The sequence below is a fragment of the uncultured Shewanella sp. genome (assembly GCF_947491715.1).
Classification (GTDB): Bacteria; Pseudomonadota; Gammaproteobacteria; order Enterobacterales; family Shewanellaceae; genus Shewanella.
In genome coordinates, this window is the sequence record NZ_CANLKR010000022.1 from 1 (window position 1) to 57,671 (window position 57,671).

Genomic DNA, 57,671 nt, shown 5'->3' on the forward strand with positions numbered 1-57,671 from the left:
AAGTACATGAAAAAGCCAGTCGGGGGTTCCAACTGGCTTAATAAAAACCGTCAACCTATTTTAGGACTAGACACTTGCCTGTCACTTTACTTAACTTCTAATAACGTATTCGAAGTCGAGTGTGCCACAAGCTAACATTCACCATCACCTTTCACTCAATAAGAGCGATAAGGGTTTAGTTCATGCCGTATTTTTTTAATTTTTTACGTAGCGTACCACGGTTAATGCCTAGCATGTTGGCTGCACGAGTCTGATTACCACGAGTGTGCTGCATGATAATGTCTAAAAGAGGTGCTTCCACTTCGCATAACACCATTTCATAGACTTCTTCGGCTTCCTGCCCGTCCATTTGAGCGAAAAAATTAGTGACAGCACGCTTAACCGCATCACGTAATAATTGTGGCTTAATAGCGCCACTAGCGGTTTCGATTTTACCTACGGTTAGCGGGTGAACTTCTGTGTGAGTTGTCTGATCAAACATTCGTATTCTGCTCTTTAATTATGTGGTACAAATTCATCAAAATAGCGTTCCAACATGGAACATTGTTCTGCGACGGTTTCAAGGCGATTAAATTCGCTCCTGAACGCGCGCTGGGGTTCTTGGTGTAAATACCATCCAACATGTTTTCTGGCGAAACGGATCCCCTTATATTCGCCATACAATGCATATAACTTCTGCAGATGTTCCAGCATCACTTGACGCTTTTCATCCATCTCAATAGTCGCTAAATGCTTACCTGTTGCCAAGTAATGTTGGATTTCTCTAAATATCCAAGGTCTTCCTTGTGCACCTCGGCCTATCATCAGAGCATCAGCGCCCGTGTGCTCTAGCACAAACTGTGCTTGCTCTGGGCTGGTGATATCTCCGTTTGCGATAACAGGGATAGAGACCATTTTTTTTATTGCTCTAATCGTGTCGTACTCGGCATGACCCTTATACATGCATTGTCTTGTACGGCCGTGAACGGCCAACGCAGCAATACCACAATCTTGTGCAATCTGGGCTATTTGAACGCCATTCCTGTGTTCTGGGGCCCATCCCGTTCTAATCTTTAGCGTAACCGGCACATCAACAGCGGCAATAACGGCTTGTAAAATGGTTTTTACTAAGGCCGGATCTTGCAGCAGTGCTGAGCCTGCTAGTTTTTTATTCACTTTTTTTGCTGGGCAACCCATATTAATATCAATAATCTGAGCACCTTGCTCAACATTGACTCTGGCTGCATTAGCCATTAATTCTGGACAAGCGCCTGCAATTTGAATGCTGCGGATCCCATCTTCGCCTGCATGTGCCATTCGAAGGCGGCTTTTTTCCGTATCCCAAACATCAGGATTGGAAGAAACCATCTCCGATACCGCTAAGGCTGCACCATAGCGAAGACAAAGATTTCTAAAAGCCTGATCTGTGACACCTGCCATTGGGGCAACGATCAGCTGATTTTTCAGTTGATACGGACCAACTTGCATTTATCGACACACCTTGCACATCAAAGGGGCGCTATAGTACGTCTTTTTTGCGCCCTTGAAAAGGTCAATAAATGACCTGAGAGCAACTTTTTTTCTTGACTTTTGTTTAGTTAGAAATAAGTCGAAAATAAATTGCCTGTACATGTGCTATTTACGTATGCCTGTCAAGCGGCTCCAGTCGTCTTTATAAGCAGGCTCGTCCATAATGAACCACTTTGAATAAAATTCAGACAACTCAATCGCTTGTTCTCTTAATAGACCCGATAATGCTAATTGTCCACCGGGGGCCACTTTTTCAGCAATTAAGGGCGCAAGCTCTCTTAATGGGCCTGCTAATATGTTAGCCACTAAAATATCGGCGAGTAAATCGTCAGGCTGTTCATCGGGTAAATAAAGGGCGAGTTTATTTTCGACCTGATTTCGCTCGGCATTGGCTTTGGATGCTTCAATGGCTTGATAGTCGATATCGATACCACTGACATATTCGGCGCCAAGTTTTAATGCAGCAACGGCTAAAATACCAGAGCCGCAACCAAAATCGATGACCTTTTTATTTGCAAAGTCTAAACCGTCTAACCACTCTAAACATAAGGCGGTCGTGGGGTGAGTACCAGTACCAAATGCCAGGCCCGGATCAAGGATAACATTCACAGCGCTGGGATCGGGGATATCTCTCCAGCTCGGGCAGATCCAAAGACGCTCGCCAAAGCGAATAGGGTGGAAATTGTCCATCCATTCTCGCTCCCAGTCTTTATCTTCGACTTGCTCAATTTTATAGGATAAGCCTTCGCCTAAATAAGGCAGGGCTTTGAGTCTATCCACCACGGGGGATAAGTCATGGCAGGCTTCAAACAAGGCGACAATAACCGTATGGGCCCACAGTGGGGTCTCACCTAACGTTGGTTCATAAATAGGGGTGTCTTTACCGTCTTCAAAGGTAATGGAAAGTGAACCTTCTTCCATTAGCTGATCGCTGATGGCATCGGCATGGGTATTGTCGGTATCAAGTCTAAGCTGGATCCAAGGCATATGAGTCTCTGTCTCGATAAATAATCGCGCTATTGTAAACGATAGCGAAAGGACTTCAACAAAGGCTTTAGCATCGTTTTGCTAAGTGGAATAAAAAATGGGGTTAAGCACCATAAAAAAACCGCATAAAATGCGGCTTTTTTATGGATATGTGTGATATTTTAGGTCTTTGCGCGTTTCATTGCGGTAAAGAACTCATCATTAGTTTTGGTCATCGCAAGCTTATCAATTAAAAACTCCATGGCGCTGACTTCGTCCATTGGATTAAGGATTTTGCGTAAAATCCACATTTTTTGAAGCTCTTCAGAGGTGGTGAGTTTCTCTTCACGACGTGTACCAGAGCGGTTAAAGTCAATGGCAGGGAAAACACGTTTTTCAGCGGCTTTACGAGACAAGTGAAGCTCTTGGTTACCCGTACCTTTAAACTCTTCGTAGATAACTTCATCCATTTTAGAGCCAGTATCAACCAAGGCGGTGGCAATAATAGTCAAACTGCCACCATGTTCAATGTTACGTGCCGCACCAAAGAAGCGTTTAGGACGGTGCAGTGCGTTAGCATCCACACCACCAGTTAATACTTTACCTGATGATGGGATGACAGTGTTATAAGCACGGGCTAGTCGGGTGATGGAATCAAGCAAAATGACCACATCTTTTTTATGCTCAACAAGGCGTTTGGCTTTTTCAATAACCATTTCAGCTACTTGTACGTGACGGCTGGCAGGTTCATCAAAGGTAGAAGCAATCACTTCACCTTTAACCAAGCGTTTCATCTCGGTGACTTCCTCTGGACGCTCATCGATAAGCAATACCATCAATACCACATCAGGATTGTTATAACTGATGCTTTGGGCGATATTTTGCAGTAATAATGTTTTACCGGCTTTTGGCGGTGCAACAATCAAACCACGCTGACCTTTACCAATCGGTGAACATAAATCTAGAATACGGGCAGTAATATCTTCAGTTGAACCATTACCACGCTCCATGCGAATGCGCTCTTCGGCATGCAGTGGGGTTAGGTTTTCAAATAAAATTTTAGTGCGAGAGTTTTCAGGCTTGTCGAAGTTAACTTCTGAGACTTTAAGCAGGGCAAAATAACGTTCACCTTCTTTTGGTGGGCGAATTTTACCAAAGATACTGTCACCCGTACGCATATTGAAACGGCGTATTTGGCTTGGAGAGACATAAATGTCGTCAGGCCCCGCTAAGTATGAACCATCTGAACTGCGTAAGAAGCCAAAACCGTCTTGAAGGATCTCTAAAACGCCCCCTCCAAAGATATCTTCGCCGCTTTGTGCATGGGCTTTCAGAATTGAGAAAATAATGTCCTGTTTACGTGCACGGGCCATATTTTCTAACTTCATTTCTTGAGCTAGGGTAACTAAATCTGCAATCGGTTTATTTTTTAATTCTGATAAATTCATCTTAGATGGGTCTTGTTTGCGTGACGACGCTACTATGGATTAATCTGGTAAGGCAATAAATAGAATATCAATCGAATAGCGAGAAGTGGGTTAGTTAAGAAAAGGTCTGGTCATTAAAGTAGCACTAACTTTAATGTACGTCTAGCGGTTTAAGCCCTTTCGGCACAATTTTTACGAAAAATGTGCCAAAGGGACGATTTATAGACTATTTAACTTATTGAACTCAGTTAAATTTGCGCGTCGATAAATTCTTTTAATTGAGTTTTCGATAACGCACCGACTTTAGTCGCAACTAACTCGCCAGCTTTAAATAACAATAAAGTAGGGATGCCACGTACACCATATTTAGCGGGAGTGACCGAGTTTTGATCAACATTTAATTTAGTCACAGCCACTTTGCCTTCATATTCTTGTGCAATATCATCAAGAATAGGCGCAATCATTTTACAAGGACCACACCATTCAGCCCAAAAGTCGACTAATACGGGCAAATCAGACTTAATCACATCAGCTTCAAAGCTGTCATCACTTAGGTGTACAATCTTGTCACTCATTCTTATTTCTCCGGTTTGGTTGCCATTGCTGGTTTGTTAATGGCTTAACCTGTATATTGGGCCATTAAAATGGCTTTTCAAGTTTAAACTTACGCATTAAATTAAGTTACACTACTGGAAATGAGAAAACGCCCTTAGACAAGCCAGTGATAGACAGGCTATAGTGTGCCTGCGCCAATCATGTTTATCTAGATGATACGTAAAAGTACGTTACGCGTTTTAAACCAGCCCTCAAAGTGATGCACTTTGGAAAGTTTGGCGTTCAGTATATCACTGAACAGACTTTCTCTTAGGATTTCTTTGAGTGTGCACCTATTTTAGTGTGATAAGTATTCTATCTCAAACGATTGAGTTTCTTATTGCAACCTTACAGGTAAGCCTGCGCTATGAGCGAAACACATTTATCAACACAAAAATTTGCCGATTTAACACTACAAACTGAGGTTAAACAGGCGCTTATTAAGGCTGGCTTTGAGTATTGCACCCCAATTCAAGCCTTATCATTACCCATTTTATTACAGAAAAAAGATATCGCGGGTCAAGCCCAAACAGGAACCGGTAAAACGTTAGCTTTCTTAGTGGCGACTTTTAATCACTTATTAACCACACCTGTGCCGAGCGATCGTCAAGTGAATCAGCCACGGGCCATCATTATGGCACCGACACGTGAATTGGCGATTCAAATTGCCAAAGATGCCACTATATTAGCCCAGTCGACCGGACTTAAAGTGGGTATAGTCTATGGCGGAGAAGGTTATGATGCTCAGAGAAAAGTGCTGGATAAAGGCGTTGATATTCTGATTGGCACCACAGGACGTATCATAGATTATGTGCGTCAAGGAGTCGTGAATGTCAGCAATATTCAAGCTGTGGTATTAGATGAAGCTGATCGCATGTTTGATCTCGGTTTTATTAAGGATATTCGTTTTTTATTCAGACGCATGCCTGATGCAAAATCTCGTTTAAATATGCTGTTTTCAGCCACATTGTCAATGAAAGTGCAAGAGCTGGCATACGATCATATGAACGAGCCAGAAAAAGTGGAAATCGCTCCTAACGAGAAAACCTCCAAAAATATTAAAGAAGAAATTTTTTATCCTTCAATGGATGAAAAAATGGTGCTGTTATTATCCTTAATTGAAGAAGATTGGCCAGAAAAAGCCATTGTATTTTCAAATACGAAACATGGCTGTGAAAAAGTCTGGTCTTGGCTTGCCGGTGACGGTCATCGTGTCGGCTTGTTAACTGGTGATGTCCCTCAAAAGAAACGTTTGCGTATTTTGGAGCAATTTACTCAAGGCAGTATCGATATTTTAGTGGCAACGGATGTGGCAGCTCGAGGCTTGCATATTTCTGATGTGTCTCATGTGTATAATTATGATTTACCTGATGACTGCGAAGATTATGTGCATCGCATTGGTCGTACGGGACGAGCGGGCCAAAAAGGCGTTTCGGTGAGCTTTGCATGTGAAGAATATGCACTGAATCTACCGGCTATTGAGAGCTATATTACTCATTCTATTCCAGTGAGCTCTTATGATAGCAGTGCATTGCTGGATGATATTCCGGCGCCTGTTCGCATTCATCGAAAACCGAGTAGCCATTCGCGAAATCAGCGAGATCGCACGGGAAATAAGCCTCATGGTGCGCACAATAACAGTAATCGTTCTCGTCATGACAGGACGCGTAGGCATTCATAATGGCAAAGTCTTCCTATGCAGCCATTACCTTGGGATCTAACAGTTTTAATATGTTAGTTGCGCAAACGTTCAAGGGTAAGCCTGCGATTATTGCCAAGTTTAAACGCAAAGTCAGGCTTGCTGAAGGAATGGATGCCCAGGACAAGTTAAGTGATGAAGCCATGGTGCGAGGCATAGATTGTCTGGCGATGTTCGCACAAGAAATTGAAAAAGCAGGGGTTGCTCCAGAGCATGTGGCGGTGATCGCCACTGCCACACTAAGAAGGATCAGTAACGTCGAGGCTTTTCGCACTCAAGCCTTGTCGGTATTACCTTACCCTATTGATATTATCTCTGGTGAAGAAGAAGCCGAGCTGATTTATCAAGGCATGGTGGCGACAACAGCACAAGTAAAGCGAGATGATGAGCGGCGCTTAGTGATTGACATTGGTGGCGCCAGCACCGAGTTTATTATTGGTGAAAGTCATCATGTGTTACACAAAACCAGTTTACCCATTGGTTGTGTCACCTTTAATCAGCAGTTTTTTGCTCAAAAAAGGGTTAATGAGGCTGATTTTGCAGCGGTAAAACAGCATGTTGGATCAGTGCTTAACCCAGCCTGCCAGTCTTTATTAGCACTGGGTTGGCAATCGACCTTAGGGGCCTCAGGTAGCGTGCAAGCGGTAATGGAAGTCCTTGAAAAAAGAGCACAGCCGCAAGTGATCACTTTGAGTGTACTCAAGCAGCTACAGCAAGAAATCATTGAGCTTGAAGATAGCAATGTGATGGCTATATTCGGACTAAAAGAAGAGCGTGCGCCGACATTTATCTCTGGGGTAGCCATTTTGCTGGCCTTGTTTGAACTGTTAAATATTGAACAATTGACATTATCGGGCGGGGCATTAAGGGAAGGGGTATTAGAACGTTTAGCCAGTAAAGTGGCCTCTTAAAGTACGGCTAATGGAGACCTCTTTTGCTCGAGGTCTTATATTGTTGGTCGTTACGTCGGTAGTATTTTCACTAAATCTTTTTCTAAGCTCAGGGTTGGGGATTCAATAATACGGCCCAGCTCTATATTCCCTTGTTTAATGATAAAAGTGGGGATACGCTCAAAATCGTAGTCTCGGCTGAGGTTTTCGGGATCCTGTTTATCACGGTCAACACCCAGATAAACCACCTCAATAGCGGGATGTGCGAGTGCTTCAATGATCTTTATGAAGTGAGCAATTTCTCGGTGACAATCAGGGCACCAAGTGCCAACAATCACCACAATTTCTAAAGATGATGGGTCTTCAAGTAAAGGCAGTAAAGTGCTTTTATCAACTTGATATTCTTTATAAAAGGGATTGAAGTCAGCGAGTGTCTTTAACGTATCGGCAGATAAGTATCCAGTTAATATCATCAGGTCATTTCTCATGAAAAAGGCGATTTCTGTTGCAGCAGAAATCGCGACAAAGGAGGCGTTAGGCTTTATCTTCTTTAAGCCATTGGGCCACTTGCTTAGCAAAATAAGTTAAAATACCATCGGCACCTGCACGTTTAAAGCATAATAAAGACTCCATAACGGTAGGCTTTTCGGCGAGCCAACCATTTTGGATTGCGGCCATGTGCATGGCATATTCGCCACTGACTTGGTAGGCAAAAGTGGGCACTGCCAGCTCAGTTTTCACGCGCCTGACTATGTCTAAATAGGGCATTCCGGGTTTGACCATCACCATGTCAGCGCCTTCTTGAATATCTAATGCGACTTCATGCAGCGCTTCATCACTATTGGCTGGATCCATTTGATAGCTGTGTTTATTCCCGCCTTTTAAATGACTGGCAGAGCCAACGGCATCACGAAAAGGGCCATAATAACTCGAAGAAAATTTTGCGGAATAGGCCATAATTTGTGTGTTGACAAACCCTTCTGCTTCAAGGACTTCACGAATGGCCCCGATGCGGCCATCCATCATATCAGAAGGGGCGACCATATCGGCACCGGCGCGTGCATGAGATAAGGCTTGTTTGACGAGAATATCTGTGGTGATATCGTTAAGAATGTAACCTGTATCGTCAATAATGCCATCTTGTCCATGGGTGGTGAAAGGATCAAGCGCGACATCTGTCATCACCCCTAATTGGGGAAAAGCTGCCTTTAATTCACGAACCGCGCGTTGAACTAAGGCGTTGTCATTATAAGCTTCTTCCGCCATTAAACTTTTTTTATCGCTAGGGGTCACAGGAAACAGCGCAATTAAAGGTATGCCTAACTCAACGAGCTCTTCGGCTTCTTTTAGTAATAAATCAATGGATAAACGTTCAACGCCTGGCATTGAATCCACTTTTTCCGTGCGGTTCTCTCCCTCTAATATAAACATAGGGTAAATAAGATCGTTAACGGTTAAGGTATTTTCAGCCATGAGACGGCGGCTAAATGCATGTTTACGCATACGGCGCATTCTACGCTGGGGGTAGGCACTGGTCATTAGATTCACAATTCACTCCAAATGTAACGAAGATTCAATTAAGCACGGGAGCCGCACAGTACAGTTGTACTTGATTGCGCCCTTCATTTTTAGCGTGATATAAGGCTTTATCGGCTTGATCCAATAAAGCACTTCTATCGACATTTTTTTCAATTACTTGGCTGCTAACACCTATGCTGATGGTTAGCTTTATTAATCGGTTATCCCAAAAAATATTCAATTGACTGACACTTCTGCGAAGCTGCTCTGCAACTGTGATGGCGCCCTCTTTATCCGTGTTGGGTAGAATAATAGCAAATTCTTCACCACCAAAACGTGATACAAGATCCATTGGTCGTTTTAAATTCACTGTGAGGGTATTGGCGATAAGCCTCAGGGCATGATCCCCTGCTAAGTGTCCAAAGCTGTCATTAATGGATTTAAAGTGATCGATATCCAACATCAGAATGGATAAAGGACTTTGCTGTCGACGACTCATTTTGATTTCTGCCAATAAACGTTTGTCGAAGGCATTACGATTTTTCACGCCGGTTAAGCTGTCTATTGTGGTTTGCTCGGTGAGTTTAGCATTGGCTTGATTCAGCTCTCTAAGGGCTATCTCAAGTTCAAGGGTGCGCTCTTGTACCATCAACTCAAGCTTTTCATTATGTTTTTCTTCTGCTTGTAATGCTTGCTCTTTATTTTGTCGAATAAGCTCTGCTTGTTCTAATGCTTTTTGTTGAATATTCAGTTTTTCTTGGCGTTCGTCGTTATAGCGGATCGCCAACACGGCAGCCATAAAAATAATTTCAAAACTCAAGCCTAACATAAAGGGGATCTGAGGTTGAAAAGGTAAATTGAGCAGATCTAAATACATTAATCCTGAAACAATGCTGCCAATTAAAACGGTAGACCAACCGAGCGTATACAGTTTTGCCAGTTTATGACCTTTAAGCCCTTGAATAATGGCCATGAACATGAGTAAAGAGCTGTTGGCCAGTAAGGAGATAATATTAATCACAATGGCTAAATCATAGGAGAGAAAAGGGCTGACTAGCAATAACATAACGGCATAGCAAATACCGTAGCGGCACAGCTTGAGCATGGATGGACTTTGGTGTTTTAGCTGTAGGATTTTTTCAGTAAAAAGCAAACCAAATATCATGGACAAAGGCAATAATACCGGTACCATAAATTGTTGTAAAATAGGCCATTGAGGCCAAATAAATCGAAAAGCAATACCATATAAAGTGGCAACAAATAAGGTAATTGAAAAGACATAGCCAGCATAATAGCTATAACTGAAAGAGCCAGAGGTAATTGCAATAAATAGGCTAAAAAGGCCAATTGAAGCCAAGGCACCTAATTGAAACCCATGTAATAAGGAGAGGTGATCAGAGTATTCGGTAAAATCGTCAACAGACCATAAGGTAAGTGGAATACTGGCATGGCCTTTGGTATCAATTTCTAAGAAAAAATGATGGTTCTCATCAGGTAGCATATTAAAAGAGTAGACGAAGTTATTGTTGATAATAGGCCTTTGTGTAAAGGGGAGCCTGTCCCCCATGGTTAATCGAGTAACTAACTTATCTTGATTAAAATGATATAAATTTACTTTATCTAAATGGGGGTTATCTAAGGATAAAATGCGATGTAAGTTAGCTTTTCCTTTACTATAAAGGTTGAATTTTATCCAGAGTTTTTGGCTATCAATATTCTTAATCATGTGAGCAGGTAAGGCTTGCCAAACATGCTCAGGTTGATTTTTGATGTGGCTGATGCTGCTCGTGGTTTTAATCGTGTAACTTAACCAAGCGGAAAGTGTGATTGGGCCTGTTGTTTGTTGATCAATACTGATCACTGTATTGGCTTGTGCAACCTTAAATGATGTAAAAAAAAATACCGCAAACAACAGGAAAAAGCGATGCTTCATACTTGCGGATCCAAATTAAAAAAGCGTCGGCTGTTTTGATAAACATGATGCGCAAACTCAGTGCTATCTTGTCCTCTTAGTGTCGCAACATACTGAGCAATATGCGGTAAATATTCAGGTTTATTCTTACTGGATTTAGGTTTAGGTCTTAAGGTACGAGGCAATAAATAGGGACTGTCTGTTTCAATAAGAATACGGTCATTGGGAATATCTACTACGAGTTCGGCAAGCTCTTTACCGCGTCTTTCATCACACACCCAGCCAGTGATCCCAAGGTGTAAATCCAATTTAAGATAAGCGTCTAGACTTTGTCTGTTACCTGTAAAGCAATGTAATAGTGCTCCACAGAGATCTGCGCGATAGGCTTTTAATATGGCTAAAAAATCTTCATGGGCATCACGTTCATGCATGAGCACTGGAAGCTTGAGGTTGGCTGCTATTGCCAGTTGGGCCTCAAAAGCCTGACGCTGTTTATTCCGCGGCGAAAAGTCTCGATTGTAATCTAAGCCGCATTCACCTATTGCAACCACATGCTCGTGAGTACTGAGTCGTTTAAGTTGTTCATGACTGCTTGCTTGCCATTGTGACGCCTGATGAGGGTGTACACCCGCTGTGCAATAGAGTTTTTTCGGGTAGTCTTGGCAAAGAGCAATGGCTTGCTCACTTTCAGCTAAATCACTGCCAATGACAATCAGGGGGGAAACATGCTGTTCAATCGCTGCTTGAATAATTTGTTGGCTGTCTTTTTCTAAACTGCTGCCAACTAAGTTGACAGCGACATCTATGTATTTTGGCATTAGTAAAGGCGTTTCACTCGAATGGTTGTGTTTTGATTGTCGCGCCCAAGAATGAATGAGCCGAGTGCACCAGTTTTAATGAATAGGGTTTCATCCACTTTCACTTTAAAATAGCGCGAATCAGTTTGCTTCCATACCTGACCGTTATCAAAAGTAATTTTTAAGGCGCCATAGGGGTTTTTGTCCACCTGTGTCACTTGGGCATAAATTTTCTCTATTTGTTCCTCTTTGGGTTTTTCTTTCAGACCAAAGCTATCTTCAACCGTGATGATTTGAGGTGTAGCGTCTTTTGCAGAAAGGTGAGCAGAGGTAACATTTTTCCCGTCTTTGACGGCACTGGCAAGCTTATCAAAGCAAATGAGACGATCCAGCTTATCGGGCACACTTGAACACTGTAAAAGGGCATGTTCCACATCGGCGAAGACGCTATTGCTGAGTAATAAGCTTGTTAATAGTAGTGTAATACGCATGAGTAAGGGCCTTTTATCTTATTATTATATATTAAGATTACCTGATTTTTTCTTGTTCATTATTTGTAGATGAACAGAAATAAAAATGTAATTTATCCTGTCAGAATATCATCTGATACTGTAATTGCAATTCTCTTATACTAAAGTGATTAAACCATTGAGCTAAGGCCGTTAATTTAGGCGAATATATTTCCCTTATTAAAGTTGGCTCAACAGGAATATACGGTGGTTTTTGATCCCGATCGCATTAGGGAAGCTAGCGATCGGGTGTGGGAAAGAGTAAGGTCGCTTAAGTCTCTTTTTGCTCGTTCTGAACCTCATCATCTTCATCATCTGATTTAGGCGTATAAAAACGGGCACCTAATAGGCCTAACTCAAATAAAAGCAGCATTGGGACGGCGAGCATAGTTTGCGAAATTATGTCGGGTGGGGTTAATAGCATTCCCACAACAAATGCGCCGACAATAATGTAGGGGCGCTTACTTTTTAGCGAGTCAGGCGTGGTGATCCCAGCCCAGCAAAGGAGTATCACTGCAATGGGGATTTCAAAGGCTAAACCAAAGGCAAAAAATAGTTTTAAAATAAAGCTTAAATAACTACTAATATCCGTGGCAATTTGCACGCCTTCAGGCGCAACACTGGTAAAAAAGGCAAAAATAACAGGGAATACAACATAGTAAGCAAAGGCAATACCGAGATAAAATAATAAAGTACTGCTAAGCAGCAAGGGCACAACTAAGCGTTTTTCATGTTTGTAGAGGCCCGGGGCAACAAAAGCCCAAATTTGATAAAGTACGTAAGGGACGGCAATAAAAAAAGACAGCACTAAGGTGAGTTTAAAGGGGGTGAAAAAAGGTGCGGTGACATCAGTTGCAATCATGCTGCTGGATGCAGGCATTGCCTGCATTAATGGAATAGCAATATAGTGATATATATCATTAGACCAGTAAGCGAGGCAGATAAACACCACTAGAATACTGCCAATGGCATGGAGTAAGCGTTGGCGTAATTCAAGTAAGTGTGAAATAAGAGGTTGTTGTTGATGTGACATGCATTATCCGTCAGATTTGTCTAACTGGTTATTTTTTTTAATATCTTTATCTGTATTGTTATCTTTATCTTTATCTTTATCTTTATCTTTATCTTTATCTTTATCTTCAAGTCCTGAGTCAGTTTCTATGGGAGTATGATCGCCATCGACCTGATAGGGGCGATTAACCGAATCAGCCGCTTCTTTAAGTTTGTCAACAGACTCTTGTAGTTCTGGCGCGAGCTCTTTTAAACCTTGTTGCTCTGCTTTTTTCAGATCGGCATGCAATTGCTCAATTTTCAGTTCTTGTTCTAGTTCATCTTTGACAGCATTGGCCATTTTTTTCAGTGTGCGGATCCAATTTGAAATGGTGCGCACTGCCACAGGTAATCTTTCTGGGCCGAGTACCACTAGACCCAAAACGCCAATCAATAGCAACTCCATAAAGCCGATACTATCGAACATAAGTTATGATACCTATTGTTTATCTTTTGATTCAGCTTTTTCAGCTGTGGTATCAGCTTTATTGACTGTGTCGTCTGTGGTGTTTTCTTTGATGGCTTTTTTTTCTTCTTCACTAGACATGGCATTTTTAAAGCCTTTTACAGCGCCGCCGAGATCGCCACCTAAAGAACGTAATTTTTTTGTACCAAATAATAGAACCACAATTAATGCAATGATCAGCAATTGCCAAATACTAATGTTACCCATGAAAGGATGCCTCAAAATATAGATATACAGAACATTATACCTGAATACCGCAAGATTGCAGCTGCCGTCATGAGAGGATTTAACAATCATTTACCATTTTGTGAGCAAGGAGGGGAAATGCATTTGAGATGACACACTCAATAAGAGGTATGGGAGTCAATAAAAAAGAGTTAATTTAATCTATTAGGTACAAAACTCTTAGCTCCATGTTGAAGAATGCACTAACAATGTTTCATTATTTGTTCATTGTTAGTGTATGTTATTTTGTTGTAAAAAAGCTAAAACTTACCGCTTCTAGGTCGACTGAGCCAACCGACAAGCCAAGTGATAACACCGCCTGCAATACAAGTATGAGTGATCCAGGGAGTGATTCCATTTGTAAACAACATCACACCACTTAAGACTAAAACCGCAGCAGTGATTAATAAAAAGTGGCTTTTATGGGTTTTTCTTTGTTGTTGTAAATAGCGTTCAAGTAGCTGGTTTTGTGAATTAACAAAATTACGCCCAACTTTTAAATTATCATAAATCAGTTCGGGCAACTCAGGTAACTTATCGGCCCAATAGGGCAGTTTTTCTTTGGTTTTTTGGTATAACGCCTTGGGACCGACTTGCTCTGCTACCCAATCTTCTAAAAATGGCTTTGCCGTTTGCCAAAGATCCAGTTGCGGGTAAAGTTGGCGACCTAAGCCTTCGATATAGAGTAAGGTTTTTTCAAGTAATACCAGCTGAGGTTGCACCACCATGTCAAAGCGTCTTGCAATCCTAAAGAGCTCAAGTAGGACATGCCCGAAAGAAATTTCATTCAGTGGTTTATGAAACATGGGCTCACACACGACTTTCACGGCTTGTTCAAAGGCGCTGATATCGGTATCCGGTGATACCCAACCTGATTCAATATACAGTTGAGCAATGCGACGATAATCCCGATTAAAGAAAGCGAGAAAGTTTTCGGCGAGATAGCGTTTATCTTCGTTAGTCAGTGTCCCCATAATACCAAAGTCGAGGCCGATATATTTAGGATCGTTAGGGGTTTCACGGCTGACAAAGATGTTGCCTGGGTGCATATCCGCATGAAAAAAGTTGTCTCTAAACACTTGGGTAAAAAACACCTGGACACCCCGTTCAGCGAGCAGTTTAAAGTTGGTTCCTTGTGCTTTTAATCCTGTGATATCGGAAACCGAAACAGCATCGATCCGCTCCATGACAATTAAACGCGTAAAGCAAAGTTCTTCATACATATAAGGTATGTATAAGATACTGGAATTAAGGAAGTTATTTCTGAGTTTTATGGCATTTAAGGCTTCTAATTTAAGGTTGAGTTCACCTTCGATGGTGGTGCGATAATCTTCAATGACCTCAACGGGGCGAAGGCGATTGTTGGGCCCAAGCAGGGTGTCGAGTAAGCTGGCCACTCGCTTCATCAAATGTAAGTCAGCACTGACTTTATCTTCGACATCGGGACGCAATACTTTCAGAACGACCGCTTTGCCATTGGATTTGAGTGTGGCGGTATGGACTTGTGAAATCGATGCAGATGCCAATGGGGTATCATCAAAGTCATCAAATAAGCTGTCAATGGGCGCATTGAGCTCGGCTTCAATAGCAGCGCGGGCTAAAGCCGTTGAAAAAGGAGGGACCCGGTCTTGTAGCATGGACAATTCATTAGCCCATTCATCGGTTAACAAGTCTCGCCGAGTGGATAACATTTGCCCAAATTTAATATAAACAGGCCCAAGCTCTTGCATCGCAAGTTTTAAGCGCTCGCCGCCCGCAGTGGTTTTATGTTGATTGGTGAGCCAAAACAAACAGCGTCTGAGTAAGCGAAAATACCAAGGCGTTAATTTGGCAGGCAACAGCTCGTCGAGTCCAAAATGAAGTGTGGTTTTTATGACTTGATAAGCGCGGCGAAAACTACTGGTACTCATCTTATTTGGGCTACCTTGTGACTGAGGTGTGTGATCCTTTGATTGAGTTGGTCGAGCTCTTTGGTTAAGTTCTCTATATGGTCGCTAAATTGTATGTATTCTAATTTATGGGGGGCAATTCGGTATTCTTCGGTGGCCAATTGACTGATATGGGACTGTGTTTTTTGCAATAAATTCGATAGCGTTTGGTGAGTTTGTTTCACTTTGCGTGTTAAGAGATGAGTCGGTGCATCGCCTATGTAGCGTGATAAGGGTTCGGCAAAATCAAACTTTGAGGTTTGAATGAAGCGGCTAAAGTGTTGCAAAACACTTAAGTCACCTTCAATACTCAATCTATCTTGTTTAATCAGTTCGGTTAAATTAGCGCCTTCTTTCAGTTGATACAAGGTGGTGAGATCCACACTAATGCGTGTGGCAACATCGCCTTCATAATAGGTCAATACCAGAATTTCATCGGCAAAAATAAAGTAGAGTGTCCAAGGTAATTGGGTCAATTTAATACCAATGACTTGGTGGTGTAACTCACGATATTTAGCATAATCTTCAGGAGATTGCGCGATTAATTGTTTGAAGCTTGTTTCTATTGCGCTGCAAAGCAGTAAGCTGAGTTCACGTTTCATAAATTGACCCACAGTGCCAGTGATTAAAACTTATAGCCTTTATGTAATGCCACGATACCGTCAGTCATATTGGTATAGGTCACTTGCTCAAAGCCTGCATCTGTCATCATTTGTTTCAATGTTTCTTGATCGGGATGCATACGAATAGATTCTGCCAAATATTCATAGCTATCAGCGTCTTGAGTTATCACCTTACCCATTTTGGGTAAAATTTTAAAACTATAAAGATCATAGATTTTACGCATGACTTCATGCTGAGGCTTAGAAAACTCAAGGATCAATAGCTTACCGCCCGGTTTTAACACCCTAAGCATAGAAGCAATGGCGGCCTCTTTATTGGTGACATTTCGCAGTCCAAATGCAATGGTGATAATATCAAAATGATTATCGGGAAAGGGCAAGGCTTCGGCATTGGCTTGAACGTAATTGACGTTATTCACAATCCCTTTATCTCTGAGCTTGTCGCGGCCCACCTTTAGCATTGAATCATTAATATCGGCGAGAATGACTTGTCCTGTCGGGCCGACAATACGAGAGAATTTGGCGGTTAAATCACCCGTTCCGCCCGCTAAATCAAGGACGCGCATTCCGCTTCTTGGGGCAGCACTTTCAATGGTAAAGCGTTTCCACATACGGTGAATACCAAAAGACATGACATCATTCATAATGTCATATTTGGCGGCAACAGAGTGAAACACACCAGCAACCATATCTTCTTTCTTATCAATGTCGATGGTTTTATAACCAAAGTGGGTACTGTTAGGGTTATCTTCTGGCATGTTTGTTTTCCTATAAACGGGCAATGTAAGACATGTGCGTATGGGCTAAATGAATGCTAAAGTACTGAGCATCGAGTACCAAAAAATGAATAATATTTGCCGTGCAAAGCCTTTCAAATTTAACTGCGCATTACACCATAATATTAGTCAATATTGAATAGGTAAGTGATGCCAGTGTCTGAATTTGTGCCTTAGCGCTCAACTTAATGTGTGTCATAAAAAATCAGTACATTATTGCATCTCACGTCATCGCCCGCTTTTGTGATGTTTTCTCTGGTTATTATTTTAAAAAGCAGTGAAAAAGTGTTGCTATTTACATCAAAATTAGGTTAGTTAATAATAGTGACAGTGAATTTGGGTGGGCTGTGAGTGAGCTTTGAGGTATAGTACGCGGCTGAATATGTGCAACGTAGTTCGTTTATTTTAAAGGTTAGCTTAGTTTGAATAAAGAATATCGTGTTGATTTAAAAGGCGTCCCTTCATTACTTTCCTTGTATCGCAAGATTTTTTTCGTGCGTAAACCTGGGTGGGATGAGCAACCTCTGCCTTATATATCGGTGGCGACAGAGCAGGTTAAATTAGCAAAAAACAAAGTCGCACGTTACGCTAAAGTGTGTGGTTTTGAGTTTGATGGTAAAACGCTGCCCTTGACTTATTTATATGTGGTGTCTTTTCGTTTGCACGCCAGTATTTTTACCCATGAAGGCATTACCTTTCCTTTATTAGGCATTATTCACTTAAAAAATAGTATTACGCAATATCGTGCATTAGGCATTGATGAGCGTTATGACATTGAATGTGCAGTGATCAACAGTAAAGTGACCGATGCGGGCTTAGAGTTTGACTTTTTGTCTAAAGCTAAAGTGAATGGCGAGCTGGTCTGGGAGTCTTTGTCGACCTATTTGTACCGAATCGAAGGACCCAAACGCAGAGTTAGACCGCCAAAAGCCAATGATATGAATTGGGCTCAGCCTGTTAATTGGAGCTTGCCAGAAGACATCGGTCGTCGTTACGCAAAAGCCTCAGGCGATTATAATCTTATCCATTTGCATCCGTTTTTCTCAAAACGCTTTGGATTTGATCGTGGCTTGGTGCATGGCATGTGGTCTAAAGGGCGCTGTATCGCGCAAATGATGCCAGAAATTGGCGACAGAGCCTGTAAGGTAGAAGTGGAGTTTAAGCTCCCCTTGTTTATGCCCTCAGAAGTCAGTTTCGATGTGGAAAAAACCGATGATAACTTAGTCTTTGAGCTTAGAGATCATAAAGGCCGCCGTCCGCATTTATCCGGTGAAATTCATTTTATTGAATAAGTCCGCGATGCATTAGTTATTCTGATATACCCGTGATACTTGAAGATGCATGTTTTCAGAGCCTGTAAAAGTGCCTAATTCAAGGCGTATTATTGCAAGAATGCTTATTGCCTTTTAAGGTGATACAACGCAGAAGTAGGTGATTTTACAGACTCCCAAAGGGCTGGTTTAAAAGCCTTTTATACTACGTTATTGAACATCGGCTTAGAATGACTAGGCACGCTGTTCAAAGCCTTGCCTAAAATGCTTTTAATTCCAGCTGAATCCTGCATCTTCAAGTATCACGGGTATAAGTCAATAGAAAGGAGCCATTAAGGCTCCTTTTTCGTTTTTTATTCTGCTTGTTGTCCAGTGAGTGGTTGCTCGTTATACAAATGTACATCTCTTTGTGGATAAGGAATACTGATCCCTGCTCTATCAAAGCTCAGCTTTACTTCACGGGTAATATCCCAGTACACATCCCAATAATCCGTTGTATTTGCCCAAGGCCTGACAATAAAGTTGATGGAAGATTCTCCGAGTGTATGCAGTTTAATGGTGGGCTCGGGCTCCGCTAATACTTTGGGGTGCACGTCAATGATTTGTTTGAGTAACGCTTCGGCTTGAGTGATATTATCCTTATAACCAATACCAAAGGTCATATCCACTCTTCTGTGTGACTCCACACTAATATTATGGATAATATCGCCCCAAATTTTATTGTTGGGAATAATCAGTCGCTGATTATCAAAGGTGTTAATCGTGGTCGACACTAAGCTCATATGGCTGACTTTGCCAGAGACACCGGCAGTTCGCACCACATCACCGAGATCGAAAGGCCGATAAATTAAAATCATCATGCCAGAGGCAAAATTCGATAAGGTATCTTGCAGTGCAAAGCCGATAATGATCCCCGCAATACCAAAACCGGCCAGTAACGGCCCCATCTGGATCCCAAGCTGGGATAAAGCAAACAATAAACCAAAGAGAAAAATCAGCTTACCCGATAAACCAATAAAGAATTCCTGCAATAATTGGCTGAAGTTTAAGCTCGAAGTGCTCACGGCTTTTTTAACCAAACGGCTGAGCATTTTTCCTAAAAAGTAGGCAAGTAATAAGATTAAAATGAACACCACCACTTTAAAGGTGATACTGGGACCGTGTTCAACCAATTGGTTTTTGCCGGATATTATCCACTCTTCAAGCAAATTACTGGCCACATCTAAATTCAATATATCTTGGGTGATGTTCCCTGATATTTCAAATAAGGTCTGCTTAAGCTCGGTGGTATCTTGTTTCAGATCGTCCAGCAGCACAATCAAATCGGCCAGGCTGGTTGAATATTGGTTTAAGGCCTTATTTAACATTAACAGCTTGGCGGTATCGGGCGCATCATTGCCAGTGACGCCGTTTTTGTTCAATGTGTCATTATTCAGTGCTATGGCCAATTTGTCTTGCGTATAACGAATAACACTATTGAGCTCATCTGCGCGAAGGGTGAGTTGAGCAATTAAATCTTGCTGCTGTTGTTGTACATCCATGTTTAAGGCGTCTGCCCAGCTAAGCGCTTCCCACTTAAAGCGGTATAACCTGTCCCTTTGTTTATCGATTTGGGCAAGTTCAGCCATAAGGGCATCATCCTGACCGCCGCCTAATGTCTGTTTTATACGCTCTATTTCTTTATTAAAATAAGCATCAATGCGATTAATAAAGCTCACATGTTCTTTGACATAAGGCACTAAGCGGCTTTTATCAACATTATCTGTGTCCATCAGCTGTTGAATTTGTTCGTGCATTAGCATGGAGTATTGCTTAATGCGGTATTGAATAATGGCTTTCATTTCCCCTTTGGCATGGGCTAGCCGACGAATATCCTTATCAATTACGCTTTGAATGTTATCTAGGCTAGCAATCACTTGTTGCTTGTCTATTTTAGGGGGGGCTTTGTCGGCGCTATTTGCAGACACAGGATGCACGACAACAAAAAGGGCCAGAATAAAAGCGTACAGGAACCATCGATTTTTTGAACGAGCCGCTTTGCAATTAACGTAAAGACGGGATTGAATACTGCTTGACGGTAGCGGCTGTCCTTGCATTGTGATTATCCGATATTTTATCGATAAATTAAGCTTAGAAGTAAACAATAGGGGATCAAGCACAGTAAGATAATTATTTATCATCAACTTCTAGCGTAATTCTTGCTATACTCCCTTGTCATTTTGATGTCTTAGATTTTTATGCCTGCATTTGATATTAGAGCTTGGCGTCAAAATGTGATGTAAAACTGCATTCAATCCCATTCAATCCTTAAATAAAGAGATAAAGAGAGAATATACGTCGTGTTGTGTACCCATTGCCATAAACATTTTAAAGTCACTAAGGTTGAAAATCATCGAGGTAAGGGCCTTAATGCGCAAATTCAGTGCCCGCTTTGTGAGGCATGGTTGGGCCGCAATCCCATATTGACCCGCTTAAAAATGGTGGGATTTTATATTGGCGCCTCGGCGCTGGCGACGCAGTATTGGGCGCCTGACTATAAGACCATCGCCATCCCAGTGTTGATCTTATCCATTATCACCTTATTGGTGTCACACCTTATGGATCATTTAAAAGTTATCGAAGCCCCCATTCAGCCCGAAATCAATAACGATGAGCATTTAAGAAAGTATCGTTAGGACTGAGCCTTGAGCTGCAGATAATCTATTTCATTTTTCTTAAGCGCTTCATCCTTGAAGTGCTTTCTTTACTTTTGATGATCAGTATTGCCTATCAGTCAATTGCTTGAGTGATAACGCTTTGCTGATTGTGCATAAGCGCCTTTCTTGTTAACCCATGTTGCATCACTTAACTCCCCAAATAGCCAAATTCTAACTAGCAAAAAGTGTTGTCAATCCATTTAAGGGGACATTATTGTATTTTTTAGGTTTTTATTGGAATTAAATTGTTACTTTTGTTAATAAATATGTTGATTTGTTTTTGTTAAGTGTGTAAATTGCGCCAGTCAAAAATGTGTCTAAATGGATATTAGAGTGGTTGTTATGGCTAAAAAATGGATTGGTATTTTTTTTGCACTGCTGTTGAGTGTCAGTGCTCATGCAGAAACCTTTGAGCAAGCCTATGCTCCCATTGGCGTGGGTGACATCACTATCATGATCCCTATCGACAGGCAGCCTGCTATTCCTATTGCATTGTCAATGACACAAACCGAATCAAACTATTTATTAGCTTGGGATCCCAGTAGTGGTCACCGTTTTAAGTTAGAGCACTGGGTCGATGGGGAGTGGGTTTTACTGTCCGATAATATTTCAACCAATCAATATCAAACCTCATTAGACAATGGCCCTCAATTTAGAGTCAGTGCCTGTGACCAATATGGCTGTTCAGACTGGCAAACCGTCAATAATACTGTCGACGGTGACTTGATGATAAGCGGTTTTAGCAGCTCTAATCATGCTGTCGAGTCAGGCCAGAGAGTCAGCCTTTCTTGGAATGTGTCATCTGCCATTGAGCTTACAATTACTAGCAATCAAGGTCATCGTTTTAAAAGTTACACCGCAAAAGGCCAGCACAATTTTTATATAAGCCAAATAACAGAATTCACCTTAACGGCGATAGGCTTTCAGCATACTTATCAACAAACTCTCACAGTATCGCCTGCTACGATTGTGCCTGACTTTCAAACCCAAGCTCAGCCAGACACTTATACTCAGCCCTTACTGGCGCTGGTGCTAGATCAAAATGAAACCATGTTGCCCATTGAGCGAGCATTGTTATCGCTCTCGCTCCCCAGTGGTGATAACGTCAATATCATCCCCCAGCACGACAATAAACTGTCTCGCGTCAGTGACAGTGGCGAGTTGATATGGACCCAAGCGCTTAATGGCATGGTGGCGAACCAGCCTATATTACAACTTACTGATGCTCATCAAACAGGGCAGTTATATTTTGGCGTGGCGAGTCTCGATGGAACCGGAGAAATTTGCCGTATCCATATCGATGGTACTGATTTGCAATGCCTCACCACAGAGCCCGATAGTCAAAACCCTTTAAACAGCATGGTTGCTGGGCCAGTGATGGTTGATAATCGTCTTTTTAGCTTCGATATGCAGGGTCATTTATATGAAGTGAGTACCGACTTAGATGTTAATTGGAATAACAGTGGGCAGCCCGATATAAGCGGTTACCGCTATCACGCTAAAGTCCCTTTAACAGAAGGAGATGCCATACTCACGCCTCCTGTGGCTGACAAAGTGCAAAACAGTCTGATCTTACGCACTCAACTTGATAATGTGCTGGCCATTGCGATCCCAGCGCCTCAATCCAGCATCAGTAATTTATTACAGCAAGCGACGGCATTTTTTAGCTTGATGAGTAATAGTGTTACAGACAAGGCATCCGCTAGCAATACCAATAATAGCAATACCAATAATAGCAATACCAATAATAGCAATACCAATAATAGTAACAAAACCAATAACAGTAAAAATACATTAGCCATTAAATGGACTAAGGCTTTAGCTCAGGATGAGGCACGCTAATATGAAACGTCAGGCATTAATTCAACACATCTTGAGTGCAGGTTTTTACAAAGTCATGAGGTTAATCAGTGATGTTTTTATGAAAACTTTTTTAGTTTTTTGTATGGTATTTTCGTTGCATACGTTTGCTGCGCCAGGTAGCAATGTGGTAAAAGATCCGTCCCCTTATGCGGTTAATTACAATGAAGTGATTAATGTTCTAGAAGGGGAAGATAAAATTGTGAGCTTTTGGACACGTGAAGTCAATGATTTCACAGAGGATCATGACTCAGTTCCTGATGGAATAACAAAAACAATACTGCTAGAAGTCGAATTATTCGATTCTAATGATAAGTTTATAAAACGGGTTTTTATTCCAACTAGCGCGCCAAATAGAAATAAATTAAAGCTAGATTCTGCACTATTTAATCATACTTCTGGCAAATATAGAATCTCATATAAGCTGCGGATTAGCGTTGTAACTGGTCTGAATGAAGGGCCAAGAAACAATTATACCACGACTCATTACTCTCAAAAAACGGTCCATGTTTATAAAAATAAAAAACCAATAGTCAGCTTATCCCCCTCAACTATCTCTGTAGGGTTAGGCAACACCGCGACGGTTACAGTTACAGTGAATGATAGTGAAGGTAAACTTGACGGCGATTTAAAAGTCACTGTGCCTAGTGGCTGGAATGCGACGCGTCAATCCTGTTCAATGAATAATACAAAGAAACAAAAATGTATCTTTAAAATCACGCATCCAGAGAAAGCTGCGAGTCTTGGTTCTTATAGCATAAAAGCGATTGCGACCGACAAAATGAACTTGAAGGGAGAGAAGCCACTTACCATCAAAGTGACTGAGTCCAATGTGGCGCCGACCTTTACTGAGACGGATATAAGCCAATCCATTATTGCTCTTGATCAAAGTGTCACATTAAGCGCTAAGGCGGCGGACGATAATATACAAGAAGATAAGCGAATAGATAGCATCAAATGGTGTTATTCAGAGAATGGATCCAGATCTAATTGTACTAAAATTGTCGATGAAAATCATGCACGTTGTAATTTAGTCAACGAGGGCAGCACAGCCACTTGTGACTATACGAAAACTTTTACTCAATCGGGTGTATATACCTTATGGGCAGAAGTCTCCGATGGTATCGCTACTGTTAAGTCGAAGGCGCATTCACTGACCGTCGATGCGCCGCCAGAGATCACATTTACCACCTCGGGAAGTTTTCACTTAGGGGGCAAGGTAAGCTTTACGGCCACAGCAGTTGATAGCAACCTCAAATACTTGAAGATCTGTTATGTCAAAGAAGGGCAGAGTAAAGCAAGCTGTACCAATGAAATTACCAATAAAATGAACAATAACATCGATGACTGTAAAGCTATTAGCTCACAAGAAACGGTGTGTGAAGTCAATGACTTTCTATTGGACCAAGAGGACTTTGACGCTGCTGGCTATGAGTTTTATGCCTTAGCATTCGATGGTATTAATACCAAACATCTAAGTTTTACAACAAACATTTTTGGTCGCTATACGCTAGAACAACCAGAGGTGACGGCGACCCCTAATATACCAGGCGTCATGGCAAGGGTGTTGGGGAAATATAATAAACGGGACGCGAATAATATCAACATTAGCAGCATTGCCTTGTATGTCAATGAGGTTGAAAAGAAAACCATCACAGATGTCAATAACAGTACCGAATTTGCATTTGACTACGAGTTACCAGAACTCAGTGCGCCGATTTTTCAATTTAAGCTCATCGATAGCGAGGGAGTGGAAGTCTGGTCGCAACCTTTGCCTTATCCGGTTGATTTAACTCACCCACCTAGAGTGGCGCCCACTGTCAATCACAGTGCAGGCAGTACAAATACCGATGGCCGTATAGCACTTTCGGCCACCCCCGTTGCTCATAGTACCGAATATCTCTGGCATGAGTACCAAACCTGCCCCACTCGAGAACAAGCTGGCAGCAACTTAGGCACGACCTCAAACCCCAGTCACACTGTGATGAAAAGCTATGAGGATAATGGCCAATATTGTTATTGCGCCCAAGCAAAAAATACCAATGGTGAAGGCCCGATTGGTTATGGCAGCCAATGTGCTCAAGTCACCTTAGCGGTGCCCGATTATGTGCCAGGGCTAACCCGCTTTTCGCCCAATTTGTCACTGACTCAAAATAATCCTTATCAATTGGAGTGGATTAATAATAATAAAGGGGCCAGAAGCTTCAAACTAGAGCGCCAAAGTGGTCAAGTCGATACCAGTAAACCCTGGCAAACCTTATATTCTGGCACGAATACTCAGCTGCTTATTTCAAGCATTGCTGCGGCGAATGTCAGTGTGGCAGGCCTTGAGGCGGGCGATGTCAGTTACCGCGTGACGGCTTGTAATAGTGACAATGAGTGTGAAGCAGGGCAAATCATTACCGTGAATCATCAAGTGCCTTATTTGCATAAAGCGGAATTTTCAGAAGCGCGAACAGGCACCAATCATGCCGAAATTATCTTTGAAGGCTTGGGCTTGCAAGGCATAGAGACTGCGAACATTCAACTGCGTAATACCGGCGAAACGGTTAATTTACCTGTTTATCAACAAACGGGGGATGGTAAGCATAGGTACCGAATGCGGGCGACTTCAAGGATCATCAAAGGTCTTGAAAATGGTGGATTACGCCTAGAAGTCAATACGCTCATTGGCAGCGCCACTATTGAGTTTACCACGCAAGGCAGCAGCGATAGAGCCAATATTGATTTAATTCATGCCAGTCCTACCGTTAGCAGTGATGGGGTAGTGTATGTGAGTTCAGGGCAATCGGTACACGCATTAAAAGAGGGACAAAACCTGAATCGCTGGCCTTTTACCTTGCCTGCAGGAACCCCTGAGGGTGCGAGTATTACTGCCGCCCCCACATTAGACAAAGACATCAATGCCAATGATGTGGTTTATATCGGCGCCACTAACCGTCACATGTATAAGTTAGATTATTTGACCAATATACTCTGGCAAACACGACTGCGCGGTGAAATCCATGCCAAGGCCACCTTATTTTCTGAGGCTAATCCGTATCAAAATAATGCACTGCAGCAGCTACTTTATGTAGGCGTAGTGGCAAACAATACTGTGATTGATGCCAATCATAGCGGCAATGATGTCAGTGGCTTGTATGCCCTCGATGCCGATACGGGCGAAGAGCATTTCATGTATCCACTGCTTGAAGGCGTTAAGCAAGCGCCGCAAATTTTCAGTAATGGTGATTTGCATGTCACCACCGAAGACGATCAATTACACATTATCAATCGTCATCAAATCGGGCCGTTTGCACTGCGCTGGCAAGACATTGACAGCTCACTGTTGCAAATAAACCTATCAAATGTACCCGATTGGCAAATACCACAAGATGCTAACGTGCCGCTGCGAAGCTTTGCAGGTCTTTTCTATGGGCTATTAGGCCGTGCGCCCACTCGCGCCGAGCTAACCTTTTTTGCTTATGCTTATGATTCAGGTATTGATACCAACGAAATAACCGCCGCATTTTTAACCTCACATAAAGGCATTGAGCGTTTTGCACTATCGCAAACCGCCGCTGAATTTGTGGACAGTTTATTTACTTTCTTATTCCCGTCAGAGCCCGATAAAACAGAGGCAGGTGGCCAGAGTCGCAGTCAGTGGACGGATTTATTATTAACCGGTGTGCCGCGCAGTGAAGTGGCCTATGCATTAGTGCAAAGTAATGAATATGTGGCTTACAGCGAAAATGTGGTTTCACTCGCCACAAGCGTTTTTTACGATCAATGTAACTGTAACCAAAACAGTGACTCAGATGGCGACGGTGTGAGTGACAGTGTAGAAATTGAATTAGGCTTTAATCCACTCGATCCTGAAGATCTATTACTAGACACGCCATTATTAAGCGCATCTGAGCCTGTATTAGGAGACTTTACCCTCGATTGGCAAGCGATTAATCCATCAAGACCCAGCGAAGAGATCTTTTATCGCATCACGGAAAGTGTCAATGGCCAACCTGCCACCTTCGTCTCGAGTCATCATGCTAATACTCAATTGGGTTTAGTTAAAGCATCGGGGCGCTATGAATATCAAGTGCAGGCTTGTATGCACGCACAGATTTGTAGCCAGTGGTCAAATGAAGTGGCTGTTGAAGTCGGTGACAGCATAGTTGAAGCGCCTATTCAACCTATAGCTGCCCCTGAGTCCGTTGCTGAGTTTTTAGTGCCAAGTTACAGTGAAATCATTGCCTCAGCGCGGTTTGGTTTAACCGCAGGGGCGTTTAGAGTCAACGAGTCTGGCGCCGCCACCTATAGCTTGCCTTTCAATTTGCCCACAGGCATTGCTGGAGTCAAGCCGTCATTAGGGCTAGCCTATAACAGTCAAGGTCGTGAAGGCATAGCGGGAATGGGCTGGGATCTGCAAGGCATGTCGGCGATTAGCCGCTGCGGTAGCACACGCTTGCTTGATGGCCATATCAAGCCAGTTGAATTCGATGAAGCTGATAATTTTTGTCTCGATGGCCAACGTCTATTGCTTAAATCCGGCGAGCAAGGTATGCCTGGATCCACTTATATCACCGAAATAGGCAGTCAATTATTGATCACTTACCAAAGTGATGACTCCTTTAAAGTGGAAGCAAAAGATAACAGCGTGTCGATATACGGCGCCAGTACAAACAGTAAAGTGGCGTTAACCTTAGCGGCAAAAAACAATCAAACGTTCACTCACTCTTGGTTGATTGCCTACTCGCAAGATAATTTACGTCAAAGCAGTAACCAAATTGAATATACCTATGATGAGCAAGGAAAAAATGAAAAGGTGCTCTCACAAATAAACTACAGCGGTAATCGTGTTGAGCTTAATTACACGGACACAAGTGCAATAAGAAGCAGTGTTTATATAAAAAGTGCGCATTTAGTACAAAAAGCGCAGTTATCTGAGGTGAAGGTATATTCTCATCAAAACATCCTTATCCGCAGTTATCAATTGGATTTTAATAACAATGACATTGATCAAAGGCAATTAACCAGCATCACTGAGTGCGGTCTAGGTAATGTTTGTAAACAACCTGTGACCTTTAATTACCGTGATGTGTTTACTCAAGACGAATTTGACACATCTTGGCGGAATGCTGTACGCACATCCGAGGGCGATTATTTACGCTTAGCTTTGGTGTTGGATGCCAACAATGACGGTATCACTGAGCTTGCCACTTTAACCCATGTGACATCCACGCAGGCTAAGCTGTGTTTGGGAAGCATCGACGCTCCAGAAGCTTCGTGTCGTACATTTGACATTTATGATGATGTACAAACCAGTGCGCGTCTGGTGCCCACCGATCCTGACGGCGATGGGCTCATTAATTTCTTAGTCAATACCGACAATGATAAACCCGATGGCATTTGGCGACAGTTTGATACTTTAGCCAACGGCACGCTCGCAGCCCAGTCTTTGCCACCATTGCAAGGGGATTCGAGCATGGGCGTGAATATCAAGCCCATGGATTTTAATGGTGATGGCTATAACGATTTAATTGAAACTAATGATAAAGATAATACAAGTGGAGCAGAAATTTTTGTAAGGGTGTGGGATCACACGCAGCAAGCCTATTTAGCCCCTGTGGGCATTGCCCTTGAAAATCAGTCTGGTTTCTCGCCGCATATTGAGTCGGGCTGGCAAAGCAGTGATGTAAACCAAGATGGCCTCGCCGACATTCTGGTATGGGGCAAGGATAGCAACAATTTGTATTTCTTTACCACCAATACTGACATCATGGTCTCAAACGATCCCATGTGTGAAAGATATACTCAGCGTTATGGAGGGACAGATCTGTCAGGTTGCGAATACGAGCATTACACCGCCAAAGCCTATGACAAAATTACGGTCAAAGGTAAGCATGCTATCCCGATGGATTTTAATGGCGATGGCTTAACCGATATTGTGGTGTACAACAAAGACACCAAGCGTTGGCAATACCACCTCAATACAGGGAATGGTTTTTATAAAGGGGATGATTTCAGCAATAATGCGAACTTATCGTCATCCATTGCGCCTATGATGGTAGATATTGACGGTGATGGCCAAATTGAGCTGGTGTTTCATGATGAATCTGACAATAAATGGTATCGCTATGAATGGAGTCATAATGAATATTCAATGGGAGGGAGCGTAACTGGTGGCTTTAATCGTGTTGAGCTACCGCTCAGTGATTGGACGTTTTCGCCACCTGAAGACACATCAGGCAAAGTGGAATATGGCTTCTTTACCGATGCCGACAACGATGGTTTGCTGGATTTTCTGTATATGCACAGCAAGGATAAGGGGCAGGCGAATCAATCCTTAAAGCTCTACCATGGTGGCAGCCGTGTTAAGCATCCTGGCCTTTTGTCATCGGTAGTGACAGGGACGGGCATCGAAACTCATATTGAATATGCTTCTATGGCAGAGTCTTCACTCTATACTAAGGCCAGTGGTTTACCTGAGGGGATGCCAGCGCAAGATGACGCCTTTAGAGTGATGAACATTGCAGGCGCGAGTGTCTTGGTGAAATCAGTCACTACAGATGCACCCACTCAAACTGAAAATGACACAGTGAAAGTCAACTACAGTTATCATGGCGCCAGAATGCAATTTGGGCGCGGTAATTTAGGCTTTGCCTCCATTGCCACTGAAATGGAAAAAGGCGGTATTAGCTTTACTACTGAGACACAATATGCACAAGTTTTCCCCTTTATGGGCATGCCGTTAAAAACCACAAAAAAAGCGGCGGGTACCGTGATATCCATGGCGGAGAACCGCTATGTGAGCCAAACCCAAGCCTTAGAGCAAGGGTATACTCAATATCAGGTGTACCAGCAAGAAAGCCGTGACTGTCAGGCCAATGTGGATACGATTCTTGGTTTAAGTGTCGATGTCAGTAGCTATAATTGCCAGCAAATGCTCACAATACAAGATGAGTATGCTAATGTGCTCAGCAGTAAAACAGGCCATTATGAGGCGACCGATCCTGACTTGTTCGTCGCAATGGATGAAAACTTAAGTCATGCAGGCAACATAGGTAGTAGTAATACGGCTATCAATGAGACCTTAAAAGCAAACAGTTTGTCACGTCTTGAAAACATTAATACCTATGGTTCCAGTGAGTTTGAGCAGCGTTTCGGCCGATTAAGTGTGGCGAGCGTGACTCATCGCCGAGGCGATAAAAGTGCCACTCGAACAAGTGCCTTTCATTATTATGATAACGGTATGCTTGAGCGAGAAGTGATTGAGCCCGAGGGTAACTGCACCACTAAACTCATCACAGATTACATTTATGATGCTTATGGTAACGCCACTCAAAAAACCGTGCATAATGAGGGTTCATGTGAGAAGGCGCTATCTCGTAACAGCAGCACAACATTCGATGATGTGGGTCGTTATATTGTTCAAACCCATCAAAATGGCATTCTTGAGTCCAAAGTGCTCAGCCGAAATGCATTGGGGCAGGTCACAAAGGCAAGCAATGTCGATGGCGTCGTATCTCAAGCTGTCTTCGACGCCTTTGGCGCCGAGGTCGCCAGCTACAGCCCGTCTGGCGCTCAGCAAACTAAGCTCAATAAAGCCTGTGATGAAGCCCTTGGTTATTGCTATACCATGATGGAAACATCCGTTAATGGCACTGTGCTCAAAAAGCAATATATTGACCAAGCGGGCAGAGGCTATAAAGAGTCAAGCCTGAATGTACTCGGCAGCTGGTATACCAAAGAACAAACCCATGATAAATATGGCAGAGTGATCTCAGTCACTGAACCTGGCTTAGACGCAGTAACCAGTACCTATGATGCACTGGACAGAGTGGTTTCCAGTGTGGATGACAATACGGGCATTACGACTAGCCAAGGGACCTTTGGTCGCGTGCAAACTAACACCTTATCCGGTGATATTCCTGGGGGCGTACAAACCAAAACCACCACTTATAATGCCCTTGGTGAAGAGTATCAAGTGACCGACGAGCAAGGTAATACGCTAACTTATACTTATGATGTATTTGGCGCCCTTGAAACCGTGCACTCCGATGTCGATGACATCATCTTAAGCCGTATCAGCTACGATAACTTAGGCCGTAAGGTGTCGATGCAAGATAAAAACCGCGGTGATTGGGCCTATGAATACAACGCCTTTGGTCAGTTGACAAAGCAAACCGATGCCCGCGGCGTCGTGACCGAGATTTATTACGATAATTTGGGTCGTAAGAGGGAGCAAAAAGTCACCGGTACCAGTGATGTGGTCTCTGAAGACATGTTCTGGACCTATGGCACAGGCAGCAATAAGCACAGATTACTCAGTGAGCGCACGGGCACTTGGCAACGGCATTTTTATTACGATAATTTAGGTCGCAGCATAGCGAGTCTCACTAACCTCGATGGCACGAATGATTGCGCCGCCAATGTGGCCTTTAATACCACAAGTAATGATTTACGCATAACAGGAGAGGCACTTTTTGATCCCATTAGCAGTCGCTGTGTTATTCAGCAAAGCCAGTTTGACGAATATGGCCGTGTGTTCCTGCAATTTGATGATTATCGTCGCAGCGATGATGGCAGCTTTGTTGAGGCCCGCGGCCTGCGACAGCACTATCAACATAACCAAGTATTAAAGCAGCAAGAAGCCCGTGAGGGCAGCGCGGGGCGCATCTATCATGAAATTGTTAATATTAATGAAAATGGTTCATTGACCGAGTACAAAAAAGGCAATCGAACCATGACATTAAGCTATGATGATGCCAAGCGTTTAAATGGCATTAGCAGTGGCAATCATATTCAAACTGACAGTTACAGCTTTGATAGCCTAAATAATCTAAGTTCAAGAGAGCTGGCGGCATCGAGTAAGCAAGACTTTCAGTACGATGAGCTCAATCGCATCACCCATGTCGATGGTATCGAGCAGTATCGCTATAATAGCAACGGTAATTTAACTGAGAAAGCAGGCTGGCAGCTAGGTTATAACAGTCCTACTAGTAATCATCCCTTGCACGCCGTGTATAGCCGCTCAAAAGCGGGCGAGGCTACTGAGACTTATGGTTATGATGCCAACGGCAACCAGATCTGGGGTAAAAAAGGTGGCAGCGCATGGCGTGAATTCACTTACAGTGGTCGCAATAAGGCCACCCACATACGTGTGGGCGATAAGGATACCTATTTTAGCTATGATGCCAATAATAAGCGTTTCAAGCGCGTCGACAGCACAGGCACCATCTTTTATGTGGGTAACTTAGAGCTCACCATTAAAGCCGCTGATCCCAATGTAAGCAGCATGAGCAGCGAGCCGCAAACCTACATCAAGCGTTATTTAGGTGATGCCATGCAAACCTATTACGCGAATGGCAATGCCATGTTGCGCTGGTTGTATAAAGATCATCTAGGCTCAGTGATTGCCATCACCAATGACAGTGGCGAGTTGGTGAAGCGCTTCAGTTACGACGTATTCGGTCAGCAAACGGAAATTATCCCCACAGAGAGTGAGCGTATCGCCCATTATGAGCGCAGCGCATTATCTTCCCTATTGCTGGCAGAAATATCCGCCAATACGCGCGGTTATACTGGCCACGAGCCCGTGGACATAGACGGCGACAAGCGCATCATTCACATGAATGGCCGCATGTATGACGCCGCCCTTGGCCGCATGCTGCAAGCCGATCCTGTGGTGCAGTCGCCCAGTAATCTGCAAAATTACAATGCTTATAGCTATGTGCTCAATAACCCGCTCAATGCCACGGATCCCAGCGGCTACTTTTTTAAGAAGTTACTCAAAGGCGTGATGAAAGTCACAGGTGCGTGGGCGGCACATGAATTTTTAAACAGTATCCCGTATCTTAATACGGTTATTAGCACTGCATTGAATTTTGTACCATTTTGCCAAGTATGGTGTGCTGCTTTGTATAATGGCCATGCAAACTTTGTGGCTACTGGCAGTTTATCATCGGGCATTAAGGTAGGCGTGATCAGCGCCGCTGCGGGGTATGCCTTGCAGGGGGTGGGAGAGTACTTTAGTGAGCTTAGTGCAGTAAATATCAATGCAGTAGCTTGGGAAGGTGCTCAATTGAATAGTTTTGTTGATTTTGGCGGTAACTTGCTAACCTCAGGGCAAGTGGCGGCGCAAATTGGCGCCCATGCCATGGTGGGTGGGATCAGTGCAGAGTTACAAGGTGGTGAGTTTGGTCATGGCTTTATCTCAGCGGGGGTCACTAAAGGGGCGGGCGGGGCATTTTTACCCGGTGGTGCGAATGTGGAAACCCGTAAAATTGTCGGTGGTACCATCATTTCAGCGGCCATTGGCGGTACCGCCTCCGCCCTCAGCGGCGGCAAGTTTGCTAACGGTGCGAGAATGGCGGCGATGCAGTATTTGTTGAATCAGACTGGGAGGAATTTGAAACAATTAGGCAGAGAAACACTATGGGATCGAGTTAGTAAAAATTATAGTAGTGAATTTTTGTCTGACTTTAAAAAATCTAACCCGTATGAATACTCATTATTTAAAAAGTATGCCTTAAGTGTCGATGCAAATTTGTGGAATAATTCATCCTCAGGTTTGGAAATGGAGAGAAACGCACTGAGTAAGTTTTCAACTTTTGCATCGGGAGAAGCAAATAGCTATTTTATTAATGAGGTAAAAAATCAAGCTATAGGAAGTATACATGGAACGTATACTGGGAAGATTAGGGACGCAGCGCTTTCAGCAATTGGTGCTTGGCCAATAGTTGGGAAATTAGTGGGTGATTATCAAATGGCTTCAGGTGCATTTAATTATGGATCTAATATTACGGAAGTGATGAATATTCAAATGAATGGAAGTCAAGTTATTAATGGAGGATTCATCAATGAAGTTTATGGTCAGAAATAATGTATTAATTCTTATTGTATCATTATTAGTAGCTTGTAATAATCAAAATGATGCTCAAAAACAGTTGATTGAATTAGCTTATTGTTTGCATGTTGAAGGTAGTAGTTGTAAAAGCGAACGTATCGATGATTTTTTACGCTTTTTTTCTTCTGAAAGCTTACAAATAGAGACAGAAAAAAGTGCAGATATTAATAATTTATGTTTGCTAATTAAACGATATGATGACCAAGAAAGTGAATCGGTGGATAAGAAGTATCGGACTAATTTGTTAAATAAATTAGGCCAGAAAATGGAAGGAACTAAATATAATTATCTTTTTTATAAAGATTGCAGACAGTTTTTTGACTTACAATTTGTTAATCCTCGAAACGGATAACTAAGACATATATGGACGCTCCCGTTGAGTCAAGCCTGTTTTAGCTTGTTTTGAACGTAAAAACCTAGCCAAGGTCATAATAGGCCTTGGTAATAAAAACTAAACCCTCATTCTTACTTACTCAGTTTTGATCACGGGTCTCGATGCTGGTGACTTATGCTCGCTCAAAGCGGTTGTACAGAATAACATGGACAGGCATTATTAATGAACCAAGTCGCGCTTGTGGTGCAGTCGTCTCACAAATAATATGGACAGGCATTGTTAATTGTTAAATAGAGCAAATCGATAGCGATGTAAGCTGACCTGTGGTGCAGTCATCTCACCATTAACAATCTGCAAAATTACAATGCCTATAGCTATGTACTTGCCTAAATTTTAAAAATCATCCACTCAATGCCACGGATCCCAGCGGCTACTTTTTTAAGAAGTTGTTTAAGGCGATTGCCGATATCCCCATTTTAAATGCGATTGTGCAAGTTGTGATGGCTATTTATTGCCAGCCATGTTTGGTTGCCTATAATGCTATGTCAACCTACGCACTAACAGGCAGCTTAAAGATGGCGGTCGTGGGTGCAGTGGCTGCAATCATCGCCCCTGGTGGTGGTGATCTATTAAGTATTGCGATGAGCGCAGTGATTGGTGGTGTATCGGCAGAAATGATGGGCGGGGATTTTCATCGTGGCTTTATTGCAGCAGGTATTGGTGCTGGAATAGGGGGGGGGCAAGGGATTGAAAATCCTTATGTGAGGGTTGCCGTCGCTGCAGTAGTAGGTGGTACCACCTCTACAATCATGGGCGGCAAGTTTGCCAATGGTGCGATAACGGCTGGATTTGCAGCAGCGGTGAAAGCGGCGAGAAATGGGGATTTTGATGAGCAAGCAAAAGCGAGAAAGCCTCCAATCAATAATAGGGCGTTAACTGGTGATGAAATAGCTCAAGCAAAGAAAAACTTTAATAAAGCGGCCCCAGAAGCCTACAAAGATTATAAAAAAGGTGTGTTTAAAGATAATGGCATTGATGTTATTCAAATGGAAGAAAGTGATATTCAGTTTGTGGATGAGTATAAAATGGACGGGGAAAGTGTATTAGGAGTATCCCAAGAGTATGATGCCCGATCACATTATGAAGTGAAGTTTATTAAAATTACTGCCAGAGGTTGCGTCACTATGAGTGAATGTTATGCGACCCTAGCGCATGAGTTTGCACATATGACGGCCGATAATATTAATATGGATAAAGGCTGGGGGCCCGATATTTACGATAATCAGCAAAGTAGAGAGGTATTTAATAGCCCTCCATCTAATCAAATACAAATGATGGTGAATGCCAGACGAGGCTTTCAAGAATCACATGCAGAGGTAAAAGGATTATGGTACGCAGAATACAAAGGACATTAATACTAGTTCTTCTACTAGCCCTAAATAGTTTGAGTCATGTTCAAGCGGAAGAATACCGCTATCAAGGTATTGGTCATTCGAAATTAATGAAAGTGGTGGTGAATGATGAAGGTTGTATACAACATACTGATACACGAGATGTAACAACATTGGATAAAGAATGCTCTGCCATTGGCAGCGGCCATTTACGTTGGCTCGGCAGAGGCATGTTTGTAGATGTGTCTTTGTCCGATTTAAATAACGAAGCCAGAGTGCAAGACGAAGTGGCCGATATCCGTATCAAGAATATCGGTACCTTAACTATGCTCAATCGACAATTTGATAATGTCTATGAAATTGTTACAAAAAGGCATAAACCTGTACAAATGGAGGGCTGGGTTTATTTTACTAAAGAGCAAGGGATCATTGCCTTTTCTAGCGTGTATTTACCTAGACGAATTAATTGGGAATCTTTTGTGATGGAGGGGGATTGTGGTTTTGGCGGCCTGTGTAACGACCATAAAAAATAGTGTTATTTTACTTTTTGATATAAAGAAAACGAACTAAAACACCCAGAGTCAATTCCTTCTATGTTTATGCATTATCCCCAGTATGCTGGGGATGATGCTCTCTCTTATCTGTCAATATCGATGAGTCAAACAGTTTGCGGCTGCACAAATTGGCGCCCTTGTTATGATGAGAAGTCATGGTGGGTGGAATTTCAGCCGAATGACAAGGCGGCACTCTTTATAGACACTTTTTATAGAAAGGTAAGAGGGGTCACGGTTTTACTTCTTGTATAAAAAGAGTGCGGGGGTCACTAAAGGGGCGGGCGGGGCATTTTTACCCGGTGGTGCGAATGTGGAAACCCGTAAAATTGTCGGTGGTACCATCATTTCAGCGGCCATTGGCGGTACCGCCTCCGCCCTCAGCGGCGGTATTCTTTATAACAGATAATAGGGCTAACGGCACGAAAATGGCGGCGATGCAGTATTTGATGAATCAGACTAATGAGAGTTTGAAGCAGAATTCACAGAGAAAAAAAATCATGGTGAAACTTTTACAAAAAGATAGACAAGGTGCAGTTTATGAGGCTGGAAAGTATTTAGGAATAACGGAAGATCATATGATTGAACATGAGTTCAAGTATGTAAATAAAACATTATATGGGGATACTTCTCAAGCGGGTAAAGTAAGGATTGGTGCCGATGCTTTTAAATCAATAGAAGCATTGATTTCAACAGTGGGACATGAAAATATACATACTATTCAATATCAAGAAGGAAAATTAGGTTATCCAGGAACCAGTTTATACTACCAAAATCAAATTGAAGCTCATCAATGGGAAATCAATAATGTTGACTTAACAGGTTTTACAAGGGGCGTTCAAGAAAATTTGAATTTTATTGAATATTATAATAGCCAATTAAATAAGTAAGATTAGCTTTACCTTATGAAGGGGCTGTTTATGAAAAAATATTACTTTTTTACGCTATTTTTGTTGTTTGTACCATTACAGGCAGTATCAACAATTGAATTAAAATTAGCAGAATTAGAAAATAAAGATAAGTTAGGTGTGTCAATTTATAATTACTCAAAATCTAAAATAAAATTAGATTATATTATGTGTGTTGAACCTCATACTGGAATCAGCTTTTTGATTGAGGACATGAAAGGGAAAGTTTTTAGCCAATCAACAACATTAAATTCAGGATGTAGCCTAAGTAATAAAATTATTGTAGATCGTCATGGAATATTAGGAAAAATTATAGACAAAGATCTTGTTGATATTTTATATTCACCACCACATAAAAAACTATATGTTACAGCATTGTTGTGTGAGAATTACTTTACTATGGAAAAGTGTCTGTTTAGCAATAAAATATTAGTTGATTTTTAGAAAGGATTAACCAAGATAGGATTAACTAATACATATATGGGCGCTCGCCTATAGTAAAGCTTGTTTTGACTTTTAGGAAGCCAAAGAAACTTAGCCAAGGTCGTAATAGGCCTTGGTAAGAAAAGAAATAACATGGACAGGCATTGTTAATGAACCAAGTCGCGCTTGTGGTGCAGTCGTCTCACCATAAATAATCTACAAAATTACAATGCCTATAGCTATGTACTTGCCTAAATTTTAAAAATCATCCACTCAATGCCACGGATCCCAGTGGGTACTTTTTTAAGCAATTAAAGCGGTTAAACCGTAATTTCATAAAAGGTGCTGTTAAGATTTTTGGGGCCAATGTAGTGAATATAGTGGGGAGTGCTTTGACCGCTTACTACGGTGGGCCTGAAGCTGCTGCATGGAATTATGATTTTAATCGTGCTATGGGGGCTTCAAGTAATGCGGCATTAAAATCAGCTGGGATTACTTATGCAGTTAGTGCAGCGACTTACGGTGCATCGGCGATAGTGAATCCTTATATTCAGGTGCTTGCTCAAGCTACAATCGGAGGCATTGCAGCCGAAGCTCAAGGGGGGAAGTTTGCTAACGGCTTCATTTCAGCAGGGATTGGCGCGGCCATTGGTGGCGGTAGAGGTATTCAAAATCCCTACTATAGGGTTGCTGTTGCGGCAGTTGTGGGCGGTACCACCTCTACAATTATGGGCGGCAAGTTTGGTAATGGCGCGATGACGGCTGCGTTTTCTGCGGCGCTGAGAGCGGCTGATAATGGGGAATTTGGGAGTGGGGAAGTTAAAGCAGGTAATACTACAAAAACAAAAGTTGTTCCTGATAAGGCAGGATTGAGAAAAGCGTTGGATAGTGCTGTGGATCGTGGGGAGCTTAGTAGAGCGCGTGGTTTTGATTCGGCAGATGCTGCGGCAAAAGAAGTGCTTACTGTAACTGCTCCATTATCTAGGAAATATGGTTTAGAGGTTGGAGGAAGTATTTTTGAGGGGAAAAATGGTAAATATCACTATACTCTTCCGATTATAGGGGATTCTAATTCTGTTTATGTTGCGCCTAATTGGGTAGGGTATCATACTCATCCTAGTGGTGCCCTTGCTTTTTCTAATAGGTTTACAGCTTACGAAGGCGGAGGTAATGATGCTTTATGGGTAGATAATGCAAATAAAGACTTATATCTAGGAGTTGAATACAATGATGGAACTATAGGGATTGCTGTCTGCGAATACAATAGTTGTCCAAATATAGGGCAATTTGGGACAGAAGGGAGAATAATTAAATGATAAGTAGTATAAAATTAATATTGTTTGGTTTATTTTTGGTTTTTTATTTACCCTATTCATTTGCACAGAATCATTCGTTGATAAGTCAAAGTCATGTTGCAATTAATCAATGTATTAGTAAGTTTCAAAGCGAAACAAAGAATAAAATAAGCGAAGATATTGACCATGTATATGTAGATGTATTTAGTAAAGGTATGGTTATTGGGTTTACTAGAGGTGAAGTTGGTATTTTTGATGAAAGATCAATTAACTATAAACCATATTTGGTTTGTGGTCTTTATGAGAAAACAATTGTTTATTTAGGTGATGGGTTGAGAAAAGAGCCTATTTTTGATAATGAGTTTAATGATAAATACCATGACTATAAACATGATTTCATCAGTTTACTTTTTAAGAAAAATGCAGATGATTTTGAGTTTAGTAACTCTATGAAAATAAAAGTAGATTAACTAAGACATATATGGACGCTCCCGTTGAGTCAAGCCTATTTTGATTTTTAATAAGCCAAAGAAACTTAGCCAAGGTCATAATAGGCCTTGGTAATAAAAACTAAACCCTCATTCTTACTTACTCCGTTTTGGTCATGGATCTCGATGCTGGCGACTTATTTTGCTCAAACTCGCTCAAAGCGGTTGGGCTGACATCGCTTTATGAGAAAAGAGGTGGGCTTAGCAAGATGACTTGTGCCCTATGGTGAAGGTAAGTGTGAGAGGATCACGACTGAAAAGAGTCGTGAAGGTGACAGCTAAAAGTGATGGTAAGGGCCGGGCGACAGTGACCTTCTCTGGTGGCACCCGTTTGGGAAAGTGATTAATTGTTAATTACATTTTTGTGAGTAGATGAAGGTGATTGTGTGAAATATGGGTAAATTATCAACGAAGCGTGCAGGTTATAATTTATACTGAAGGAATAATCATTTACGGGGTTTTTATCATGATAAAATGTAAATTGAGCACGCGCATTACTACTTCCTTTGCTTTTGTTTTTACGTTCATGCTGGTGGCTTTTTTGGGGGGGTGTACCAATACGCCTAACCCTTACGGTGATGCTTATGGCTCGGCCGATACCCGTACCATCCAAAATGTGTATTATGGCACTGTGACTAAAACCACGCCAGTGACAATCGATGCGTCACAGGGCAGTAATATGGTGGGTACCATTGCCGGAGCTGCGGCCGGTGGCATACTGGGCTCAACGATTGGCGGAGGCATAGGTTCTACATTGGCGGCGATAGGTGGTGGCCTTTTAGGTGGCTATGCTGGCGGTGAGGCGGCCAATGCTATGGGTAAAGAAAATGGGGTTAATTTAACTATACGTCTGGATGACGATGAAGTGATTTCAGTTGTGCAGGCCGTTGATCCAGATATGATTTTTCAGGTCGGGCAACAAGTGCAGGTGAATGTCGACAGGGATACGGCTAGGGTCACTCCTCGTTAGTCATTTTGTAGTGAGGAACAGGCCATTTATCCTGATCCTCTTTTTTACCATTGTGGCATTATTTGTCAGGCTTTCCTTGAACTAAATACCCTGTATCAACGCCAAACCAAAAACTGCCGTCGGTGTTGTCAAAATACATATGCCGAATATTGCCGCCGCTGGGGACTGGGGTTTGGCTGATGAATTTCTCTTTTTCCGTATCAAAAGCAAAAATAATATTGGGCACCTCGCCAGTATCGGCTATCCATAGTTGTCCTTTGCTGTCCAGTGCCGTGCCGTAAGGACGGGGACTTTTGCTGGGAAGCTTCCATTCTTTAAACTTTTCATTGTTGGGAGAGTAGCGACCTAGATAGCCACCAATGTAATCTACATACCAAATATTGCCGCTGGGATCTATTTCAAGTCTGCGAGGGCGGGCGTCGGGGCGAGGGAGATTGACTTCAGTCACAAGCATATTTTCAGGTTCGACCCAAGCCAGTTTATTGGTACCAAAAAGCACTATCCAAGGGCGATTTTGAGCATCCATTTTGATGCCATAAGGGCGAGCGTTGGCCGTCGTTGGCGTGGCGACTCGCACTTGTCCATTATCCACATTTAACAGGCCGATACGATTGCTTTGTTGAGCAGTGAACCAGATATTTCCTTGTTGATTAAAAATCAGCGTGTGCGGGTCGTTGACACCTTCGGGCATGGGATATTGTTGAATTTTTCCATTTTCAGGGTTCATGCGTCCAATATGGGCATTACGGTTACCGGCGTACCAAACCTGACCTTTTTTATCCACTATTAGGTTATGAGGGTGAGTGCCTACTGGCACTTCGTACTTTTTAAATTGTTGGTTTGACGGGGTGAATCGACCAATATAATTACCGGTTTGCCCACAGAACCAGATCTGATCTGTGGTGCCGACATGAGGGTCTCTGGGTAGGCCTCCCCAAGGGACTTTCCATTCGTTTAATGAGAGCCGATTAGGTAGGCTGTTTTCTTGTGCTGAAGCATTAGCCGGACCTGTGAAGCAGAGGTAGATAAAGAATGCGATAAGCTGATAAGTAGATAATCGTTTGATATTAACAGGCATTTTCAGACTCCTCAATGATCTTTTATTGTTGGCCTTGTGGGGGCACTGGATGAGAACTCCACTTTAGTGTAGATAAAGCATAGGATAATAAACCTGAGTCTGGTTTAAGGTTTGGCAAAATAAGCGTCTTCCATTAATGTCATTGACTCATGAATAATCTCTTTAAAGGAACAGGCACCAATCCCACCGAGTAAGCTTAATAATAGTGGAATGTCGGCAACGGTTCTCTTTGTGTTTTTTATGAAAGACAGTTATTTTAAATGCTTATTTGAGCAAATGATTATGACGAGACATTTTAACGAAACATTTTAACGAAACATTAGGGGCTGTTGATCTTTGGTGGTTATTTCTGCAGCCGTTTGTGGGGTCTTTATACAAGGCAGAGCTTATGCAGTGTAGTTATTCTACATTAATAAGCGATAACGCCGTAAAAAGGGACCACAAACGCTGTCCTCATTCTTTTATAAAGTAGGATCCAGCTAAACGTGTTTTACCCTTTGTTGAGAGCGCCTTTGTTAAAGAAAGAGGGCTTAGAATGACTAGGCGTCACCTCTCCCACCGCGATTAAAACACGTTTATCTCGGACATAATTTAACCACGAAAGTTCAACAGCCCCTAGACAAGGAAGAAAAACATGACCCAAGCCTATATTGTTGATGCGTTAAGAACCCCCACTGGACGGCGAAAAGGCAGCCTATCTCATGTGCATGCTGCCGATTTAGGCGCCCATGTGTTAAAGACCTTGGTTGAGCGCAATGGCATTCCTGATCAAGAATATGAAGATGTGATTTTTGGTTGTTTAGATAATATTGGATCGCAAACGGCGAATATTGCGCGTACAGCTTGGTTAAGCGCAGGGCTGAGTCAAAGAGTGCCAGGGACGACAATTGACAGGCAATGCGGCTCATCACAGCAGGCGGTGCATTTTGCCGCACAAGCGGTGATGTCGGGCACCATGGATGTGGTGGTGGCGGGGGGCGTGCAAACCATGACGCAAATACCTATTGGTTCGGCGATGACAGTGGCAGAGCCGCTGGGTTTTAGTGATCCTTTTACGGGAGCAACAGGTTGGGCTAAGCGCTATGGTAAGGTGATGCCAACCCAATACCAAGCGGCGCAGATGATTGCCGATAAGTGGGGTTTTAGTCGTGAGGATTTGGAGCGTTATTCACTTGAGTCACACGCCAGAGCGTTAAATGCCATTAAGGAAGGACGGTTCGATAGGGAAGTGGTGCCACTTGAAGGCTTATTGATGGATGAAACCGCGAGGGAGTCATCTCCTGAAAAAATGGCGCAGCTCGGTAGCCTTTTTGGTTGTGACAAATTGACCGCTGCGGTGGCATCACAAGTGAGTGATGCCGCATCGGCCATGTTAATTGTGTCAAAGGCTGCGCTTGAGCGTTATAACTTGACGCCTCGTGCGCGCATTCATCATATGAGTGTGTGCGGTGACGATCCTATTTGGATGCTGACCGCACCAATAGAAGCTACAAAGCTGGCACTGAAAAAAGCTGGAATGACCTTAAATGATATTGACTTAGTGGAGATTAACGAAGCTTTTGCCTCCGTGGCCATGGCTTGGTTGAAAGAAACTGGGTTTGATTATCATAAAACCAATGTTAACGGTGGTGCCATTGCACTTGGGCATCCTCTGGGTGCGACAGGAACCAAATTGATGACGACATTATTGCATGAGCTTGAAAGAACGGGTGGCCGTTTTGGGCTGCAAACCATGTGCGAAGGTGGTGGATTGGCTAACGTGACCATTATAGAAAGGTTATAGTGGCGTTGTTTCCCATTAACGCGTTTTGGTTGACTTTTATGAATGAGCTTTGCAAAAAAATGTAATGATTTTGTCAAGACTTAACTTGACATAGATTAAGGGATCCATACACTGATGCTAGATTTGAGCGTTTAATAACATGTTAATCGATATTCAGCGCTCAGAAGTGAAATAATAATAAATGAAAAACATTATAATCAATATGATTGCCACCTTTTATTGAAGATGCTCCCTTTTTACATGAGTAACGTAGCCAACATGAGTGGAATAATCCAATGATGAGTCAACGCAGTAGACGCGCTTTAGCCTTGTGGCTAAGTGTGGTGTTGATGTGCTTGTCATTTGCTGCTCAAGCGCATCATGTTAGGCATCTTGATGAGGGTGCAAAAAAACATTGCACCTTGTGTTTTCATTTACATCATTATAATAAGTATCTTCCTCAGGTTGATATAACTGTACTGCAAGTTAAACAAAGCTATATTCCAGTAGCATTTTCTTGTGTGAGCTATTTTCATCCTATTTCGCGCTATTTTAATAGCCGCGCTCCACCTCTTACCTATCAAGGTATTGCATAACTCTGAGCATGTGAATGTTGCTTTATTAGCAGTAAATGACTTGGTGGCTTTTGTACTCAATATTTGTCAAGAGTACTCGTTAAGAGAGCTAAGTCAAAGGCACCAATTCAAAGGTACTCGTCAAGATATGGCGCTATTGGGCCAATGACGGTACAGCTTTGCCGCTTTTATCATGCTCATGTCACCGTTATTAACCTAAATGATGTATTTTCATCGGTTTTTAAGCGCTTTTATGCATGCCAAATTTTATTATTGGCGCTTTTTGGTCTTCACTGTATTTATCTTGCAATGAAATCATTTGTTGAGCGCAAGAGACAAAATAGCATTTTAAAATAATGATGTAAGAGGAATTTTCCGTGTTCAATAAACACATGACGTTTACTGGGCTGCTTTGCGGCTTATTTTCTGCAACAGCATGGGCAGAAACACCCACTCTCACTAACCCTGCCATTAGTGTTGTACTTGATGGTTATTATCAAAATACTGACCGTCCATTGTCAGAAGCCACTGAAGGCTTTGGAATGGGACATAATGAGTTGGCTCTCAGTGCCAATATTGATGATATGTTCTATGGCAAACTCACCACGGTAGTGGAAGTGAATGACGGTGAAACAGAGCTTAATCTTGAAGAAGCTTTTATTCAAACCTTAGCCATGCCAGCAGGTTTTGCGATTCGTGGCGGCCGCTTTTTATCTGATATTGGTTATTTGAATAATCAACATGTGCATACTGACTCTTTTGTGGATAGACCTGCAGTTTACCGCGCTTTTCTAGGCAGTCATTATTATGATGATGGCGCACGGTTAACTTACCTTGCTCCCACCGATGTGTATTGGACCTTAGGGACTGAGATTTTTCAAGGCGATAGCATGCGCGCTGCTGATGATGAGCACCATGAGCGGGAATATGACAACCTTGGCGTGTACACGGTTTACACCAAAGTGGGCGGTGATATTGGTATTGAAAGCTCGTGGCAAGCAGGCTTGAGTTACTTGCATAACAAAAATGGTCGTTTAACCGCAGAAGATCATGATCACGACCATGATCATAGTGATGATGAACATAGCCATGATGCTGCCTATACGGGGCAAAATATGTACATTGCCGATTTTGTGTATAAATGGGCACCAAAAGGTAACTACAAATACCAGAATTTAGCGGTAAGCGCTGAATGGATCCGCTTAACGGATTTTGCACCTGAAGAAGGGATTTATACTTACCCTAGTTCAACGCATTATCAACAAGGTTGGTATTTAAGTGGCGTATATCAGTTAACCCCTCAGTGGAGTGTTGGGTTACGTTATGGGCAGGTTGATACTATGGAGCTTGATGAAGACGTTTTTGAAAAACAAAAACTGAAAGAAACCGATGTTAGCTTGTCTTGGCATCACAGTCATTTTTCTACGGTCCGTTTGCAGTATACCTTACAGAAAGGCACTAATTTTGATGATATAGAAAACGATAACGTTGTTACTCTTCAATATGTTATGACACTAGGAGCTCATGGTGCGCATCAATTCTAATTTTATGAGAACAGCCGCTTTAGGCTTGAGTATGACGCTGTCGTCACTGAGTTATGCTCAGTTAAATATTTTTGCTTGCGAGCCAGAATACGCATCGCTGGCCAAGGAGCTAGCGCCAAATGCTAAGGTTTATGCTGCGACCACGGCGATGCAAGATCCCCATCAAGTGCAAGCGAGGCCGAGTTTAATTGCGAAAATGCGCCAAGCGGATTTAGCCGTTTGTGCGGGTGCCGATCTTGAAATTGGTTGGTTGCCCATGCTGCAAATGAAATCGGCCAATGCCAAGATACGCTCAACGGATCAAGGTTTGTTTTTTGCAGCTGATCAAATTGAGACGTTAGATAAACTCGATAGTGTAGATTTAAGCCAAGGGGATGTTCATGCCAAAGGTAATCCTCATATTCATTTCTCTCCAGAAAGGGTATTAAAAGTCGCTCAGGCATTGACGGATAAGCTGATCCAATTAGACGGTGACAATCGCGTACAATACCAAGTGAATTTAGCACGTTTTTCAAAGCGCTGGACCGAGGCTATGGCGAAATGGAAAGCCATGGCGGCGCCTTTGAAAGGACAGAAAGTGATTGCTTACCATTCAAGCTTTCGTTATTTGTTTGACTGGGTGGGGATTGAGCAAGTGGGCGATCTTGAACCTAAGCCAGGATTACCCCCCAGCAGCGCCCATTTAGCTCAGCTATTGAAAAGTGCAGCGAAACAAAAAATCATGGTCATTATCATTGCATCTTATCAAGATGATCGCGGTGCGTTATGGTTAGGAGAGCGGGCAAGTTTACCTGTGGTAACCTTGCCTATGTCTGTGGGCGGCAATGATGCAAGCCAAGATTTGTTCAGTTTGTATACCAGCACATTAACCTTATTGTTAAATGTGGAAAAAACAGAACCACAATAATGGTTTTATTTATTAATCAATAAATGAGCAGAAAAAAGAGCATCAAATTGATGCTCTTTTTTATCACATAAAGGGGATTTATGTTGAGTATGGGTATTGATATAGAGCTAGTATCGATTTTAATTCCGGCTCTACTGGCAGGACTATTAGTCTTGTCGACACATGTGGTGCTTGGTCAACAAGTGCTTAAAAGAGGAATTATTTTCATCGATTTGGCTATTGCGCAAGTGGCTGCATTGGGTACTGTTATTGGGCATTTACATCATGATCTAGCCGAATTGCCTTTCTCTAATGTTTGGATGCCTGCGATTTTTGCCATTGCAGGGGCGGGTATTATTGCTTGGCTATCGAAGCGAATGCAGGATGAACTTGAGGCCTTTATCGGTTGTTTTTATGTGTTAGCCGCAGTGGCCGCCATGTTGATCCTCGCTAATGATCCCCATGGTGCAGAATTGCTTAAACAATTACTTTCGGGGCAAATTCTTTGGGTCAATTTATCTCAGTTGTTGCTACCAGCAATAGTGTATACCTTGGTTTTATTGCTCATTGTATTGAAGCCGAGCCTATTGGAAGGGCGAGCTTTTTATTTGATTTTTGCCATAGTGATCACCTTATCGGTGGAGCTGGTGGGCGTGTATCTCGTTTTCAGTAGTTTAATTTTACCTGCACTGGCGATTAATCGTTACTATGGCCGCTTTGGTTTAGCGTTAGCTTATTTAGTGGGAATTTTTGGCTATTGTGGCGGTCTATTGTTATCAGCAGGCTTAGATTTACCGAGTGGCGCAGTGATTGTGGCTTGCTTAGCTTTGAGTGCCCTTGTCATGAGAATGACATTAAAACTGTGGTATAAAAAAGGTCATTTGATGAGTCATGAGTCAATATCAAATTAACTAAAAAAACTTATAATTTATATTTATTCAGCATACAAGTGTAAACAATATATTGAGTCGCGTATCTTGGCTCGTTATACTGTGGCAGACTTGAGTTGCGGGAGAGTGCGGTGCTTTTAATTTTTAGATGTATTATTTTAGCCATTATGTTGTGTTTGGCTTTTGTTATTGGCAGTTTAGTTTGTTTAGTGAGACCCCGTCATCGTAATAATGTACATATGTTAGCCAAAATGTTTTCCTTTGCAGCGCCTGTATTAGGGATAAAAGTGATTGTGCGTAATCAAACAAAAAACAATAGCAATCCTTGTATCTTTTTGGCAAATCATCAAAACAATTTTGATATTTTCACTCATACAGCAGCTGTGCCAAAAGGCACGGTGAGTTTAGGGAAAAAAAGCATAGCTTGGATGCCATTGATTGGACAAATCTATTGGTTAACAGGTAACATTTTACTGGATCGAAGAAATCGCAGTAAAGCTTTTGATACTATGGCAAAAACGGCTCAGAATATTAAAAATAAATGCCTGTCTCTTTGGGTGTTTCCGGAAGGCACTCGCTCACAAGGCCGAGGTTTATTACCGTTTAAAATGGGGGCATTTTACACGGCGATTGCTGCTCAGGTACCTATGGTGCCTGTATTGGCATCGAACCAGTGTCATATCAAATTAAATCGTTGGAATAACGGTGTGGTGCTCATTGAAGTGATGGATCCGATCACAACCAATGGCGTTGATAAGTCACAGGTTAAAGATTTTTCTGCCAAGATCCATGCTCAAATGACACAAAAATTAGTTCAACTGAATCAAGAAGCCCAAGTCTTGATGGGTAAAACAGTCTCAAATAATATTTAATGATTTGGAGTCCTTCATGTCGATTGCACAGCAATTAGAGTTACAGAAACAAGAAAATAGAGAGATCGTTGATGCTATGCTGGCAGATGGCTCTGATCCAGATGCCGAGTACAGTATCGAACATCATTTTTCTTCGACGAATTTTGATAAATTAGAAAAAGCCGCTGTTGAAGCCTTTAAACTGGGTTTTGAAGTCAATGATGCAGAGGAAATGGAGCTGGAAGATGGTTCTGTTATTTATTGCTTCGATGCCATGAGTACCCATTTGTTAGAAGTGGCGTTGCTCGATGATGCTTGTGAAAAACTGCTTCATGTTGCGGCGAAACAAAAAGTAGACTACGACGGTTGGGGCACTTACTTTATCGGTGATGAAGAGCTTGAAGAGGAAGCGTCTACTGAGCATGACGGCCACTCCCTGCATTAATGCCTATCCGTATTGTATTCGCGTTAAAAATCAATTTTTAACGCGGATCTCGCCTTTTGGCTTCATTTTTTGACTTTATAACAATCCGAATTCAGTTCAGTGTGCTCTCATTTTTGAATTGAAGATTTTTGTACTGTGTACTGAAGATGACACTGCAATTTCTTCCTTGCCTTTTGGCTTCATAAAGTGCCATGTCAGCATTTTCAAGCCACTGTTCATTGGTTTGAATATGATTATCAATTTCACATAGTCCGAGACTGGCGGTAATTTTGATCATAGTATCACTGAAAACAAAGGGGGTTGCTTCGATTGTTTGCCTTAGGCGTTCAGCCAGATTGAGTGCTTGTTGAATAGTGGTTTCAGGTAGAACGATTGCAAATTCTTCTCCGCCATAACGGCCCGCAAAATCTGTTTGTCGCAAAGATTGGCGAATAATGTGTGAAATGGTTTGAATCACTTTATCACCCGCATAATGACCATAGTTATCATTAATATTTTTAAAGTAATCGATATCGAGCATTAATAAGGAAGTGGAGTACCCATAACGAAGATGTCGGTCAAATTCCTTTTGCATACAAATTTGCCAGTGACGTCGATTATACAGTTGAGATAAATCATCAATTTGACTCAAGCGTGCTAAGTTATCGTTGGCGGTTTTTAATTGTTGGCGATTTAGGGCCACATCGGTGACATCGTAAACGAGCATGCTGATATGAGTAATATGTCCTTCTTTTGATGTGAGGGGTAATAAAGTGACATTTTGATACATGAAGTTAGCGCGACAGGTAATGGGCCGATAATTTTTAAATTGAAAAACGAAAGGGCGTTGTTCCCAGCAGATAAAGGAGCGGTTCTTTAAGAGAAAAACCGATTGCATTTTTTGTTGCAGCCAATCTTTAGGTAAGTCTTTAAATTGCTCAAAAATATTTTTATTGTATAGCGTATCGAAAAGGATCCCACTGTGGCTTTCCATAAAGCCATTCCACAGTTGAATGTTAAAATCTTTATCGAGTACCACCAGTCCCACTTCTATGGTTTGTACCATATCGGTCAACCAATGCCACTGCTCATTGATGCTTGATGTCGGATTCATGTTAATGGGGTCCTATTGATAAAGTGCTGCAATTTTTTTTTCAATGTGGGTATAGAATCCTCGGTTAACACCAATAATAAATCACATTGGATGTTATGACCTTCAATACGGTAGTTGATTTCCATGGTCAAGTGTTTAGTCCATTTACCCGAGTTTTCGTGGATCAAATCGTTGGCGCTACAATGTTTGCCTAATATAACAGGATGACTTTGATGGAATGTTTCGTCGAGCTGCTCAGATAAGCCGTTGAGGAAGGCACCAATGAGCACGTTGCCAATATCCATCATGATTTCAATTTCGCCTTGCTGATCTTGAGGAAAGGGTAAGTTCATTAAAATGGCCATATCGTTAAACGAAGAGTCATGAAATAGCAGTAAGGCTTCCCCAGCAATATTGGCGCCGATAAAACCTTGGCATAAAGCAGAAATACTTTCTTGATTATCAGTGGATTTAAGCGCCATGATGAGCTCATTGACTTCCAATGTGTTGACGTTAGGGATAGGCAAAATGACGGCTGTATCTAACAAGTTCGATAATAAAGCCGCCGCTTTTCCCATTGCGACGTTGGCCAGCTCTTTCGTTGCATCGAGTAGAAAGACATGGGGAGGCGGCGGTATCGTGGCAATAGGTGAGAGGTGGTTGCGAAAAAGATTGTGCTCATCTAATAAATACTTGAGCGATTCAGGATTAACGGGTTTTTGAATAAAATCAAGTGCACCTAGTGATTTAGCTCTCATTAAGGTGCTAATTTGAATGTCTGCGGAAACGATGATGATTTGACAGTTTATCTTTTCGGATTGAACCATGTTCAGAACGTCAAAGCCGCTCATGATAGGCATGTTTAAATCTAAAAAAACCAATTCGCCTTTTCCTTGACGTATGGCTTCAACGGCTTCCAAGCCGTTGACTGCATAGGTCACGTCAATATCCCATTGCGGGGGAAAGCTGCGTACTATTTGTTTTCGGGCTAATGCAAAGTCATCACAGATAAGCACTGGGAATGGCATTAATCAAGATCCTTAGATTGACATGAAAAAGACAACTTTTTCAAACTACAGTGTGCTTTGTAATAAAAAGAGCACTTTGTGGTAACGATATTATGGCTAATGATGCTAGCATATTTGGGGTAATGTTGGTCAAAGGATATTTTTTTGTTTTTATAGCGTTAATTTATGAGTGGGTGAAAATGCAAGGGAATTATATAGAACTTAAAAAGCAACAGGGCATCGCTTATGTGTGTTTGAATCGCCCTGATAAATGTAATGCGCTTAACTTTGATGCATTTCTGGAAATTGATAGCACCATTAAACAGTTAAAGAAAGATCGCGAGCTTCAGGCCGTAATTTTATTTGGTGCAGGGAACAATTTTTGCTCAGGCCTTGATGTGAAAAGTGTGATGCAATCTCCCATGCAAGCATTGCGATTATTGTTCAAAGGGTTGCCAGGGAATGCCAATCTCGCCCAGCGAGTCTCCTTAGGATGGCGGCAGTTACCTGTTCCTGTGATTGCAGCAATAGAAGGTTGTTGTTTTGGTGGCGGCATGCAAATTGCCTTGGGAGCGGATTTTCGATTGGTGTCAAACACGGCACAATTTTCAATTATGGAGGCCAAATGGGGGTTATTACCTGATATGGCGGGATTGGTGACATTAAGAGAAGTCATGCCAAAAGATCAAGCATTACTGTTAACCATGACGGCAGAAGTGCTCAGCGCAGAAAAGGCCCTAAAAAAAGGATTAGTCACTCAAATCGTGACCAACCCATTGCAAAGTGCTGAGGATTTAGCGCAGCAGTTGATGCTGACCTCTCCTGATGCTAATGCTGCAATCAAATTGAGTATTAACCGAAGCTGGACTGCCAGTGTCAGACGTTTGCTGAGGCGAGAAACGTTTAGCCAAATAAAGTTATTAATGGGAAAGAATCGAGTGATAGCGGCATTGAGACAAGGTAAAAAACCTGATATGCCCTATGAAAATCGCCAATCTAGATGGTGATCATCTTTATTTGCGTGAAGGTCTGAATGCCATCATGGCATTCAGTTCTATGATGGATTAAATACCTAATATTTGACACATATTTGCTTTTATTTTTTTTATATACACAGAGATATCTTTCGTTAATGCACTTTGATTTAATCCGTAGCGGATCCCCCTATGATTGCCAATATGTCGGACAAAACCTTTAGGGAAAATAGCAGCTTTAAAATCGTGGTCGAAATATAATTGACTCATTTCGCACTCACCAGCAAGGTCACCGATAGGTGCAAGGAGTTGGTAATCCTTTAATCTTCTTAAGCCGGGATTAAAGGTAAAGCCATGCCATGAGTGTGAGTTATGATAATTCCGCTGCATTATTTGGTATGGTGTTACATGGTTATCACAATAAAAAATTTCAGGTTCAATAGGATGTTCATTGGTATCATTTTGCTCTCTGAGCCACACTGTGACGAACTTTTCATCGCTGTTTAGTACTGCAAATGAGGCTTCGATGAATCCTGTTTGATAAAATTCCCAATCATCTTCGCAATGAAAAATATATTCAGAGGTGACTCTGTTATAGGCTCTATCAATACTCTTCATCTGGCCAAGTTGCTGTTGATTATAGAGAACCGTAAATTCGACCAAGGGAAATGTTGATAATACAGCCTCTAATTTATCGCGATTGTGGCTATCTTCAATAATAATATATTCGGCAATAGGGTAGGTATTAAATTTAAAAAAACTGGTTAATGTTTTTTCGAGTAAATCAAATCGATTACAGCTGGTTAAAACAAAAGATACAGTTGAACTTTTCACGGGCAGTGCTCAATAAAATTAGTACCATCAGTATTTTAATTCGTTCCAAAAAATATAACAAGTTAGCTACATATAAGGGAGCCATAGGCTCCCTTGGTGAGCTTATCATTTGTGATGATACTATGCGTATTTAGTGGCGTCGTCTCAATAGGGTTAATGGGAGTAAGAAAAAGCCTAACCAGCCCAGAGAACCTGCTGATGATGATTTGTCATTAAGGGCGGCTTTTTCTTCAACGGCTTCATCCTCTTCAACAGCTTCATTTTCGTCTTTCTCTTCTTCATCCTTCTCTTCTCCATCATTGTCATCTTCTGTTTGGACAATGACAGTCACAGTGGCTGAACCTGAGCGATTTGCTAAGGTATCAAGTGCGATAACCTCGGCTATCATATTGGGCGTATCTTCAGTGATGATGGCATCATCACTTAAACGAACGGTACCCTCTTTGTCAATGATGAGGAAATCACTGTTGCTGCTGAGCACTATGACTTCAGAGAAAGGACTACTAAGCTCATCGAGATCGGTAATGTCTAATTGGCCTAATAGGCTTCCCGCTGCCGTATCGATTGAAATGATAAATTCAGCACTATTAATTGTGGGCGCTAATTTGGGATCTGAACGGGTATCGATGGCTAATGCAACGGCGCCAGCTTCTGACTGCAACACATACCCTAACGCATTTTGAGCGCCTTGAGTATTAAGGTAAGCACTCTGGCCAGGAGCGAGCTTAGTGATGATATTGTCTTCACTGTCTAATAGTTGTGCACTTAATCCAGAATAATTCAGTGTTAAGGTCGCCGTCACTTCGTCGGCTTTTCCTGTGGCGGCATAAATGCCAGCAGCTTCTTCGATGCGGTAACGCACATTAACAGATTGTCCCAGTGCATCCTCAGTTAATGATAAATCTTCTAAGCAAATACCGAGAGTCAGAAAGTCATTTCCTGTCATATGATAGGCTGGTGCAAGCACTAAATCACTATTTGAGCCGTAGGGACCCACAACGGCGTAGAGTGCGTGCCGTGCTCGACTGTCTAAATCTTTAATGTTAATTGTACTGACACTGTAATCCCATACTCCATCTTGGTTGGTATCAAAGTCAACCAGATAACTATTCCCTAAGGGGTGAATAATGGGATCGCGCGTTTGCATTGAGCTATAAATACCAATGCCACTTCGACAGAAATAATCATCAATGAGTTCACCGGTCACATTGATTATATCGTGGCGTTGACTTTCATCAATTGGACTGGTGGCCAATAATGGCACTGCATAAGGGTAGTTAATACTGGTTGCGCCAGTATTGGTCAATACGCGTTTGGTTTCTTCATCGCTTATTTCTGTTTTGATATCAATGGCGGCTTTAGCTTTAGGGAGCATATGATAAACAAGGTGTAAGGCGATTTCATCACCCTCTTTAAATTCAATTGAACCATCATATTCTGACAGGGTTAACGCCTTAGAGGCATTTTCTTCTGTGTCACTGAGTCCAAATGAGGAGCTGAGTTTCCACTCTGGCAATTGGTTGGGGTCGACCTTGACAATAACGTCAAACTCTACGGTCTGGCCTGCCGGAATGCTGATTGACTCTGGGAGTGTGAAGCTCACCGCTTCAGTGTCGACATCATTATTGAAACGAGGATTAACATGCAAGGTATAGTTTTTTTCTTGGGTAGAAAAATTTTTTACTCTGACCGTCTTAGTGATGTTTGTTGGGCTATCAATAGCGACTAAGCCATAAGCCAGTGCAGCTTGCTTGGTGTCTTTACTCCATGCAATAACAGAAGATTGCATGGCTTTGTCTACATTTAAGAGCCCTGCGCCAATATAACTGATAGGGGCCAGTTCTGCTTCAGGCTCAAGCGCTTTTGCACCGAGAGTCATATTTAAGTTGGCAGTATTCATCAAGGTCGCCTTGATCTCTAACGCATTACGATCGGGTAAGGCTTGGCGTAAAAGGCTGACTGCGCCAGCGGTTATGGGCGAAGAAAAAGAGGTACCGCTCACTGGGGTGAGTGCATTGCCTGTACCGGGTTGTGCCGTTAATACGCTCACACCCGGTGCGGTAATTTCTGGTTTTAATGTGCCTGCGACCGATGGACCCCGTGATGTGAAGCTGGCGATAGAGTCTACGGCATTATATTCTGTTGCTTCGATTGAGAAGGTTAAATTGCCTTCAATGATTTGCTCTTTTAAGAAATCACTATCCGATTTTTCGATCATGATTGAGGGGATGGTAATACGATTATCGCTACCAGACATGCTAAAAGGTGCCATACCTCTCACATGTAAACCAATAATCACAGCAGCGGCGCCCGCTTGTTGAGCATGTAACACTTGATCGGTAAAAGAGCATTCTCCTCCGGTGTCGATAAGGACGGTTTTACCGGTAAAGTCAATTGCTTCAGAAAAAGCGTCACAAGCTGTTTGATTGGCGTCAGGATAAATAATAACGGTTTGTGTATTATCGAGTCGAAATGCTTTGTCTGGATTAAAAAGAGCCGCTTTTGCCGTGATATTTTTATCATTCACTTGTAGATCAATGTCGCTGACGGTGGTGATGGGGTGACTCGTTGCAGCGACCGATAGTGCACTGTCTGTTGTGCTTGGTCCGCCGACAATGAATGGAGAGGCGCCGTCATTACCCGCAGCAACAACAAAATTGACGCCAAGCTGGGTGACTTCATCAATCATTGCTTGAATCGCATCATCTTGAGTATCACCAAAGATACCGCCAATTGACATGTTCACAGTGTCGACTCTATCACTGATATTGCCATCTCCATTGGGATCGATTGCTGCTTCCAATGCTAAAATTTGTGCTAAACCTGGGCAAATAGTCTGGCAGACAGAATAGACAAATAGTTCCGTTTCAGGCGCAATGCCTAAAACAGAATGTGTCACATGGGTACCGTGACTGGTTTCTATTTCAATCGGGTTGGGGTCGTTATTAATAAAATCCCACCCTCCTATGATATTCCCTTGGGGCCAACTTGGCGCTTGCGCTTTGCTTGCAATGGCCGCATCAAAGTCTGCTTGTGTGCCTGTTCCCCCTAAAGCTTGATGAGTATAGTCGACACCCGTGTCTAAAATAGCCACTCTTTGTCCGGCACCGGAAGCTAAGCCACTCGTTACGATTTTAGTGGCATTGATATAGTCTGCACTGTCAGTAATATTGAGTTTGTAGTCATAAATGGGCAGAATATCTTGGACATCGGGATGGGTGTATAACGTGGAAAGTGACGGCTTGTCAGCTTCAACGATAAGGGTGTTCATTAATACTGAAGTGGAGGTCAACACTTTGGCATTCATTTGACTCAGGGATGCAAGCACTCTGGCTTGTGAAGCCGTAATCTGACTTTTAACACTCGTCGCATCATAGTCTAAGGTTTGGCTTTGTTGGGCAATGGGTTTGGTATTGAGCTTTATCATCCAAGCGACAGCGTGCTTTTGTTGAGACTGTCCCTGTAAGCTCACTTTTTGGCCTCGATATTTATCGTTATTTTGATGAGTGATATTGTATTGTGCTTCTGTGGCTGCGAAGCTCATAGGGGAAAGGAGGGCAGCCGAAATGGCAATAGCGAGTCGTGTCTTCATGACGAAACTTCCTTGTTAGACTTTATTGGTAATGTTGAATAGATTGAAAGCAGATACTGTAAACCAATTTGTTACATATTGTAATAAATTGTTAACTGTTGGCGGGTAAGTGATGGTTAATTATACATTGTCCGTATTGGTTAAATGCCAGTTCAGCTCACTGGCATTTGAGAGAATATTAAAGGGTATGGTGATCTTCTAGTATTCTTGTCGCTAATTTACCGTTCTTAATTTGTTCATAAGGAGTGGCTAAGTACTCTTGTGCAGCTTCTACGCGTTGCTTAAAGGCATCTTGGTTAATGACGTCTAAGTCAACGGCCATTAATTTTGCTTTTTTCTGCCATTTTTTAATTGTTTTTTCTGACTTTTTAGGATCGATTGGTAACAATTGAACATGAGCTTGATTCCAACCCATATCCACATCAAATTCAACAATGTATTCTTTACCTGCTTCCACATTTGCTTCTAAAACAGAATAGCGCTCTGAGAAAGATAAAAAGGTATGTTTTCCAGGTGTCACTCTCACTTGAAAATATGTGCCAGAAGTGGTGCTACCGATATAACCTTCTTGAGACCAAATATCGAATGGCACTTGACCAATCAATGTTTCCATACGGTAGAAATTGATGATGGCGGTTTTATCGTCTGCTTTCATTGCTTCCTCTGCTTCTTTCATCACAGGGAAACCTAATAAGGACGGGTTAATCAGTAAATTATCATGTGCATCATTTTTTCTGGGCTCACCAATATCTTTAGCTTTCTTGGTTTGCATTATCATAGATGCGCCGAGTTCATAACTGATCTCTTTCATTTCACCTTTAATATAATCTATCTGATAATAAAGGGTCTCGCCTGGCTTATTATCAACTTTAGCGTACGCGAATCCTGCCAGCCCTTGTACACCGTGGATAGAGTTAATACCTGAATCCAATTTTAATAACGTATGAGAGCCATTAGATAAATCGGCAAGGACATGTTTATTAGCTGCAAGCCATAGTCCTCTGGCACCTCCTTGAAAATTAGCGCCTCGAATAACATAGACAAACGTTTCATCCTGAGCGGGGACTGCTTCAGGTTTAAATTGACTGACTAAATTGGGGTCTATTTTATATGTTGTTGCACAGCCTGATAACAATAAAATAATGCCAGCTAAGCCGAATACACTCAATTTTTTCATTTTAAAATAACTACCTTGTTTATTAATAATAACGATTAAATGCGGCATGTTAGCATATTGTTTTTCAATTGTGTTTTTATGTGATGGTTTTTTGCTGGTGTGAAAGGGGGAAGTCAAAGGAACATGCTCAGGATCTCATATTGAGATCCTGAGCATGTTTAACTGTTTTAAAGTTGGAATGAAAGAGCGCTACGCGTGACTCACCACAATTAAACGGATGGAATCGAGTTGTAATTGTCCTGCATCTAAGTAACGGTTGAGTTCACTCATTTGCTCTTTAATATGCTCAATTTCTTCATCGCGAATATTAGGGTTGACGGCTTTTAAGGCCTCAAGCCTTGCTTGCTCACTGGATAATTGCTCTGTCATTTTCGCGCGAGCCGTGTCGATTAATAAAGCCAATTCCTTATCGGCAAAGGACTCTGCTTTACCCAGCAATGGATGCAATGCTGTTTGATAAGCGTTAACAAGCTTACTGCCAATATGACGGTTGACGGCGCTTAATTGCTTATCAAAGCTTTCATAGGAGACTTTATCGGATAAATTATTGCCACTTTGATCCAGTAAAATACGGACGGGAGTCGGCGGGAAATAACGATAAAGTTGACTCGATTTAGGCGCAGAAGCATCGGCCATATAAATGAGTTCTAAAAACAGGGTTCCAGCTGGCAAGGCTTTGTTTTTTAACACAGCAACACTGGTAGTTCCGGTTTCAGATGAGGTGATGAGATCTAAGCCTGTTTGTACAATGGGGTGCTCTTGCGTAATGAGGGCAATATCATCACGAGATAACGCGATATCGCGGTCAAAAGTGACAGTAACGCCATCTTCGGGTAATCCAGGATAGGTTGGGAACATCATGTGTTCGCTTGGGCGAAGTACAATGGCATTTTCGCCACTGTCTTCTTGTTCCACACCAATAATATCCCACAGACGGATCACTGAGCCAATGAGGTGAGTGTCTTGATCGCGACTAGCAAGCTTCTCTACCAGTTGAGCCGATTTTTCTCCACCATGAGAATT

Annotated in this window: 47 protein-coding genes (1 of these 47 running past the window's edge); 23 read left to right on the forward strand and 24 right to left on the reverse strand. The window is 42.2% G+C overall.

Annotation, left to right across the window (positions count from 1 at the left end; translation table 11 throughout):
- Nucleotides 1-175: 175 nt before the first annotated feature.
- From fis to trxA, 5 genes are all read right to left on the reverse strand, one after another.
- A complete protein-coding gene (gene fis, locus Q0779_RS14995) occupies nucleotides 176-481 on the reverse strand; it encodes a DNA-binding transcriptional regulator Fis (protein ID WP_248941712.1) in 306 nt (101 codons plus the stop codon).
- A gap of 14 nt (nucleotides 482-495) precedes the next feature.
- Nucleotides 496-1,467, reverse strand: a complete 972-nt coding sequence (gene dusB / locus Q0779_RS15000; RefSeq protein WP_298773708.1) for a tRNA dihydrouridine synthase DusB — start codon at nucleotides 1,465-1,467, stop codon at nucleotides 496-498.
- A 147-nt stretch (nucleotides 1,468-1,614) separates the two neighbouring features.
- Nucleotides 1,615-2,496 carry a 50S ribosomal protein L11 methyltransferase gene (gene prmA, locus Q0779_RS15005; RefSeq protein WP_298773710.1) on the reverse strand — a complete coding sequence of 294 codons (882 nt, stop codon included), beginning with the start codon at nucleotides 2,494-2,496 and terminating at the stop codon, nucleotides 1,615-1,617.
- 161 nt (nucleotides 2,497-2,657) lie between these two features.
- Nucleotides 2,658-3,923, reverse strand: a complete 1,266-nt coding sequence (gene rho, locus Q0779_RS15010) for a transcription termination factor Rho (RefSeq protein ID WP_298773712.1) — start codon at nucleotides 3,921-3,923, stop codon at nucleotides 2,658-2,660.
- Nucleotides 3,924-4,150: 227 nt separating this feature from the next.
- The gene (trxA, locus tag Q0779_RS15015; protein ID WP_298773714.1) at nucleotides 4,151-4,477 is read right to left on the reverse strand and encodes a thioredoxin TrxA; all 327 of its coding nucleotides are present in this window, start codon (nucleotides 4,475-4,477) and stop codon (nucleotides 4,151-4,153) included.
- Nucleotides 4,478-4,863: 386 nt separating this feature from the next.
- Here trxA and rhlB point away from each other — a divergent pair, with 386 nt between their 5' ends.
- A complete protein-coding gene (gene rhlB / locus Q0779_RS15020) occupies nucleotides 4,864-6,177 on the forward strand; it encodes an ATP-dependent RNA helicase RhlB (RefSeq protein ID WP_298773716.1) in 1,314 nt (437 codons plus the stop codon).
- On the forward strand, nucleotides 6,177-7,106 hold the full coding sequence (locus Q0779_RS15025) for an exopolyphosphatase (protein ID WP_298773718.1): 930 nt from the start codon (nucleotides 6,177-6,179) through the stop codon (nucleotides 7,104-7,106). The genes rhlB and Q0779_RS15025 overlap by 1 nt, the downstream gene beginning before the upstream one ends.
- A 50-nt stretch (nucleotides 7,107-7,156) precedes the next feature.
- On the opposite strand, the gene Q0779_RS15030 is transcribed toward Q0779_RS15025, so the two are convergent.
- From Q0779_RS15030 to ubiE, 11 genes are all read right to left on the reverse strand, one after another.
- Nucleotides 7,157-7,663 (reverse strand): thioredoxin family protein, encoded by a 507-nt coding sequence (locus tag Q0779_RS15030; RefSeq protein WP_298773720.1) that lies wholly within the window; start codon nucleotides 7,661-7,663, stop codon nucleotides 7,157-7,159.
- Nucleotides 7,620-8,633 (reverse strand): porphobilinogen synthase, encoded by a 1,014-nt coding sequence (gene hemB, locus Q0779_RS15035; protein ID WP_298773722.1) that lies wholly within the window; start codon nucleotides 8,631-8,633, stop codon nucleotides 7,620-7,622. The genes Q0779_RS15030 and hemB overlap by 44 nt, the downstream gene beginning before the upstream one ends.
- Nucleotides 8,634-8,658: 25 nt before the next feature.
- Nucleotides 8,659-10,536, reverse strand: a complete 1,878-nt coding sequence (locus Q0779_RS15040) for a diguanylate cyclase (protein WP_298773724.1) — start codon at nucleotides 10,534-10,536, stop codon at nucleotides 8,659-8,661.
- Entirely contained in the window at nucleotides 10,533-11,333 is an 801-nt protein-coding gene (locus Q0779_RS15045; RefSeq protein ID WP_298773726.1) for a TatD family hydrolase, read from the reverse strand. Before Q0779_RS15045 ends, Q0779_RS15040 begins: the two co-directional genes overlap by 4 nt.
- Nucleotides 11,333-11,803 (reverse strand): hypothetical protein, encoded by a 471-nt coding sequence (locus Q0779_RS15050; RefSeq protein ID WP_298773728.1) that lies wholly within the window; start codon nucleotides 11,801-11,803, stop codon nucleotides 11,333-11,335. The genes Q0779_RS15045 and Q0779_RS15050 overlap by 1 nt, the downstream gene beginning before the upstream one ends.
- Before the next feature lie 289 nt (nucleotides 11,804-12,092).
- The gene (gene tatC / locus Q0779_RS15055; protein WP_298773730.1) at nucleotides 12,093-12,854 is read right to left on the reverse strand and encodes a twin-arginine translocase subunit TatC; all 762 of its coding nucleotides are present in this window, start codon (nucleotides 12,852-12,854) and stop codon (nucleotides 12,093-12,095) included.
- Between the two features lie 3 nt (nucleotides 12,855-12,857).
- Nucleotides 12,858-13,298 (reverse strand): Sec-independent protein translocase protein TatB, encoded by a 441-nt coding sequence (gene tatB, locus Q0779_RS15060; RefSeq protein ID WP_298773732.1) that lies wholly within the window; start codon nucleotides 13,296-13,298, stop codon nucleotides 12,858-12,860.
- Between the two features lie 12 nt (nucleotides 13,299-13,310).
- Nucleotides 13,311-13,544, reverse strand: a complete 234-nt coding sequence (tatA, locus tag Q0779_RS15065) for a Sec-independent protein translocase subunit TatA (protein WP_298773734.1) — start codon at nucleotides 13,542-13,544, stop codon at nucleotides 13,311-13,313.
- 278 nt (nucleotides 13,545-13,822) lie between these two features.
- Complete coding sequence (ubiB, locus tag Q0779_RS15070) at nucleotides 13,823-15,472, reverse strand: ubiquinone biosynthesis regulatory protein kinase UbiB (RefSeq protein WP_298773736.1); 1,650 nt, start codon at nucleotides 15,470-15,472, stop codon at nucleotides 13,823-13,825.
- Complete coding sequence (locus Q0779_RS15075; protein WP_298773737.1) at nucleotides 15,469-16,092, reverse strand: SCP2 sterol-binding domain-containing protein; 624 nt, start codon at nucleotides 16,090-16,092, stop codon at nucleotides 15,469-15,471. Before Q0779_RS15075 ends, ubiB begins: the two co-directional genes overlap by 4 nt.
- A gap of 23 nt (nucleotides 16,093-16,115) precedes the next feature.
- On the reverse strand, nucleotides 16,116-16,871 hold the full coding sequence (ubiE, locus tag Q0779_RS15080; protein WP_298773738.1) for a bifunctional demethylmenaquinone methyltransferase/2-methoxy-6-polyprenyl-1,4-benzoquinol methylase UbiE: 756 nt from the start codon (nucleotides 16,869-16,871) through the stop codon (nucleotides 16,116-16,118).
- Between the two features lie 440 nt (nucleotides 16,872-17,311).
- Here ubiE and Q0779_RS15085 point away from each other — a divergent pair, with 440 nt between their 5' ends.
- Nucleotides 17,312-18,181: a MaoC/PaaZ C-terminal domain-containing protein gene (locus Q0779_RS15085; protein ID WP_298773740.1), complete on the forward strand. Its 870-nt coding sequence runs from the start codon at nucleotides 17,312-17,314 to the stop codon at nucleotides 18,179-18,181.
- Nucleotides 18,182-18,513: 332 nt separating this feature from the next.
- On the opposite strand, the gene Q0779_RS15090 is transcribed toward Q0779_RS15085, so the two are convergent.
- Complete coding sequence (locus tag Q0779_RS15090) at nucleotides 18,514-20,256, reverse strand: mechanosensitive ion channel family protein (RefSeq protein WP_298773741.1); 1,743 nt, start codon at nucleotides 20,254-20,256, stop codon at nucleotides 18,514-18,516.
- A gap of 243 nt (nucleotides 20,257-20,499) precedes the next feature.
- Between Q0779_RS15090 and Q0779_RS15095 the strand changes: the two genes are divergently transcribed.
- From Q0779_RS15095 to Q0779_RS15150, 12 genes are all read left to right on the forward strand, one after another.
- Nucleotides 20,500-20,835: a hypothetical protein gene (locus Q0779_RS15095; RefSeq protein ID WP_298773742.1), complete on the forward strand. Its 336-nt coding sequence runs from the start codon at nucleotides 20,500-20,502 to the stop codon at nucleotides 20,833-20,835.
- A gap of 342 nt (nucleotides 20,836-21,177) precedes the next feature.
- Nucleotides 21,178-22,698, forward strand: a complete 1,521-nt coding sequence (locus tag Q0779_RS15100; RefSeq protein WP_298773743.1) for a hypothetical protein — start codon at nucleotides 21,178-21,180, stop codon at nucleotides 22,696-22,698.
- 79 nt (nucleotides 22,699-22,777) lie between these two features.
- On the forward strand, nucleotides 22,778-33,577 hold the full coding sequence (locus tag Q0779_RS15105) for an RHS repeat-associated core domain-containing protein (protein WP_298773744.1): 10,800 nt from the start codon (nucleotides 22,778-22,780) through the stop codon (nucleotides 33,575-33,577).
- The gene (locus tag Q0779_RS15110) at nucleotides 33,555-33,953 is read left to right on the forward strand and encodes a hypothetical protein (RefSeq protein ID WP_298773745.1); all 399 of its coding nucleotides are present in this window, start codon (nucleotides 33,555-33,557) and stop codon (nucleotides 33,951-33,953) included. The genes Q0779_RS15105 and Q0779_RS15110 overlap by 23 nt, the downstream gene beginning before the upstream one ends.
- A gap of 428 nt (nucleotides 33,954-34,381) precedes the next feature.
- A complete protein-coding gene (locus Q0779_RS15115) occupies nucleotides 34,382-35,350 on the forward strand; it encodes a hypothetical protein (RefSeq protein WP_298773746.1) in 969 nt (322 codons plus the stop codon).
- Nucleotides 35,323-35,859, forward strand: a complete 537-nt coding sequence (locus Q0779_RS15120) for a hypothetical protein (RefSeq protein ID WP_298773748.1) — start codon at nucleotides 35,323-35,325, stop codon at nucleotides 35,857-35,859. Before Q0779_RS15115 ends, Q0779_RS15120 begins: the two co-directional genes overlap by 28 nt.
- Before the next feature lie 265 nt (nucleotides 35,860-36,124).
- A complete protein-coding gene (locus Q0779_RS15125) occupies nucleotides 36,125-36,286 on the forward strand; it encodes a hypothetical protein (protein ID WP_298773749.1) in 162 nt (53 codons plus the stop codon).
- A gap of 19 nt (nucleotides 36,287-36,305) precedes the next feature.
- Nucleotides 36,306-36,767: a hypothetical protein gene (locus Q0779_RS15130; RefSeq protein ID WP_298773751.1), complete on the forward strand. Its 462-nt coding sequence runs from the start codon at nucleotides 36,306-36,308 to the stop codon at nucleotides 36,765-36,767.
- Between the two features lie 30 nt (nucleotides 36,768-36,797).
- A complete protein-coding gene (locus Q0779_RS15135; protein ID WP_298773753.1) occupies nucleotides 36,798-37,229 on the forward strand; it encodes a hypothetical protein in 432 nt (143 codons plus the stop codon).
- Between the two features lie 350 nt (nucleotides 37,230-37,579).
- The gene (locus Q0779_RS15140) at nucleotides 37,580-38,524 is read left to right on the forward strand and encodes a hypothetical protein (RefSeq protein ID WP_298773754.1); all 945 of its coding nucleotides are present in this window, start codon (nucleotides 37,580-37,582) and stop codon (nucleotides 38,522-38,524) included.
- Nucleotides 38,521-38,973: a hypothetical protein gene (locus Q0779_RS15145; protein WP_298773756.1), complete on the forward strand. Its 453-nt coding sequence runs from the start codon at nucleotides 38,521-38,523 to the stop codon at nucleotides 38,971-38,973. Before Q0779_RS15140 ends, Q0779_RS15145 begins: the two co-directional genes overlap by 4 nt.
- Nucleotides 38,974-39,457: 484 nt before the next feature.
- Nucleotides 39,458-39,961 carry a hypothetical protein gene (locus Q0779_RS15150; RefSeq protein ID WP_298773757.1) on the forward strand — a complete coding sequence of 168 codons (504 nt, stop codon included), beginning with the start codon at nucleotides 39,458-39,460 and terminating at the stop codon, nucleotides 39,959-39,961.
- A 58-nt stretch (nucleotides 39,962-40,019) separates the two neighbouring features.
- Here the strand turns inward: Q0779_RS15150 and Q0779_RS15155 are convergent, their stop codons facing one another.
- Nucleotides 40,020-41,039 (reverse strand): lyase, encoded by a 1,020-nt coding sequence (locus Q0779_RS15155; RefSeq protein ID WP_298773759.1) that lies wholly within the window; start codon nucleotides 41,037-41,039, stop codon nucleotides 40,020-40,022.
- A 634-nt stretch (nucleotides 41,040-41,673) separates the two neighbouring features.
- Between Q0779_RS15155 and Q0779_RS15160 the strand changes: the two genes are divergently transcribed.
- From Q0779_RS15160 to rraB, 7 genes are all read left to right on the forward strand, one after another.
- Nucleotides 41,674-42,822 (forward strand): acetyl-CoA C-acetyltransferase, encoded by a 1,149-nt coding sequence (locus tag Q0779_RS15160; RefSeq protein WP_298773760.1) that lies wholly within the window; start codon nucleotides 41,674-41,676, stop codon nucleotides 42,820-42,822.
- A gap of 275 nt (nucleotides 42,823-43,097) precedes the next feature.
- Nucleotides 43,098-43,397, forward strand: a complete 300-nt coding sequence (locus Q0779_RS15165) for a hypothetical protein (protein ID WP_298773762.1) — start codon at nucleotides 43,098-43,100, stop codon at nucleotides 43,395-43,397.
- A 371-nt stretch (nucleotides 43,398-43,768) separates the two neighbouring features.
- Nucleotides 43,769-44,920 carry a hypothetical protein gene (locus Q0779_RS15170; RefSeq protein ID WP_298773815.1) on the forward strand — a complete coding sequence of 384 codons (1,152 nt, stop codon included), beginning with the start codon at nucleotides 43,769-43,771 and terminating at the stop codon, nucleotides 44,918-44,920.
- On the forward strand, nucleotides 44,904-45,827 hold the full coding sequence (locus tag Q0779_RS15175; protein ID WP_298773816.1) for a zinc ABC transporter substrate-binding protein: 924 nt from the start codon (nucleotides 44,904-44,906) through the stop codon (nucleotides 45,825-45,827). The genes Q0779_RS15170 and Q0779_RS15175 overlap by 17 nt, the downstream gene beginning before the upstream one ends.
- Nucleotides 45,828-45,907: 80 nt before the next feature.
- Nucleotides 45,908-46,717, forward strand: coding sequence for a metal ABC transporter permease (locus Q0779_RS15180; RefSeq protein WP_298773763.1), 810 nt, complete (start codon nucleotides 45,908-45,910; stop codon nucleotides 46,715-46,717).
- Nucleotides 46,718-46,827: 110 nt separating this feature from the next.
- Entirely contained in the window at nucleotides 46,828-47,568 is a 741-nt protein-coding gene (locus Q0779_RS15185; RefSeq protein ID WP_298773764.1) for a 1-acylglycerol-3-phosphate O-acyltransferase, read from the forward strand.
- A gap of 16 nt (nucleotides 47,569-47,584) precedes the next feature.
- Nucleotides 47,585-47,992, forward strand: coding sequence for a ribonuclease E inhibitor RraB (gene rraB, locus Q0779_RS15190; RefSeq protein ID WP_298773766.1), 408 nt, complete (start codon nucleotides 47,585-47,587; stop codon nucleotides 47,990-47,992).
- Between the two features lie 91 nt (nucleotides 47,993-48,083).
- Here rraB and Q0779_RS15195 read toward each other — a convergent pair whose 3' ends face one another.
- The gene (locus tag Q0779_RS15195; protein ID WP_298773767.1) at nucleotides 48,084-49,085 is read right to left on the reverse strand and encodes a diguanylate cyclase; all 1,002 of its coding nucleotides are present in this window, start codon (nucleotides 49,083-49,085) and stop codon (nucleotides 48,084-48,086) included.
- Entirely contained in the window at nucleotides 49,082-50,092 is a 1,011-nt protein-coding gene (locus tag Q0779_RS15200; RefSeq protein ID WP_298773768.1) for a response regulator, read from the reverse strand. The genes Q0779_RS15195 and Q0779_RS15200 overlap by 4 nt, the downstream gene beginning before the upstream one ends.
- Before the next feature lie 179 nt (nucleotides 50,093-50,271).
- Between Q0779_RS15200 and Q0779_RS15205 the strand changes: the two genes are divergently transcribed.
- Nucleotides 50,272-51,078 (forward strand): crotonase/enoyl-CoA hydratase family protein, encoded by an 807-nt coding sequence (locus Q0779_RS15205; RefSeq protein ID WP_298773818.1) that lies wholly within the window; start codon nucleotides 50,272-50,274, stop codon nucleotides 51,076-51,078.
- A 57-nt stretch (nucleotides 51,079-51,135) separates the two neighbouring features.
- Here the strand turns inward: Q0779_RS15205 and Q0779_RS15210 are convergent, their stop codons facing one another.
- The 4 genes from Q0779_RS15210 to rapA all read right to left on the reverse strand — a co-directional run.
- Nucleotides 51,136-51,879, reverse strand: coding sequence for a glycosyltransferase (locus tag Q0779_RS15210; RefSeq protein ID WP_298773769.1), 744 nt, complete (start codon nucleotides 51,877-51,879; stop codon nucleotides 51,136-51,138).
- A 130-nt stretch (nucleotides 51,880-52,009) separates the two neighbouring features.
- Nucleotides 52,010-55,471, reverse strand: coding sequence for a S8 family serine peptidase (locus Q0779_RS15215; RefSeq protein ID WP_298773771.1), 3,462 nt, complete (start codon nucleotides 55,469-55,471; stop codon nucleotides 52,010-52,012).
- Between the two features lie 178 nt (nucleotides 55,472-55,649).
- Nucleotides 55,650-56,648 (reverse strand): hypothetical protein, encoded by a 999-nt coding sequence (locus Q0779_RS15220; protein WP_298773773.1) that lies wholly within the window; start codon nucleotides 56,646-56,648, stop codon nucleotides 55,650-55,652.
- A 189-nt stretch (nucleotides 56,649-56,837) separates the two neighbouring features.
- On the reverse strand, nucleotides 56,838-57,671 hold the end of the coding sequence (rapA, locus tag Q0779_RS15225) for an RNA polymerase-associated protein RapA (protein WP_298773774.1). It continues 2,067 nt past the right edge of the window; only the last 834 of its 2,901 coding nucleotides appear in the window; its start codon lies off the right edge, out of view; the stop codon is at nucleotides 56,838-56,840.

Bases quoted from the DNA above. Each gene is read 5' to 3' on its own strand.
- fis (WP_248941712.1), bottom strand. From the start codon at position 481: ATGTTTGATCAGACAACTCACACAGAAGTTCACCCGCTAACCGTAGGT.
- dusB (WP_298773708.1), bottom strand. From the start codon at position 1,467: ATGCAAGTTGGTCCGTATCAACTGAAAAATCAGCTGATCGTTGCCCCA.
- prmA (WP_298773710.1), bottom strand. From the start codon at position 2,496: ATGCCTTGGATCCAGCTTAGACTTGATACCGACAATACCCATGCCGAT.
- rho (WP_298773712.1), bottom strand. From the start codon at position 3,923: ATGAATTTATCAGAATTAAAAAATAAACCGATTGCAGATTTAGTTACC.
- trxA (WP_298773714.1), bottom strand. From the start codon at position 4,477: ATGAGTGACAAGATTGTACACCTAAGTGATGACAGCTTTGAAGCTGAT.
- rhlB (WP_298773716.1), top strand. From the start codon at position 4,864: ATGAGCGAAACACATTTATCAACACAAAAATTTGCCGATTTAACACTA.
- Q0779_RS15025 (WP_298773718.1), top strand. From the start codon at position 6,177: ATGGCAAAGTCTTCCTATGCAGCCATTACCTTGGGATCTAACAGTTTT.
- Q0779_RS15040 (WP_298773724.1), bottom strand. From the start codon at position 10,536: ATGAAGCATCGCTTTTTCCTGTTGTTTGCGGTATTTTTTTTTACATCA.
- Q0779_RS15045 (WP_298773726.1), bottom strand. From the start codon at position 11,333: ATGCCAAAATACATAGATGTCGCTGTCAACTTAGTTGGCAGCAGTTTA.
- Q0779_RS15050 (WP_298773728.1), bottom strand. From the start codon at position 11,803: ATGCGTATTACACTACTATTAACAAGCTTATTACTCAGCAATAGCGTC.
- tatC (WP_298773730.1), bottom strand. From the start codon at position 12,854: ATGTCACATCAACAACAACCTCTTATTTCACACTTACTTGAATTACGC.
- tatB (WP_298773732.1), bottom strand. From the start codon at position 13,298: ATGTTCGATAGTATCGGCTTTATGGAGTTGCTATTGATTGGCGTTTTG.
- tatA (WP_298773734.1), bottom strand. From the start codon at position 13,544: ATGGGTAACATTAGTATTTGGCAATTGCTGATCATTGCATTAATTGTG.
- ubiB (WP_298773736.1), bottom strand. From the start codon at position 15,472: ATGAGTACCAGTAGTTTTCGCCGCGCTTATCAAGTCATAAAAACCACA.
- Q0779_RS15075 (WP_298773737.1), bottom strand. From the start codon at position 16,092: ATGAAACGTGAACTCAGCTTACTGCTTTGCAGCGCAATAGAAACAAGC.
- ubiE (WP_298773738.1), bottom strand. From the start codon at position 16,871: ATGCCAGAAGATAACCCTAACAGTACCCACTTTGGTTATAAAACCATC.
- Q0779_RS15090 (WP_298773741.1), bottom strand. From the start codon at position 20,256: ATGCAAGGACAGCCGCTACCGTCAAGCAGTATTCAATCCCGTCTTTAC.
- Q0779_RS15100 (WP_298773743.1), top strand. From the start codon at position 21,178: ATGGATATTAGAGTGGTTGTTATGGCTAAAAAATGGATTGGTATTTTT.
- Q0779_RS15105 (WP_298773744.1), top strand. From the start codon at position 22,778: ATGAAAACTTTTTTAGTTTTTTGTATGGTATTTTCGTTGCATACGTTT.
- Q0779_RS15110 (WP_298773745.1), top strand. From the start codon at position 33,555: ATGAAGTTTATGGTCAGAAATAATGTATTAATTCTTATTGTATCATTA.
- Q0779_RS15120 (WP_298773748.1), top strand. From the start codon at position 35,323: ATGGTACGCAGAATACAAAGGACATTAATACTAGTTCTTCTACTAGCC.
- Q0779_RS15130 (WP_298773751.1), top strand. From the start codon at position 36,306: ATGGCGGCGATGCAGTATTTGATGAATCAGACTAATGAGAGTTTGAAG.
- Q0779_RS15135 (WP_298773753.1), top strand. From the start codon at position 36,798: ATGAAAAAATATTACTTTTTTACGCTATTTTTGTTGTTTGTACCATTA.
- Q0779_RS15145 (WP_298773756.1), top strand. From the start codon at position 38,521: ATGATAAGTAGTATAAAATTAATATTGTTTGGTTTATTTTTGGTTTTT.
- Q0779_RS15150 (WP_298773757.1), top strand. From the start codon at position 39,458: ATGATAAAATGTAAATTGAGCACGCGCATTACTACTTCCTTTGCTTTT.
- Q0779_RS15155 (WP_298773759.1), bottom strand. From the start codon at position 41,039: ATGCCTGTTAATATCAAACGATTATCTACTTATCAGCTTATCGCATTC.
- Q0779_RS15160 (WP_298773760.1), top strand. From the start codon at position 41,674: ATGACCCAAGCCTATATTGTTGATGCGTTAAGAACCCCCACTGGACGG.
- Q0779_RS15165 (WP_298773762.1), top strand. From the start codon at position 43,098: ATGATGAGTCAACGCAGTAGACGCGCTTTAGCCTTGTGGCTAAGTGTG.
- Q0779_RS15170 (WP_298773815.1), top strand. From the start codon at position 43,769: ATGACGTTTACTGGGCTGCTTTGCGGCTTATTTTCTGCAACAGCATGG.
- Q0779_RS15180 (WP_298773763.1), top strand. From the start codon at position 45,908: ATGTTGAGTATGGGTATTGATATAGAGCTAGTATCGATTTTAATTCCG.
- rraB (WP_298773766.1), top strand. From the start codon at position 47,585: ATGTCGATTGCACAGCAATTAGAGTTACAGAAACAAGAAAATAGAGAG.
- Q0779_RS15195 (WP_298773767.1), bottom strand. From the start codon at position 49,085: ATGAATCCGACATCAAGCATCAATGAGCAGTGGCATTGGTTGACCGAT.
- Q0779_RS15200 (WP_298773768.1), bottom strand. From the start codon at position 50,092: ATGCCATTCCCAGTGCTTATCTGTGATGACTTTGCATTAGCCCGAAAA.
- Q0779_RS15205 (WP_298773818.1), top strand. From the start codon at position 50,272: ATGCAAGGGAATTATATAGAACTTAAAAAGCAACAGGGCATCGCTTAT.
- Q0779_RS15215 (WP_298773771.1), bottom strand. From the start codon at position 55,471: ATGAAGACACGACTCGCTATTGCCATTTCGGCTGCCCTCCTTTCCCCT.
- Q0779_RS15220 (WP_298773773.1), bottom strand. From the start codon at position 56,648: ATGAAAAAATTGAGTGTATTCGGCTTAGCTGGCATTATTTTATTGTTA.